This is a genomic window from Shimia sp. (genome assembly GCF_022448905.1).
Lineage (GTDB): Bacteria > Pseudomonadota > Alphaproteobacteria > Rhodobacterales > Rhodobacteraceae > Shimia.
Genome location: NZ_JAKVCW010000004.1, coordinates 169,116 through 226,786 on the forward strand (window position 1 = coordinate 169,116; position 57,671 = coordinate 226,786).

General features: G+C 58.9%; 53 protein-coding genes (1 of these 53 only partly in view). 30 read left to right on the forward strand and 23 right to left on the reverse strand.

The features are described from left to right. Positions 1–78: 78 nt before the first annotated feature. Positions 79–810 (reverse strand): transporter substrate-binding domain-containing protein, encoded by a 732-nt coding sequence (locus MK208_RS05930; protein ID WP_294114878.1) that lies wholly within the window; start codon positions 808–810, stop codon positions 79–81. Positions 811–899: 89 nt separating this feature from the next. Then, entirely contained in the window at positions 900–1,985 is a 1,086-nt protein-coding gene (locus tag MK208_RS05935; RefSeq protein ID WP_294114880.1) for a PA0069 family radical SAM protein, read from the reverse strand. Between the two features lie 220 nt (positions 1,986–2,205). On the opposite strand from MK208_RS05935, the gene MK208_RS05940 reads away from it, so the two are divergent. From MK208_RS05940 to MK208_RS05950, 3 genes are all read left to right on the forward strand, one after another. Next, the gene (locus MK208_RS05940; RefSeq protein ID WP_294114882.1) at positions 2,206–2,907 is read left to right on the forward strand and encodes a B12-binding domain-containing protein; all 702 of its coding nucleotides are present in this window, start codon (positions 2,206–2,208) and stop codon (positions 2,905–2,907) included. A gap of 86 nt (positions 2,908–2,993) precedes the next feature. After that, positions 2,994–3,686, forward strand: coding sequence for a class I SAM-dependent methyltransferase (locus MK208_RS05945; RefSeq protein ID WP_294114885.1), 693 nt, complete (start codon positions 2,994–2,996; stop codon positions 3,684–3,686). Further along, positions 3,683–4,324: a DUF1638 domain-containing protein gene (locus MK208_RS05950; RefSeq protein WP_294114887.1), complete on the forward strand. Its 642-nt coding sequence runs from the start codon at positions 3,683–3,685 to the stop codon at positions 4,322–4,324. The genes MK208_RS05945 and MK208_RS05950 overlap by 4 nt, the downstream gene beginning before the upstream one ends. A gap of 39 nt (positions 4,325–4,363) precedes the next feature. On the opposite strand, the gene MK208_RS05955 is transcribed toward MK208_RS05950, so the two are convergent. Further along, a complete protein-coding gene (locus tag MK208_RS05955; protein ID WP_294114888.1) occupies positions 4,364–5,599 on the reverse strand; it encodes a hypothetical protein in 1,236 nt (411 codons plus the stop codon). 144 nt (positions 5,600–5,743) lie between these two features. Then, positions 5,744–6,367: an XRE family transcriptional regulator gene (locus tag MK208_RS05960; RefSeq protein WP_294114890.1), complete on the reverse strand. Its 624-nt coding sequence runs from the start codon at positions 6,365–6,367 to the stop codon at positions 5,744–5,746. An 84-nt stretch (positions 6,368–6,451) separates the two neighbouring features. On the opposite strand from MK208_RS05960, the gene MK208_RS05965 reads away from it, so the two are divergent. The 4 genes from MK208_RS05965 to MK208_RS05980 all read left to right on the forward strand — a co-directional run bounded on the left by MK208_RS05965 (position 6,452) and on the right by MK208_RS05980 (position 11,290). Next, positions 6,452–7,972, forward strand: a complete 1,521-nt coding sequence (locus MK208_RS05965; protein WP_294114892.1) for a class I adenylate-forming enzyme family protein — start codon at positions 6,452–6,454, stop codon at positions 7,970–7,972. Beyond that, positions 7,969–8,622, forward strand: coding sequence for a DsbA family oxidoreductase (locus tag MK208_RS05970; protein WP_294114893.1), 654 nt, complete (start codon positions 7,969–7,971; stop codon positions 8,620–8,622). The genes MK208_RS05965 and MK208_RS05970 overlap by 4 nt, the downstream gene beginning before the upstream one ends. Before the next feature lie 191 nt (positions 8,623–8,813). Further along, positions 8,814–10,031: a multidrug effflux MFS transporter gene (locus MK208_RS05975; RefSeq protein WP_294114895.1), complete on the forward strand. Its 1,218-nt coding sequence runs from the start codon at positions 8,814–8,816 to the stop codon at positions 10,029–10,031. Positions 10,032–10,072: 41 nt separating this feature from the next. Beyond that, positions 10,073–11,290: an MFS transporter gene (locus tag MK208_RS05980; protein WP_294114897.1), complete on the forward strand. Its 1,218-nt coding sequence runs from the start codon at positions 10,073–10,075 to the stop codon at positions 11,288–11,290. Positions 11,291–11,405: 115 nt separating this feature from the next. Here MK208_RS05980 and mfd read toward each other — a convergent pair whose 3' ends face one another. Together mfd and MK208_RS05990 are read right to left on the reverse strand one after the other, a co-directional pair. Then, complete coding sequence (mfd, locus tag MK208_RS05985; protein ID WP_294114899.1) at positions 11,406–14,873, reverse strand: transcription-repair coupling factor; 3,468 nt, start codon at positions 14,871–14,873, stop codon at positions 11,406–11,408. 41 nt (positions 14,874–14,914) lie between these two features. After that, a complete protein-coding gene (locus MK208_RS05990; RefSeq protein ID WP_294115236.1) occupies positions 14,915–15,439 on the reverse strand; it encodes a component of SufBCD complex in 525 nt (174 codons plus the stop codon). Between the two features lie 117 nt (positions 15,440–15,556). Between MK208_RS05990 and hemB the strand changes: the two genes are divergently transcribed. From hemB to MK208_RS06005, 3 genes are all read left to right on the forward strand, one after another. Further along, on the forward strand, positions 15,557–16,558 hold the full coding sequence (hemB, locus tag MK208_RS05995; protein ID WP_294114901.1) for a porphobilinogen synthase: 1,002 nt from the start codon (positions 15,557–15,559) through the stop codon (positions 16,556–16,558). A 133-nt stretch (positions 16,559–16,691) separates the two neighbouring features. Further along, positions 16,692–17,252, forward strand: coding sequence for a YSC84-related protein (locus MK208_RS06000; RefSeq protein ID WP_294114903.1), 561 nt, complete (start codon positions 16,692–16,694; stop codon positions 17,250–17,252). 19 nt (positions 17,253–17,271) lie between these two features. Continuing rightward, a complete protein-coding gene (locus tag MK208_RS06005; protein ID WP_294114905.1) occupies positions 17,272–18,078 on the forward strand; it encodes a hypothetical protein in 807 nt (268 codons plus the stop codon). Here MK208_RS06005 and MK208_RS06010 read toward each other — a convergent pair. Further along, complete coding sequence (locus tag MK208_RS06010; protein WP_294114907.1) at positions 18,053–18,925, reverse strand: NAD(P)-dependent oxidoreductase; 873 nt, start codon at positions 18,923–18,925, stop codon at positions 18,053–18,055. The two genes, MK208_RS06005 and MK208_RS06010, sit on opposite strands and share 26 nt — an antisense overlap. A gap of 81 nt (positions 18,926–19,006) precedes the next feature. On the opposite strand from MK208_RS06010, the gene MK208_RS06015 reads away from it, so the two are divergent. Then, positions 19,007–21,475, forward strand: coding sequence for a penicillin acylase family protein (locus MK208_RS06015; protein ID WP_294114909.1), 2,469 nt, complete (start codon positions 19,007–19,009; stop codon positions 21,473–21,475). Between the two features lie 5 nt (positions 21,476–21,480). Here MK208_RS06015 and hflX read toward each other — a convergent pair whose 3' ends face one another. The 4 genes from hflX to trkA all read right to left on the reverse strand — a co-directional run bounded on the left by hflX (position 21,481) and on the right by trkA (position 26,017). Next, a complete protein-coding gene (gene hflX / locus MK208_RS06020; protein ID WP_294114910.1) occupies positions 21,481–22,755 on the reverse strand; it encodes a GTPase HflX in 1,275 nt (424 codons plus the stop codon). Next, positions 22,755–22,994 carry an RNA chaperone Hfq gene (gene hfq, locus MK208_RS06025; RefSeq protein ID WP_008204623.1) on the reverse strand — a complete coding sequence of 80 codons (240 nt, stop codon included), beginning with the start codon at positions 22,992–22,994 and terminating at the stop codon, positions 22,755–22,757. The genes hflX and hfq overlap by 1 nt, the downstream gene beginning before the upstream one ends. Positions 22,995–23,116: 122 nt before the next feature. Beyond that, positions 23,117–24,637, reverse strand: a complete 1,521-nt coding sequence (locus MK208_RS06030; RefSeq protein WP_294114911.1) for a potassium transporter TrkG — start codon at positions 24,635–24,637, stop codon at positions 23,117–23,119. Positions 24,638–24,640: 3 nt separating this feature from the next. Beyond that, on the reverse strand, positions 24,641–26,017 hold the full coding sequence (gene trkA / locus MK208_RS06035) for a Trk system potassium transporter TrkA (protein ID WP_294114913.1): 1,377 nt from the start codon (positions 26,015–26,017) through the stop codon (positions 24,641–24,643). 605 nt (positions 26,018–26,622) lie between these two features. Between trkA and MK208_RS06040 the strand changes: the two genes are divergently transcribed. Next, positions 26,623–27,066: a hypothetical protein gene (locus MK208_RS06040; RefSeq protein WP_294114915.1), complete on the forward strand. Its 444-nt coding sequence runs from the start codon at positions 26,623–26,625 to the stop codon at positions 27,064–27,066. Between the two features lie 20 nt (positions 27,067–27,086). Here the strand turns inward: MK208_RS06040 and MK208_RS06045 are convergent, their stop codons facing one another. The 5 genes from MK208_RS06045 to dusB all read right to left on the reverse strand — a co-directional run bounded on the left by MK208_RS06045 (position 27,087) and on the right by dusB (position 34,346). Continuing rightward, positions 27,087–28,508: a sigma-54 dependent transcriptional regulator gene (locus MK208_RS06045; protein WP_294114917.1), complete on the reverse strand. Its 1,422-nt coding sequence runs from the start codon at positions 28,506–28,508 to the stop codon at positions 27,087–27,089. After that, positions 28,505–30,688 carry a PAS domain-containing sensor histidine kinase gene (locus MK208_RS06050; protein ID WP_294114918.1) on the reverse strand — a complete coding sequence of 728 codons (2,184 nt, stop codon included), beginning with the start codon at positions 30,686–30,688 and terminating at the stop codon, positions 28,505–28,507. Before MK208_RS06050 ends, MK208_RS06045 begins: the two co-directional genes overlap by 4 nt. A gap of 201 nt (positions 30,689–30,889) precedes the next feature. Then, positions 30,890–32,254, reverse strand: coding sequence for a response regulator (locus MK208_RS06055; protein ID WP_294114919.1), 1,365 nt, complete (start codon positions 32,252–32,254; stop codon positions 30,890–30,892). Further along, positions 32,254–33,339, reverse strand: a complete 1,086-nt coding sequence (locus tag MK208_RS06060) for an ATP-binding protein (protein ID WP_294114920.1) — start codon at positions 33,337–33,339, stop codon at positions 32,254–32,256. The genes MK208_RS06055 and MK208_RS06060 overlap by 1 nt, the downstream gene beginning before the upstream one ends. After that, on the reverse strand, positions 33,336–34,346 hold the full coding sequence (dusB, locus tag MK208_RS06065; protein WP_294114922.1) for a tRNA dihydrouridine synthase DusB: 1,011 nt from the start codon (positions 34,344–34,346) through the stop codon (positions 33,336–33,338). The genes MK208_RS06060 and dusB overlap by 4 nt, the downstream gene beginning before the upstream one ends. A 368-nt stretch (positions 34,347–34,714) precedes the next feature. Between dusB and MK208_RS06070 the strand changes: the two genes are divergently transcribed. From MK208_RS06070 to MK208_RS06080, 3 genes are all read left to right on the forward strand, one after another. Next, on the forward strand, positions 34,715–35,197 hold the full coding sequence (locus MK208_RS06070) for a phosphatidylglycerophosphatase A (protein ID WP_294114924.1): 483 nt from the start codon (positions 34,715–34,717) through the stop codon (positions 35,195–35,197). Then, positions 35,197–35,670 (forward strand): CinA family protein, encoded by a 474-nt coding sequence (locus MK208_RS06075; RefSeq protein WP_294114925.1) that lies wholly within the window; start codon positions 35,197–35,199, stop codon positions 35,668–35,670. Before MK208_RS06070 ends, MK208_RS06075 begins: the two co-directional genes overlap by 1 nt. A gap of 160 nt (positions 35,671–35,830) precedes the next feature. Next, positions 35,831–37,018: an ammonium transporter gene (locus MK208_RS06080; RefSeq protein ID WP_294114927.1), complete on the forward strand. Its 1,188-nt coding sequence runs from the start codon at positions 35,831–35,833 to the stop codon at positions 37,016–37,018. Positions 37,019–37,082: 64 nt separating this feature from the next. Here the strand turns inward: MK208_RS06080 and MK208_RS06085 are convergent, their stop codons facing one another. Together MK208_RS06085 and MK208_RS06090 are read right to left on the reverse strand one after the other, a co-directional pair. Further along, positions 37,083–37,805, reverse strand: a complete 723-nt coding sequence (locus MK208_RS06085) for a hypothetical protein (protein ID WP_294114929.1) — start codon at positions 37,803–37,805, stop codon at positions 37,083–37,085. A 250-nt stretch (positions 37,806–38,055) separates the two neighbouring features. Then, positions 38,056–38,511 carry a type II toxin-antitoxin system RatA family toxin gene (locus MK208_RS06090; protein WP_294114931.1) on the reverse strand — a complete coding sequence of 152 codons (456 nt, stop codon included), beginning with the start codon at positions 38,509–38,511 and terminating at the stop codon, positions 38,056–38,058. A 98-nt stretch (positions 38,512–38,609) separates the two neighbouring features. Between MK208_RS06090 and hpt the strand changes: the two genes are divergently transcribed. Together hpt and MK208_RS06100 are read left to right on the forward strand one after the other, a co-directional pair. Continuing rightward, positions 38,610–39,155 (forward strand): hypoxanthine phosphoribosyltransferase, encoded by a 546-nt coding sequence (hpt, locus tag MK208_RS06095; RefSeq protein WP_294114933.1) that lies wholly within the window; start codon positions 38,610–38,612, stop codon positions 39,153–39,155. Between the two features lie 182 nt (positions 39,156–39,337). Then, the gene (locus tag MK208_RS06100) at positions 39,338–39,496 is read left to right on the forward strand and encodes a hypothetical protein (protein ID WP_294114935.1); all 159 of its coding nucleotides are present in this window, start codon (positions 39,338–39,340) and stop codon (positions 39,494–39,496) included. A 7-nt stretch (positions 39,497–39,503) separates the two neighbouring features. Here the strand turns inward: MK208_RS06100 and MK208_RS06105 are convergent, their stop codons facing one another. After that, entirely contained in the window at positions 39,504–40,460 is a 957-nt protein-coding gene (locus MK208_RS06105; RefSeq protein ID WP_294114937.1) for a calcium/sodium antiporter, read from the reverse strand. A 161-nt stretch (positions 40,461–40,621) separates the two neighbouring features. Beyond that, on the reverse strand, positions 40,622–42,034 hold the full coding sequence (locus tag MK208_RS06110; RefSeq protein WP_294114938.1) for a divergent polysaccharide deacetylase family protein: 1,413 nt from the start codon (positions 42,032–42,034) through the stop codon (positions 40,622–40,624). Positions 42,035–42,179: 145 nt separating this feature from the next. Between MK208_RS06110 and MK208_RS06115 the strand changes: the two genes are divergently transcribed. The 7 genes from MK208_RS06115 (at position 42,180) to lexA (ending at position 47,769) form a co-directional block, all read left to right on the forward strand. After that, the gene (locus MK208_RS06115) at positions 42,180–42,773 is read left to right on the forward strand and encodes an aminodeoxychorismate/anthranilate synthase component II (protein WP_294114940.1); all 594 of its coding nucleotides are present in this window, start codon (positions 42,180–42,182) and stop codon (positions 42,771–42,773) included. Beyond that, the gene (gene trpD, locus MK208_RS06120; RefSeq protein ID WP_294114942.1) at positions 42,770–43,789 is read left to right on the forward strand and encodes an anthranilate phosphoribosyltransferase; all 1,020 of its coding nucleotides are present in this window, start codon (positions 42,770–42,772) and stop codon (positions 43,787–43,789) included. Before MK208_RS06115 ends, trpD begins: the two co-directional genes overlap by 4 nt. Beyond that, the gene (locus MK208_RS06125; RefSeq protein WP_294114943.1) at positions 43,786–44,454 is read left to right on the forward strand and encodes a uracil-DNA glycosylase; all 669 of its coding nucleotides are present in this window, start codon (positions 43,786–43,788) and stop codon (positions 44,452–44,454) included. Before trpD ends, MK208_RS06125 begins: the two co-directional genes overlap by 4 nt. Continuing rightward, positions 44,451–45,266 carry an indole-3-glycerol phosphate synthase TrpC gene (gene trpC, locus MK208_RS06130; protein WP_294114945.1) on the forward strand — a complete coding sequence of 272 codons (816 nt, stop codon included), beginning with the start codon at positions 44,451–44,453 and terminating at the stop codon, positions 45,264–45,266. Before MK208_RS06125 ends, trpC begins: the two co-directional genes overlap by 4 nt. Further along, positions 45,266–45,757: a cyclic pyranopterin monophosphate synthase MoaC gene (moaC, locus tag MK208_RS06135; protein ID WP_294114946.1), complete on the forward strand. Its 492-nt coding sequence runs from the start codon at positions 45,266–45,268 to the stop codon at positions 45,755–45,757. Before trpC ends, moaC begins: the two co-directional genes overlap by 1 nt. Continuing rightward, positions 45,754–46,929, forward strand: coding sequence for a gephyrin-like molybdotransferase Glp (gene glp / locus MK208_RS06140; RefSeq protein WP_294114948.1), 1,176 nt, complete (start codon positions 45,754–45,756; stop codon positions 46,927–46,929). The genes moaC and glp overlap by 4 nt, the downstream gene beginning before the upstream one ends. Before the next feature lie 126 nt (positions 46,930–47,055). Continuing rightward, the gene (gene lexA / locus MK208_RS06145) at positions 47,056–47,769 is read left to right on the forward strand and encodes a transcriptional repressor LexA (RefSeq protein ID WP_294114950.1); all 714 of its coding nucleotides are present in this window, start codon (positions 47,056–47,058) and stop codon (positions 47,767–47,769) included. On the opposite strand, the gene MK208_RS06150 is transcribed toward lexA, so the two are convergent. Next, the gene (locus MK208_RS06150) at positions 47,763–49,808 is read right to left on the reverse strand and encodes a ComEC/Rec2 family competence protein (RefSeq protein WP_294114952.1); all 2,046 of its coding nucleotides are present in this window, start codon (positions 49,806–49,808) and stop codon (positions 47,763–47,765) included. The genes lexA and MK208_RS06150 overlap by 7 nt on opposite strands. A gap of 80 nt (positions 49,809–49,888) precedes the next feature. Here MK208_RS06150 and gltX point away from each other — a divergent pair, with 80 nt between their 5' ends. The 6 genes from gltX (at position 49,889) to MK208_RS06180 (ending at position 56,612) form a co-directional block, all read left to right on the forward strand. Beyond that, positions 49,889–51,304, forward strand: coding sequence for a glutamate--tRNA ligase (gene gltX, locus MK208_RS06155; protein WP_294114954.1), 1,416 nt, complete (start codon positions 49,889–49,891; stop codon positions 51,302–51,304). Positions 51,305–51,388: 84 nt separating this feature from the next. Continuing rightward, a complete protein-coding gene (gltA, locus tag MK208_RS06160) occupies positions 51,389–52,684 on the forward strand; it encodes a citrate synthase (protein WP_294114956.1) in 1,296 nt (431 codons plus the stop codon). A 303-nt stretch (positions 52,685–52,987) separates the two neighbouring features. Then, on the forward strand, positions 52,988–53,851 hold the full coding sequence (locus tag MK208_RS06165; protein ID WP_294114958.1) for a hypothetical protein: 864 nt from the start codon (positions 52,988–52,990) through the stop codon (positions 53,849–53,851). Between the two features lie 388 nt (positions 53,852–54,239). Continuing rightward, positions 54,240–55,097, forward strand: coding sequence for a calcium-binding protein (locus MK208_RS06170; protein ID WP_294114959.1), 858 nt, complete (start codon positions 54,240–54,242; stop codon positions 55,095–55,097). 53 nt (positions 55,098–55,150) lie between these two features. After that, positions 55,151–55,900: a hypothetical protein gene (locus MK208_RS06175; protein ID WP_294114960.1), complete on the forward strand. Its 750-nt coding sequence runs from the start codon at positions 55,151–55,153 to the stop codon at positions 55,898–55,900. A 202-nt stretch (positions 55,901–56,102) separates the two neighbouring features. Beyond that, positions 56,103–56,612 carry a DUF2087 domain-containing protein gene (locus MK208_RS06180; protein ID WP_294114961.1) on the forward strand — a complete coding sequence of 170 codons (510 nt, stop codon included), beginning with the start codon at positions 56,103–56,105 and terminating at the stop codon, positions 56,610–56,612. 5 nt (positions 56,613–56,617) lie between these two features. Here MK208_RS06180 and MK208_RS06185 read toward each other — a convergent pair whose 3' ends face one another. Further along, positions 56,618–57,394, reverse strand: a complete 777-nt coding sequence (locus MK208_RS06185) for an enoyl-CoA hydratase-related protein (RefSeq protein ID WP_294114962.1) — start codon at positions 57,392–57,394, stop codon at positions 56,618–56,620. A gap of 67 nt (positions 57,395–57,461) precedes the next feature. Further along, positions 57,462–57,671 carry the final stretch of a cytochrome c-type biogenesis protein gene (locus MK208_RS06190; RefSeq protein ID WP_294115239.1) on the reverse strand. The gene runs 213 nt beyond the window's last position, so the window shows 210 of its 423 coding nt (coding positions 214–423); its start codon lies off the right edge, out of view; the stop codon is at positions 57,462–57,464.

Sequence of the window (57,671 nt, forward strand, 5' to 3'; positions counted from 1 at the left end):
AGTAACAGAGACAGGCTCACAATAAGGCGCCATGGGCAGACCACCGCCCATAACGCTGTTTTTCAATTCCAAAACCCCTCAAAAGGCGTATTTTGACCGCAGCGTCGCAACCGTGTCGCCATTCTCTGCCAGCCACGTATTGAAAGCCTCCACAACGTCCGCACGGTTGCTGGAAGACACATGATAATTCGACACGGAGTGCGGCAGACTCTCATCAAACACCAGTGCCGTCTCGTCTTTGCCCAACTCACGCAAAACACGGCGGATCACATCCTGATTGGCATAGGCCCCGTCAATCCGCCCAACCAGCGCTTGACGCACCATGCCAATAAAGCTGGAGTTCTCCTTGAGCTTCACATCGCCGCTATTGATCCGATCGAGCCAGGAATACGGCGTGAACCCCAAAACCGTGCCAAGTTGATCAACCTCGTCTGCTGGACGCCCAACATGCTCAGGCAACACCATCACGCCATCGATCGCTTCAACCACAACGTCGGAATAAACCACGCTCTGACCGTCTTTCAGTTCCGCCGACCAATAGGCGTTGTCCGGGTATTTCAGGTCCACATCCCCCGTGACCACCGCCTGCATCAGCCGGGTGATTGGCAAGGCTTTGAACTCCAGTTCATACCCTTCATCCTCCGCAAAGGCGGTCAAAAGGTCCGCCCCAAATCCGGTGTAACTCTGCCCGTCCCAATTGTAGTGCGGAAGGTATTCAATGTTTTCCACGCCCACGACTAGGCGTTCGGCGGTGGCCACTCCGGCCGTACAGGCCAACGAAAGGCCAACTGCTGCAATCACGTTCTTCATAGTCCGTCTCCTATGGAAATAACTCAGACCCGCAGCATCAGGGCCTGAAACTTTCCAATGTGTTGACTTTCGCAAAAGCTGAAACAGTTTCAGAAAAGCGCCAGTTGTCCATCCCGCGCGAGTGGCACCTCAAACAGATCACAGCGCAGTTTGGGCATCTCTTCATTCAAGCCAAAACGCACACGGGCTTTCTCCACCCGCTTTGCGATCATCTCCGCATAGATCCCCTCGCCCCGCATGCGTTTGTTGAACTCCGCGTGATACAGCTCCCCGCCATGCATCTCCCGCATCCGCGCCAGAACTTTTGCCGCGCGCCCTGGATTGGCCGCCTCTAACCATTCCTCAAACAACGGCGCCACCTCCATTGGCAGACGCAACATGATCCAAGCCATGCCGGTAGCACCGGCGTCCGCAGCTGCCTCTATAAGCGCCTCAACCTCATGATCCGTCAAACCCGGCACCACCGGCGCCAGCATCGCGCGCACCGGGATGCCCGCCTCTGTGAGCTTTCGAATGATCTCCAACCGCCGTTTGGGCAAGGGACAGCGTGGCTCCATCGCGCGCGATAGGCCCACATCCATCGTCGTCAAAGACACCCCGACCTGCGCCAGACCTTTGGCCGCCATGTCACTCAAAATATCAATGTCGCGCTCGACCAATGTGCCTTTGGTGGTGATGGCCACCGGATGATTAAACCGCTGCAAAACCTCCAACACTGAACGCATCACACGATAGCGCCGCTCAATCGGCTGATACGGATCGGTGTTGGTGCCAATCGCCAATAGGCTGGGCTGATAGGCTTTGCGCCGCAACTCTTTCTCCAGCACCTCCGCCGCCTTCGGCCGCGCCACCAGCTTGCTTTCAAAATCCAACCCCGGCGACAGCCCCAGATAGGCATGTGTCGGCCGCGCAAAACAATAAGTGCAGCCATGCTCACACCCACGATAGGGATTAAGGGAGCGATCAAATGGTATGTCCGTCGACGTATTGCGTGTGATCACTGACCGGGGCCGCTCCTCACTCACCTCAGTGACAAAGGCACCCCGCTCTTCCGGGATCTCCCAACCATCCTGCACGTCCTCGCGCTCCAGCTCATAGCGCCCAGGCGCATTGCTTTGCGCCCCCCGCGCCTTGCGCCGTGCCACATCGATTTTGGACTGTTTCAGGTCAGACATACGCCCAAAATAGAACAAAAAGTGAACACATGCAACAAACCCCATGATCTGGATGAGAAACTTTCATCTCTCACATGATTTTTGCCCCTACACGTCGCACCCGGCGCTGGCTATGTCGCTATTCAGACAGTTTGCCCGCTCAAAAGCATTGAAAGCTGGGGTATATTGAATAGCAACCGGTGCCCGCTTCGGGCCCCCGCCAGGGTATGGGAATACGCGCATGTCAGAAGAAGAAGACGACATCATCCTGTCCGAACTCAATGACGAGGAACTTGTCCAACAGATGTTTGACGACCTCTACGATGGCCTCAAGGAGGAAATCGAAGAAGGTGTGAACATCCTGCTGGAACGCGGCTGGGAACCCTACCGCATCCTGACCGAAGCGCTGGTGGGCGGAATGACCATCGTTGGCGCTGACTTCCGCGATGGTATCCTCTTTGTCCCTGAAGTGCTTCTGGCGGCCAACGCCATGAAGGGCGGCATGTCCATCCTGAAGCCTTTGCTGGCCGAAACCGGCGCGCCACGCATGGGTTCTATGGTCATCGGGACCGTCAAAGGCGACATTCACGACATCGGCAAGAACCTGGTTTCCATGATGATGGAAGGCGCTGGTTTTGAAGTGGTGGACCTCGGCATCAACAACGCTGTTGAAAGCTACTTGGAAGCGCTTGAAGAGCACAAGCCGGACATCCTCGGCATGTCTGCCTTGCTCACCACCACCATGCCCTACATGAAGGTTGTCATCGACACGATGGTCGAGCAAGGCCTGCGTGATGACTACATCGTTCTGGTTGGCGGTGCCCCACTGAACGAAGAGTTTGGCAAGGCCATTGGCGCAGACGCCTACTGCCGTGACGCGGCTGTGGCCGTCGAAACCGCCAAAGAATGGGTTGCGCGCAAACACAACCAGATGAGCGCCTGATCAGGCCCTATCCCTTTGCTCACTCCCCGAGCGATTTGATCCGGCCCGCCCTTCACAGGCGGGCCGTTTTTGTTCAAGGTACCGACATGTCAGGACTTTACTCCCCCGATCTCGCCCGCATCCACGCCGAAGGCTACAACGACACCTTTGACGAGGCACACGACTGGCTCGCCGCGCAAATTCTGCACGGCCCCGCCAACGCCCATCTGTTTGACATTGGCTGCGGCGATGGCACCTGGCTTTCCGTGGCCGAAGACCGCGGCGTCATGGGCGAAGGCGTTGACCTCTCTCCGGCCTTTGTGGAAATCGCCCAAGCTCGTGGCCTTCTGGTCAAACAAGGCAACGCAGCCGACATCCGCATCCCCAAAGGCACCACCGCGATCACCTGTCTTGGAGAAGTTCTGAGCTACATAGACGCCACCACCAAACGCGACACGCTTCTGCCCGTGGCCCGCGCGGCGTTTGACGCGCTGCCCTCCGGCGGTCTGCTCTTTGCCGACCTCATCGGCCCCCGATGCCTACCCAAAGCGCCACGCAACACTGGCATAGACTGGCAAATGCGCATTGAAGTCACCGTCGAGCGCGACCTCCTCACCCGCCGCATCGAAACCCAGGTGGGCGATCGGTTTGACACGGTCATCCACCAGCAATCCCGACGCCATCCGGCAAGCACTAAACAGGCGCTTGAAGCCATCGGCTGGCGTTGCGAGATCCTCGATAGCTACGGCCCTGCAGGGCTTCTCCGGGGACGTTTTGCCATCAAGCTGACCAAGCCATGACGCAACTCCCCAACGACAGAACGCTGGCGCAATCTGGCCTTGCCCCCACTGGCTCAACCGGCCGCATACTTCTGCTGGCCTGCGGCGCGCTCGCGCGTGAAATCCTTGACCTGATCAAACTCAACAACTGGTCCCACATGGACCTCACCTGCCTGCCCGCCATCTTCCACATCCATCCAGAAAAAATCGCGCCGGCCGTTCGCGACGCCGTTGCCAAACATCGCGACAGCTACGCCGACATCTTTGTGGTCTACGCTGACTGCGGCACCGGCGGGCAGCTTCAACAAACCTGCGACGAACTAGGCGTCAAAATGATCGCAGGCCCCCATTGCTACAGCTTTTTTGAAGGCAACGACCGCTTTGCCAAAATCGCTGAAGACGAATTCACCGCCTTCTACCTGACCGACTTTCTGGTCCGCCAATTTGACGCTTTTATCATCAAACCCATGGGGTTGGATCGCCACCCCGAATTGATGGAGATGTACTTCGGCAACTACGAGAAACTGGTCTATCAGGCCCAAACCGACGATCCCGCGCTGACCGAAAAAGCCAAAGAATGTGCGGATCACCTCGGCCTGGCCTTCGAGCGTCGCTTCACTGGCTACGGTGACATGGCCACCGCGCTCAAGGCCCTATAAAATAGGAGGCGCCCCAATTTGGAGCGCCTCTCTAACCCTTTAGGACAACCGCCGCGTCGGCGTCTTGTCTGTCGTGTCTTCAGACGTCTCCGCTCGACGGTTCTTCTCCAACAGCGCCTCAAACGCATCAAATATGCGCTTCATGTGCTTGCTTTTGTACGGAAAAACCTCTTCGTCATCCATGTCATGCACGATCAGCGCATTGTCCGCTTCAAACACGACCAGATTGCCATCCGGGTCTTCGGCGCAATCCACACCAAAGTAATCCAGATCAATCGCATCGGTCAGCGCGCCAAACCCACTTTCGTGTCGCGTCACAAACCGGCGCTCAAAACTGTCCATCCAGGCCGCCTCTTCGGCGCGCTTCTCGGCAAACTCTTCCATGCGCGCGTTCAGGTACCAAAGGTCCCACTGGTCCGCGATGGCCATGTGGCATGGGAAAGGCTGCCCATCCACAAAGATCACGCGGTATTTGCGATAAAACCCGTCTTCCCGCGTTGCGTAACGGATATACTCGGAGACGAAGAACGCGACTTCATTGCGCTCAAACAGGTAGTCACTCAACGCATCCCGGCTTTCGATCAGCACCAGCCCTTCGCCCGCATGGCTACCTACCGGCCGCACCACATAGGGGTAATCCCCAAGCGCCGCCAAACTGTCTTCCGCCGCTGCATCTTCCAGTTCCCAGCGGTCAAACCGCTGCGTCTTCGGCAAAGTCAAACCCGGTTGGCCGGCAAACATCGCTTCAAGCGAATCCCGCTCAAGATCTACCTGACCATTTGGTAAGTTTACCACTTTGGTTCCCACTGCTGCGGTCAACGCGCGCACCTTGTTCTGAAACGCTTCGGCCTTCACACTGTCCGCAGGAGCGGCGCAAAACGCCACATCATGGGCGGGCAGATCGATCTGCTCGTCGCTCTCAACATTCAGATAATAAGTCAGAATTTCAACATCTGCACCCTGCAGCAAAAACTCAATTGGGGTGTTGCCTCCAATATGGCTCGGTTCAGCAAACACCAGCAGTTTAGTGCGCGCGCCATCTGTTTTTTTGGTGCTGAAAATACGTTGACGCTTCAGCGCCTCATCCTGCCAGGCCAGCCCTGCTGCGCGGTTGCCCTGCAACTGATCAATCACCGACAGATCCATAAAGATGCCGTCCGCATCTTTCCCGGTGAACACTTTGCTCAGCAGCTCATTGCGCAGAGGCTGCAGATCGACGCCGTCAAACGCCATCTTCGTCAGGCTCGCAAGCCCGATTCTTTCTTGAGGTTCCATTCTGGCTCCTAATTTTCGTGCCCTACTGGAATGCCCCAATCGTTGTTAAAAATAGGTGCAAGCAACCATTACAATTTTCACTAACTGCAAATTTGTTTTGTCGGAGATCAAAGGCTCTTGGAAAAACCACTGCTCCCCAACGGCTTACACCAAAGATGTCACCCACAAAATTGTCGCATCGTCTTCGCTGACCGACACCACATTGTGGCCCATTGAGCCATCGTAATAAGCACTGTCTCCGCGGCGCATTTCCACCGGTTCATAAAACTCGGTGTAAAGCGTGATCACGCCAGTCAGCACATAGAGAAACTCTTCCCCATCGTGCCGCACCCAGCCGTCAAACTCGTCCATCGACCGCGCCCGCACGCGCGCCCGATATGGCAACATCGCCTTCTTGCGTAGCCCCTCGGCCAAAAGCTCATGTTCATAGGTGGTGGTCACCTGCCGGGTGCCTTCACCGGATTTCACCACCGACATCCGCCCGTTGACCTGATCCTTCTGCGGCGCAGTGAACAGCTGCGGCACAGAAATCTCCAAGCCCACCGCCAGTTTCTTCACCGCGTCATACGTCGGCGACATCTGGCCATTCTCGATCTTGGACAGCGTGGACCGCGCCAAACCAGCCTGGCTCGCCGCCTGCTCCAGCGTCCAGTTGCGAGCCTTGCGCAGCTCACGCACACGTTCACCAAGGTCCAGCGGCTCAACATGATCCTGCTCGCCGTTTTCACGCGCGATCTTGATCAAGGATTTTGGGTCTTTAGAGGTCATGCGCGCTTTTATCCCGCACAAGACGCAACTGGCAACCGCCTCCTGCCTCTTGCACGTGTCGCTCAAGCCGCATAGGCCATTTCCATGCTTTCGATCTTTGACCAAGGCCCGCCACCGCCCTGCCCGTCCTCCTTCAACATGGCCGCCCATGTGCTGCGCCATGCGGACCGTTTGGCCGACAAAGAGGCCCTGCGCGTGCTATCCCCCAACACGCCCGAAAGCTGGACCTACGGCGCGCTAAAATCCGCCATTCTCGGCACTGGCACAGGTTTGTTGCGTGCAGGTCTAAATCCCGGCGACCGCGTGTTGATGAGGATCGGCAATACGGTCGAATTCCCAATTGCCTACCTCGCCTGTATCGCGGTTGGTCTGATCCCCGTACCAACGTCCTCACAGCTGACCGAGGCCGAAGTCACCAGGATGGTCGAACCTCTGGAGCCCGCCGCCATCTTGCGAGATCCGGAGGTTTCCACTGCTTCAGGTTTTGATCGTAAAACGCTGACAACACACGACCTTCTATCGTTTCACTCCTATCCACCAGCCGACTTCAACATGGGCGATCCCAATCGACCTGCCTACATCATCTACACCTCCGGCACCTCTGGCATCCCCCGCGCAGTGGTTCACGCCCACCGCGCGATCTGGGCGCGCCAGATGATGTTTGACGGCTGGTACGATCTGCACGAGGACGACCGCCTCCTGCACGCCGGTGCCTTCAACTGGACCTTCACGCTTGGCACCGGCCTGATGGACCCTTGGACCAAAGGCGCCACCGCCTTGATCCCGGCACCCGGCACGGCAACCGACGCCCTGCCAGACCTTCTGCGCGACAATCACGCGACCCTGTTTGCCGCCGCGCCGGGCGTCTACCGCAAGATACTGGCAACCACCGAAAACCCGGCGCTTCCGGACCTGCGCCACGGCCTCTGCGCAGGTGAAAAGCTGTCTGAGCCGCTGCGCACTCAATGGAACGCGGCCACCGGCACCAAACTCTACGAAGCCTTCGGCATGTCCGAATGCTCCACATTCATCTCCGCCAGCCCAGACCACCCGGCCCCCAAAGGCACGCTTGGCCGCCCCCAAACCGGCCGCCACATTGCGGTCCTCGACGACACCGGCCCAGTCCCGCGCGACACCCCCGGCACCATCGCCGTCCACACATCCGACCCCGGTCTGATGCTTGGCTACCTCAACGCACCCGAAGAGACCGCCGCGCGCCTCCAGGGCGACTGGTTCCTCACCGGCGATCTGGGCCAAATGGACGCCGACGGCCACATCACCTACATGGGCCGCGCGGACGATATGATGAACGCCGGTGGCTTCCGCGTGTCCCCGTTGGAAGTTGAAGCCGCCCTGCTGCCCCACCCGGACATCACCACCATCGCCGTCACAGATGTGGAGGTCAAAACCGACACCCGCATCATCGCCGCCTTCTATACCGCCGATCACGATCTCGTGGAGGACGAATTGAAAGCCTTTGCGCAGACCCATCTGGCACGTTACAAGCAGCCTCGGCTCTTCAAACGCCTGCCCGCGTTGCCCACCAACGCCAATGGCAAACTCAACCGCCGCGCTCTGCGCGAGACCTACAAGGCATCCACATGATCAAACTCGACATCATCTCCGACCCGATCTGCCCGTGGTGCTTCATCGGCAAGTCTCGCCTGATGAAAGCTTTGGAGGCCGAGCCCGATCATCCCTTTGTGATCGAGTGGCACCCGTTCCAGCTCAACCCGGACATGCCGGCCGAGGGCATGGACCGCCGCGAATACTTGGAAACAAAGTTTGGCGGCAAGGAAAACGCCGTGCGCGTCTATTCCGAGATCGAGCAACACGCCACCGAGGAAGGTCTGGAGATCGACTTCGCCGCCATCAAACGCACGCCCAACACCATCAACGCCCATCGGCTGATCCACTGGGCAGGCATCGAGCAAAAACAAAACGCTGTGGTCGATGCGCTGTTTGCGGCCTACTTCAAAGAAGGCCGCGACATCGGTGACACGGATGTGTTGGCAGATATTGCCGACAGCGCGGGCATGGACGCCGCCGTGGTGCGCAAGTTGCTGGAGTCCGATGCCGATGTTGAAGACATCCGCAAACGCGATGCGCACAGCCGCGAAATGGGGGTGAACTCGGTGCCTACATTTATCGTGGCCAACCAACACGCCGTGCCTGGTGCGCAACCTGCCGACCTCTGGCGGCGCGTCATTGCCGATCTGAAAGCTCAGACGGCGACGGAAAACGCCGCGGAATAGTCACTGAACCAGCGTTCATTCTTCACTTGTGAACCACAGCGCCCCGCGCTACCCTAGTCCGCTCAGCCCGCCATTTTGCGGCCTGACCACTCAAGCACGATCACCTGACTGGTGTGGGCCAGAGACGACACAGCAACGCCGCCGCGTGCTGTCCGCTCGCCTGCCTGTCGTCCTTTTTGACGGAGCAAGTCATGACCAAAGACAATCTGCCGATGAGCCAGGTGGAATTCATCGCCCTCTGCGCCATGATGTTCGCCACCATTGCGTTTTCCATCGACGCTATGCTCCCGGCGCTGCCACAAATCGCCGCCGAGCTCAGCCCCGGCAGCCACAACACCGAGACCCTGATTGTCATGTCCTTTGTCATGGGCATGGGCATTGGCACGTTTTTCACCGGCCCGCTGTCAGACCGCTTTGGTCGCAAGCCGGTGCTAATCTCCGGCGCGATACTCTACATCCTCTGCGCGTTCATCGGCTGGATGAGCCAAACCCTGGAGTGGCTGCTCTTCGCTCGCCTGTTCCAGGGCATGGGCGCAGCAGGTCCGCGCGTGGTCACCCTTGCCATCGTGCGTGACATCTTCTCTGGCCGCGAAATGGCCCGCATCATGTCCTTTGTCATGATGGTTTTTATTATTGTGCCTGCCGCAGCGCCACTGTTGGGGCAATTCATCATCGACCTGTCGTCCTGGCGCGGCATTTTTGTCGCCTTCATGCTGTTCTCCCTGACATCTGTTCTCTGGATCGGCATTCGCCTGCCAGAGCCGCTGCCGGTTGAGAACCGTCGCCCCTTCAGCATCGGCAAACTCATTGCGGGACTGCGCGAAATGTGGGGCATTCCCTCCGTGCGCACATCCATTCTGGTGCAATCTCTGATCATGGGCTGTCTCTTCGGGCTGATCGGCTCGGTGCAACTTGTGTATGATCAAACCTATGATCGCGCCGCCGAGTTCCCCTATTGGTTCGCTGGCATCGCACTGGCCTCCGGCACAGCGAGCCTTCTCAATGCCAAACTTGTCGTCAACCTCGGGATGCGCTTCCTCGTCACGGTAGCGATAGCAGGTAAGGCCATTTTCGCTGCGGTTATGTTGTTCTTTGTAATGACACCGGACCTGAACGTTCAGTTCTATGCATTTGCCCTGTGGCAATTGACCGTGTTCTTCTCCATCGGCTTGACGATCGGTAATCTCAACGCCATGGCGATGGAACCGCTGGGCCATATGGCCGGCACCGCTGCCTCCGTGATGGGCGCGCTGTCCACCATCTTTGGGGTCATCCTGGCTGCTCCGATTGGTCTGGCGTTTGACGGCACCCCGTTCCCGCTTGTGCTTTCTGTTGGCGTGCTGGCCTTGATCGGCTTCATGCTGATGCTGCACATGCGCCGCATCGAAGCCCGCGCTGTGGCCGCCTAAGAGCGCTTGCACATCCGCTGGTCGTGCGAAACAGTGGCCGCATGACCAGCGCATTGATTTTCCGTAACCGCAATTACCGCCTGCTTTTTGCTTCCGGCGCCCTGACCAACCTCGGCGACGGCCTTGTCATGCTGGCCATCCCTTGGCTGGCAACCCTGCTAACGCGTGATCCTGTGGCCATTGCCGCCGTCGCAGCCGCGGGTCGCCTGCCTTGGTTGTTTTTTGCCTTGCCCGCCGGAGTGATCGCCGATCAGGTCGACCGTCGCAAACTCATCGCCCGTGCTGACCTTCTACGCGCCGCGCTGGTGGGTGCCATTCTCTGGCTCGCCCTTAGCGCACCCGGTCCAAGTGCCATCTGGCTGCTTGCTGCACTGACCTTCCTTTTGGGTGCCGCCGAAGTCCTGCGCGACAACGCCGCTCAAACCATTCTACCCGACATCGTCACCGCTTCTGATCTGGAGGCTGCCAATGGCCAAATGTGGAGCGTGGAACAACTCACCGGCCAGTTCATCGGCCCGCCGCTCGCAGGCTTCCTGATCGCTTCCAGCGTCGCTCTGCCCTTTGGTCTCGACGTCGCCGCGCTGGTCCTCGCCGCCGGCCTCGTCTGGATGATCAGCCTCGCGCCACGCCCCAAAGTGCAACAGAACTTCTTCGGCGCTCTCAAAGAAGGCATCGCCTTCATGCGCTCCGATCAACTACTCCTGCGCCTCGCGGTCGTGCTGGGCTGCGCCAATTTCATCGCCACCGCCACAATGACGGTACAGGTGCTTTTTGCGCAGGACGTGCTCACCCTCACCGCCACCCAATACGGTTTCCTGCTCTCCATCGCCGCGCTTGGCGCCATCACCGGCAGCCTCACCGCCCCCAAATTGGTGCAATGGTTTGGCACCCAGGCCTGTCTCTATGTATCTATCGCTACCTGGAGCCTCGGCAATGCCACGATCGGCCTAAGCAGCACTGCCGTGCCCATGGCCCTAGCGCTGTTCTCGGTGATGGCCGCTTCCATGCTCTGGAACGTGATCACTGTTTCTTGGCGTCAACGTCGCATTCCAACCGAGCTTCTGGGCCGCGTGAACAGCATCTATCGCTTCTTTGGCTGGGGCAGCATGCCACTTGGCGCGATGGCCGGTGGGGCCATGGTTGCACTTCTGGAACCCTCGCTGGGCCGAGACCTCGCCCTGCGCGCGCCTTTCCTGGCCGCCGCCGCGCTCTGCCTCTGCCTATTGCTCTACGCCATCGCTCGCCTGCGGTTGGACTGACGCCGGGTGTCCTTTGGCCCAGAACAGCGCGGACATCTGAGGGCAGCGCCCCCATCCTGTCTGCGCAGAACGCACCTCCGCAAAACAGCCGTGGTACCGACGCAATACCGAACCGCTATTTGGCCGCTTTCGCCTTCTTGCGCTTCTTCTCGTCCACAACCTTCTGCGCCAGATCACGGGCAATCGCAAAGGCGCCTTTGATTTTGTCAGACGACTTCTTCCAGTCCCGCCGCACAACAATCTTGTTGTCTTTGACCTTGGCCAGTCCCTTCTGGTCCTGAATGAATTCCACCAGCCCCTGCGGCGAGGAAAACTTGTCATTGTGGAACTGAATGGTCGCCCCCTTGGGCCCACCATCAAGTTTGGCAATGCCTGCCTTCTTGCACATTTCCTTGATGCGCACGATCAAAAGCAAGGTATTGACCTCTTTGGGCAATTTCCCAAACCGGTCGATCAACTCGGCTGCAAAGCCTTCGAGCTCCACCTTGCCCTGCAAGCCGCTCAAACGGCGATACAGACCAAGGCGCACATCCAGATCCGGCACATAGCTGTCCGGGATCAGAACCGGCACACCGAGATTGATCTGCGGCGCCCATTGGTCATCGCCATCTGACAGACCTTCCAACTCACCCGCCTTGATCTTGGCAATCGCCTCTTCCAGCATCGACTGATACAGCTCATAACCCACGTCCCGCATCTGCCCGGACTGCTCTTCGCCCAACAGGTTACCGGCCCCGCGAATATCAAGGTCTTGAGAAGCCAGCGTAAATCCGGCCCCAAGCGTGTCCAAAGACCCCAAAACCCGCAGCCGTTTTTCCGCCGCATCCGTCAGTTTCACACGTGGCTTTGTGGTCAAATAGGCATAAGCCCGCGTCTTGGAACGCCCCACACGACCGCGAATTTGATAGAGCTGCGCCAACCCAAACATATCCGCACGATGCACGATCATTGTGTTGGCGGTCGGAATATCCAACCCGCTCTCCACAATTGTCGTCGCCAACAGCACGTCATATTTGCCGTCATAAAACGCATTCATACGGTCATCGAGTTCGCCCGCCGCCATCTGCCCATTGGCGGTGATAAAGCTCACTTCCGGCACGTGATCGCGCAAAAACTCTTCGATTTCAGGCAGATCACTGATGCGTGGCACCACGTAGAAACTCTGTCCCCCACGATAGTGCTCCCGCAACAACGCCTCTCGCACCGTGACCGCGTCAAAGGCGCTCACATAAGTACGGATCGCCAGTCGGTCCACCGGCGGCGTGCCAATGATCGACAGATCCCGCACGCCGGACAGGCTCAACTGCAAGGTCCGAGGAATTGGCGTCGCGGTCAGTGTCAACACATGCACGTCACTGCGCATCTGCTTGAGCCGCTCCTTATGCGCCACACCAAAATGCTGTTCTTCATCGATGATCAGCAGACCCAGGTTCTTGAACCGGATACTCTTGGCCAGCAACGCATGTGTGCCCACCACAATATCAACGGTGCCACGCGCCATGCCATCGCGGGTTTTCTCTGCGTTTTTGGCTGCAACAAAGCGCGACAAGGCCCTGACTTCCAAAGGAAACCCACGAAACCGCTCCGCAAATCCTTTGGCGTGCTGTCGTGCCAACAAGGTGGTGGGCGCAATCACTGCCACCTGCTGACCAGACATTGCCGCCACGAAAGCCGCGCGCATCGCCACCTCGGTTTTGCCAAAGCCCACATCACCACAGACCAACCGATCCATCGGCCGCCCGGACGCCAGATCTCCAATCACATCCTCAATCGCGCGCAGCTGATCCTCGGTCTCCTGATAAGGGAACCGCGCCGAAAACTCTTCCCAGGCATGATGTTGCGCTTCCAGAACGGGTGCAGACCGCAGTTCCCGCTCCGCCGCCACACGAATAAGCCGATCCGCCATTTCGCGAATGCGCTCTTTCAACTTGGCTTTCTTCGCCTGCCAAGCACCGCCACCAAGCCGGTCCAACAGGCCTTCGTCATGGCCGTATTTGGACAGCAGCTCGATGTTCTCAACTGGCAGGTAAAGCTTTGCACTTTCAGCATATTCCAGCGCAATGGTCTCATGCGCCGCGCCCGCCGCAGTCACCACCTCAAGCCCCAGATAGCGCCCAATACCGTGATCCACATGCACCACCAAATCGCCAGGACTTAACGACTGCGTCTCGGTCAAGAAGTTCTCGGCCCGCTTTTTCTTGCGCGGCGCACGGATCAAACGATCGCCCAGGACATCCTGCTCTGAAATCACCGTCATACCCGGCGTTTCAAATCCATGCTCCAATGCCCAAACTGCTAGAAACAGCCCAGTCTTGCCAAGGTTACGCGCATCGTTGACGTGGATGGTCTCCGCCAGCCCCTCATCCTCAATCAACCCACTCAAACGTTCCCGCGCACCTTCGGAATAGCTGGCCACCACAACCGGCCCATCCGCCAGTTTTTTGCGAATATGGTCCGCCAAAGCGCCAAACAGGCTCAGGTTTTCCTGCTGACGCTCGGGCGAGAAATTGCGGCCAATGCGCCCGCCTGCATCGATCACACCCGGCCCAGAAGCCTGCGGCAATGCCGAGAAGTGCAACACCCGCCGGCCACCAATTGCGGCGGTCCATGCCGCATCATCCAGATACAACAACTCCGGCGGCACAGGCTTGTACACCGTGTCCAACCGCGCCTTCTGCGACATCGCGTGTTGGCGGGTCTCATACTGATCCGCAACACTGTCCCAGCGCGCAATGCGCGCCGCATCCGATTGATCGTCCACGGAAATCACCGCATCCGGCAAATAGTCAAACAGGGTTTCCAGGTCTTCGTGGAAGAACGGCAGCCAATGCTCCACACCCTGATGCTTGCGTCCCGCGCTGATTGCCTCATAAAGCGGATCATCCGTGCCCGCCGCGCCAAACTCGATACGGTAATTCTGCCGAAATCGCGTAATCGCCGCCTCGTCCAGTATGACTTCGCTCACTGGCGCCAGTTCGATAACATCCAGCTTTTCGGTCGTCCGTTGAGTTGCAGGATCAAACCGCCGCACGCCATCGAGCACATCGCCAAAGAAATCCAGCCGCACCGGCCCGCTGTCACCCGGCGGGAAGATATCGATGATCCCACCCCGGATCGCATAATCCCCCGGCTCCATCACTGTAGGTGCCTGCGTGAACCCCATACGCACCAGAAACTGCCGCAAGGCGCCCTCATCAACACGCTGATCCAACTGTGCGCGGAACGCGGCTTCTTTCAACACCTTGCGTGCAGGCACGCGCTGCGTCGCCGCATTCAACGTGGTCAGCAACACAAACTGGCTGGGCATATCATGCACCAGCCCCGCCAATGTCGCCATGCGCGTGGCCAAAATATCGGCATTCGGCGACACGCGATCATACGGCAAGCAATCCCACCCCGGAAACACAATCACCGGCATGTCCGGCGCAAAGAACTCAAGCGCTGACTTGGTCGCAGCCATGCGCTTGTCGTCACGCGCCACATGCACCACCGGCCCGTTGCTCTTTGCAACCTCTTTCAGGATCAGCTGAGCATCAAAGCCCTCCGGTGCCCCACCAACAGAGATGTGTTGCGCGTCTTTCATCGGTGTAACCGTCCAGTTTTCAAGTTGTTACGCGGGCAAACTTAGCCAAGTGGCGAGATTTGGAAGTTCTGAAACATGCCCCAAAGCGAGGTCACAAAAATCGAGATCATGCCAATAAACTGCACCCAAAAGCGATGCCGCGCCAGCCGCTTTCGCAGCTCTTCTCCTGTGGGGCTGTCCGCGCGAATACGCCGCGCAACACGCACACTCAGCATGCTGACAATACTCATGGGAAACAGCAACAAAAACACCGCCTGTGCAAACTCCACGTTATAGGCAAACCCAACACCAGCAAGTCCGGTGAGAATGAAGAACGTGAAACCAATTAGGAAAAGCCCTGACACATCAATAATATGCAGCAAGCGATTGCTGTTGATCCGCACCAGATCCTGAAGGTCAATCTCCGCCTGTCCGCCTTTCCGCTTGGCCCGCAACACGGAATCCCATGGCACGCCCAGCACCCAATGGCTGGCCGAAGACCAAAAAACCGCAAGTGCAATCCAGAACCAGAGGTTGCTGAAGCTGCGCATATCGATGAGTTCAAAAAGTGTTTGGCTCAGGTCCAAAGTCTTCACTGCCCTTTAGAATTTCACCTCACATACCGCGCCCGTGCGGCAATTCCTAGCCTTGAGGTGCGCGAAAATCCGTGGCACCTCTGCTGTTGCAAATTTACGGAGCCTGCCATGACCCACACGCCAGCGCCTTTTCCCACGACTCGACTGCGCCGCACTCGACAATCGGCTGCTGTGCGCGGCCTTGTGCGCCAGAACACGCTGACCGTGGATGACCTGATCTGGCCAGTTTTTGTGCGCGATGGCGAAGGCGTGGAAGAGCCTATTCCCTCCATGCCGGGCGTGTTCCGCCGGTCCGTTGACAAGATTGTCGAGGCCGCCCGCGAAGCCGCGGATTTGGGCATCCCGGTGATTTGCCTGTTTCCCTACACTGATCCGGCATTAAAAACCGAAGACTGCTCAGAGGCCTGGAACCCGGACAACCTCTCCAACCGCGCCACCCGCGCAATCAAAGAAGCAGTGCCAGAGATCGCCGTGATGACCGATGTCGCGCTGGATCCATACAACATCAACGGTCACGACGGCTTTTTGGTGGACGGCGAGATCGTCAATGATGCCACCGTTGAGGCACTGGTAAAACAGGCGTTGTCCCAAGCCGAAGCTGGTGCGGACATCATTGGACCTTCGGACATGATGGACAACCGCATCGGCGCCATCCGCGCTGCGCTGGAGGCCAACGGTTTTCAGAACGTCATGCTGATGAGCTACGCCGCCAAATACGCCAGTGCGTTTTATGGCCCGTTCCGCGATGCGGTTGGCGCCTCCGGCGCGCTCAAAGGAGACAAAACCACCTATCAAATGGACCCGGCCAACGCGGATGAAGCTCTGCGCCTTGTGGCGCGCGACCTCTCGGAAGGCGCCGACATGGTGATGGTCAAACCCGGCATGCCTTATTTGGACATCTGCCGAAATGTGAAAGACGAGTTTGGCGTGCCCACCTTTGCGTATCAGGTCTCCGGCGAATATGCGATGATCACTGGCGCGGCCCAAAACGGCTGGATCGACGGCGACAAAGCCATGTTGGAAAGCCTGATGGCGTTCAAACGTGCCGGCTGCGACGGTATCCTGACCTATTTTGCACCGGCTGTGGCTCGCAAACTGGCGGAAAAGTAGCCAAGAACCACACAAAATATAGTGATCCGGCGCAGTTTTCGTGACATCGAAGTCTGCGCCATCTATAATGATGCCAAACCGGATCACAGAAACCGGTGGCATGAGCAGAACCAAAACATATGGGCAAAAGACCATGAACACTCTCACACGACGCGGCTTTGCGCTGAGCGGACTTGCAGCGGCAGGCATGACCGCAGCTTGCGGAAACGGCGTAGGCTCCAACGCCTCCAGCGAGATCGACGCGCGCGTTGATACCACGCTGGACTATCTCTTCACCGAATACCCAAACACACTGGATCTGAAGGCGAAATCCACCGGCATTTTGACAATGCCGCTGATCACCGAGGCGGGTTTTGGCTTTGGCGGCGGCTACGGCCGTGGCGCCCTGCGCATCGACGATGTGACCGTTGACTACTACTCTGCCACCAAAGGCAGCGTTGGTCTGCAAATCGGGGCACAACAACACGCCCATGTGCTTTTCTTTATGACCGAAGGTGCGCTCACCGAGTTCCGCAGCTCCACCGGCTGGGCGGCCGGAGCCGGAGTGCAATATGTGGTCGCCAACGAAGGCGCCAATATTTCTGCGGAAACCACCAACTTGCTAGCTCCGGTGATCGCGGTGATCTTTGGTCAGGCGGGTCTCAAAGTCGGCGCCACGCTCGAAGGCATCAAATACACACGCATTATCCCGTAAGTCTCTGACTTCACTGGATATGCAGTGCCTCAAAGACATTCCTTACATCGAGCGCGACGGACAAACCCTCGCGCTCGATTTGTTTCTGCCAGACAGTACACCACCATCTGGCTTAATGATGTTTGCCAATGGCGGTGGTTTTATGAAAGGCGACCGTGTTGGGCCGCCGGCTGAAAAACTGGCTCGTCGGCTGACCAATCTTGGGGTGGCCATGGCGTCAATCAGCTATCGCTTGAATGCCGAGGACACGGACCTGCCGGTTCCGATCAGACGCCAGGTCTACGCCAATCGGCGCCGCGCCAAAGACGACGGCATCACACTACAGCACAATCTGATGGGTCCTCGGTTTGAAGCCGCGCGCCAAGACGTCGGTGCCGCGTTCGAGTTTCTACGAAGAGACCAATGCCCAACAAATTTCAATGCGCTGCCCATAGGTCTCATCGGCATCTCGGCCGGCGGTATGGTTGGCCTATCCTTGGTGTTTCCCAGCGACAACCTGCCAAGTTATGAAAAGCCCGCCTGCGTGATCGCCCTCGGTGCCGCCTTACAACATCCTTGGGCACTGACGGAAAACGCAGCTCCATGCCTCATGCTGCACAGTTGCGAGGACCGCATTGTACCAACCAAGAATTGCGAAGTACTGGCACCGCTCATCGCGCAAGCGAATGCCCCGATCGACATTCAAATCTGCGAGAAGAAAGGCCACAACGCGCCGGTGCATGCGTTGTTTGATGGCGGCGCCCCAAACGGGACGCCCTATTGGCAAATGGCGCTTGATCTTATGCGCCAAGCAGGTGTGCTTAGCCCATCGCGCGCAGGCGCTTGATCAGGCTCGACGTATCCCAACGCCCACCGCCTTGCTTCTGCACATCTTTGTAGAACTGATCCACCAGCGCGGTGACAGGCAGGCTCGCGCCCACCTCATCCGCGGTCGACAGACAAATCCCAAGGTCTTTGCGCATCCAGTCCACGGCAAACCCGTGCTCAAACTCATCGTCGATCATGGTCTCATAGCGGTTCTGCATCTGCCAACTGCCCGCAGCGCCACCGGCGATCACCTCGACAACTGCCCGGCCATCCAACCCGGCTTTCTCGGCAAAATGCAGCCCTTCTGACAGGCCCTGCACCAAGCCAGCGATACAAATCTGGTTCACCATTTTGGTCAACTGCCCGGCGCCGCTCCCGCCCAAACGCTTGATGGAGCGTCCATAGGCCTGCATCACCGGCTCCGCTGCGGCATAACTCGCTTCATCCCCGCCGCACATGATCGACAAAACGCCATTCTCGGCCCCGGCTTGTCCGCCAGACACAGGCGCATCCACAAAAGCGATGCCTTGCGCCTTACCCGCGTCATACAGCTCTGCCGTTACCTTGGCGGACACCGTGGTGTGATCGACAAAGATCGTGTCCGCCACCATGCCTTCAAACGCGCCATTCTCGCCGATGCAGACCTGCCGCAGGTCATCGTCATTGCCAACACAGCACATCACAAAATCCGCGCCCTGCACGGCCTCTTTTGGCGTCGCACCAAACGCCCCGCCGTGCTCCTGCGCCCAGGCTTCTGCCTTGGCAGTTGTGCGATTGAAAACAGTCACTTCGTGACCGGCCTTCACCAAATGGCCAGCCATCGGATAGCCCATTACACCCAGACCCAAAAAGGCAACTTTTGCCATCGTCTTTTCCCCAACTGTCTATTGTCGTAATACTTGTCTCGCCTGCGCAGGCAGAAGGCAAGAACAAACAAGGGCAGCCCCATGACCACATTCTTTCAATGGCTTTTGCGGATCGCGAGCGGCCTGGTGATTCTATGTGTGCTGGGCGTCCTGCTGGTCTATTTCCTCGCCTCGCGCAGCCTGCCGACATACGATAAATCCCTGACCGTCACGGGCATTGCGCAACCCGTCGAGATTGTGCGCAACAACGCCAACGTGCCCCACATCTTTGGCCAGTCCGACGACGATGTGTTCTTTGGCCTTGGCTATGCCCACGCCCAAGACCGTCTATGGCAAATGCTCACCATGCGCCGCACGGTTCAGGGCCGTCTGTCCGAGGTCTTTGGCCCGCGCACATTGGACATCGACAAACTTATGCGCCGCTTTGATCTGGCAGGCGCCGCCCGCCAATCCGCCTTGGTGCAAGACGATGAAACCCTCGCCGCGTTGGAGGCCTACGCCCGTGGCGTCAACGCGCGCATCAACGAGGTGAACACCGAGGCCCTGGGTCGCGGCGCGCCGGAACTCTTCCTGTTCAAACAAAGCTTTGCCCCGTGGCAACCGGCCGACTCCATTGCTTTGCAAAAACTCATGGCGCTGCAGCTCACCGGGCATATGCAGTTCGAAGTCCTGCGCGCCCGCACCTCTCTGGCTTTGCCGGATCAAGCGCGCCTTGTCGACATTCTGCCTGACGCGCCCGGTACAGGCGTGGCTGCTCTGCCCGAATACGCCAGCCTTGTTCCCAACACGCCAAGCTTTGCCAAAAGCACGCCACTGCCCGAGCATCCGCTTTCGCCCTTCGCTTTGCCAAGTCTCTCCGGCGCGTCCAATGCCTGGGCTGCCGCGCCCAACCGCAGCGCCTCTGGCGGCACCCTGCTCGCCAACGACCCGCATCTTGGCCTGTCCGCGCCTGCCATCTGGTATCTCGCGCGCTTGGAGCTGTCCTCCGGCGGCGTGATCGGGGCGACCATTCCGGGCATCCCAGTGGTACTGGCCGGACGCAGCAATGACCTCGGATGGGGCGTCACCGCCGCATATGTCGACGATCAGGACGTGATGATAGAGGAACTGGACCCGTCCAACTCTGAATTCTATCGCACGCCCCACGGCTTCAAACCCTTTGTGACCCGCAAATCGATCATCACCATCAAAGACGCGGATCCGGTCACACTCACCCTGCGCTGGACCGAAAACGGCCCCGTCCTGCCAGGCTCCGACTTCAACCTTGGCACCATCACGCCCCCCGGCCACGTCGCGGCGCTCCAATGGACCGCGCTCAGCCCGCGCGACACCTCCACCAGCGCGCTGATGGCTCTGATGTTTGCCAAATCCGTCGAGGATGGGATGGAAGCCACCGAAGGCCACATTGCCCCGGGCCTCACATTGACGCTGGCAGACCGCGAGAACATCGGCATGAAGCTGATAGGTGCATTGCCCAAACGCGCCATCAACCACCAAAGCCAGGGCCGTTTGCCCGCGCTTGGCTGGCGCGCGGAAAACCGCTGGCAAGGCACCTTTGATGCCTCCGCCAATCCGTCCTTTATCGAGCCCGTTGGCGGCATCGTCGGCAACACCAACAACAAAGTGGTCGAGCGGCCCTTCCCGGCTCACATCTCTCACGTTTGGGGCGACAGCCAACGCATTCAACGCTGGACCCGCCTGATGCAATCCCGCCGCGTGCACACCCGCGACAGCTTCATCGAGGCACAACTCGACACCGTCAGCTTCTCTGCCCGCGCCCTGCTCCCGCTCATTGGGGCAGATCTGTGGTTCACTGGCGAAGCCGCGCCCGAAGGCTCCCGCGAACGCCAACGGCAGCGCGCCCTAACCCTGCTCTCCGAGTGGAACGGCGAGATGAACGAGCATATGCCGGAGCCGCTGATATACGCCGCCTGGACCCGTGCTTTGCAAGAGCGACTGATCCGCGACGATCTTGGCCCCCTGGCCGATGAATTCACCCATGTAGAGCCGCTCTTCATCGAACGTGTGTTCCGCAATGTGGGCGGCGCAGCAGCGTGGTGCGACGTACGCCAAAGCGCGCCCAAAGAAACCTGCGCCGACATGGCACGCCTCGCGCTGGATGACGCGCTTATCGCCATCGAGGAACGCTACGGTCAACAGCTTGAGGCGCTGCGCTGGGGCGACGTGCACCAAGCCACCCATGATCATCAAGTCCTTGGCAAAGTGCCGGTCCTGCGCTTCTTTGTGAACATCCGCCAATCCACATCTGGCGGCGACAACACGCTTCAGCGCGGTAAAACCTCCGGCACCGGCGACAACCCATTCCTGAACGTGCATGCAGCGGGCTATCGCGGAGTCTATGACTTCGCCGACCCCGACAGCTCGGTCTTCATCATCTCCACCGGACAATCCGGCCACTTCCTGTCACGCTTCTACGATGACATGGCGCAACTCTGGCGACGCGGCGAATATATCCCGATGTCCTTGGACGAAGAACTGGCCCGCGCCGCCGCAGTGGGCGTCACAACCCTCACGCCCCGCGCGCAATAAAGGGCCTAAAGCCCCTCAAACTGCGCGCGTTGCTTTGGCGACCACAGGACGGTGATTTCAAAGCCGTCCTCGGTCTGCTCTTCGCTTTCGACAACGCCTTTTTTGAACAGCCACGCCCGGCCTTTGCCTTGTGCAAACGGCAGGGTGAGCACTTCGCGTGTCTTTTCTCCAGACAATGCCTGTGCAATGGCGGCAAACATCTCGTCCAGCCCCTGCCCGCTCACCGCAGACACGGCAAAGATCGCCTCCTCGCGCTCAGCTTTGGCAACCACCGCATCCCGCTCATCCGCGCTCAGCAGGTCAATCTTGTTCCAGACCTCAATCTGTGGCGTGTCCTCGCTCAGCCCCAGCTCTTCCAAAATGGTTGTCACATCTTCGGCCTGATGCTGGCTTTCCGGATGCGCAATGTCGCGCACATGTAGCACCAAATCCGCTGCCAAAACCTCTTCCAAGGTTGCGCGGAAAGCCGCCACCAGCTGCGTCGGTAGATCACTGATGAAGCCCACCGTGTCCGACAGGATCACTTCCGGCCCATTGTTGGGCAACTCCACCGCACGCATGGTCGGATCCAATGTGGCAAAAAGCATGTCCTTCGCCATCACATCCGCGCCGGTTACCCGATTGAAAAGCGTGGACTTTCCGGCGTTGGTATACCCCACCAGAGCCACAATCGGGAACGGCACCTTGGCGCGCGCTTTACGGTGCAATTCGCGGGTTTTCACGACCTTGGACAACTGCCGCCGCAACCGCACCAACTGGTCATCAATCGCCCGCCGGTCAGCCTCAATCTGGGTTTCTCCAGGACCACCCACAAACCCAAGTCCGCCGCGCTGACGTTCCAAGTGGGTCCAGGCCCTTACCAATCGAGTACGTTGATAAGACAGCGCCGCCATCTCGACCTGCAACACGCCTTCGCGCGTGCGGGCCCGATCCGAGAAGATCTCCAAAATCAACCCGGTCCGGTCCAGAAGTTTGACCTTCCATTCCTTCTCAAGGTTGCGCTGCTGTACCGGCGTCACCGGCCCATCAATCAGGACCAGCTCCACTTCATTGGCTTTAAAAAGCGCCTTCAGCTCTTCGATTTTACCAGAGCCAAAAAGCTTGCCTGGCTGCGCCCGTGGCAAGCGCACCACGTTTGAGCCAACAACCTCAAGCTCCGGCAACGCCGCCGCAAGCGAAATGGCCTCTTCCAAAGCGAAAGAGGCCTCGCGCCGCACATCGGCGCCAGTGATATCGGGATGCAGGACCCAAGCGCGGGTCACCTGCGTGTCATGCTCCATCAAGAGGCGTCTTCACCCTCGTAAAGAGAAATCGGCTGCGCCGGCATGATTGTCGAGATCGCGTGTTTGTACACCAGTTGGCTCTGACCATCGCGGCGCAACAACACACAAAAATTGTCAAACCAGGTGATCACACCCTGCAATTTTACGCCATTGATCAGGAAAATGGTTACCGGAACTTTGGTTTTCCGGACGTGATTTAAAAATGCGTCTTGGAGATTCTGTCGATCCGAAGCCATGTCGCGCTTGCCTTTGTTCTTGTTTGTGCATCGGGTAGTCGTGCGCGGCGAGTATGGAACGTGGATTTATGACTTACCAGCCTAAATTGTTAAGTTTTTGGTCAGGCCCAACGTCAACCGCATCATTTCTGCCACAAATCCGGTGAAATCAATGCGATGATAGCCAAGGCCTCCAACCTGCCGAAGGTCATAGCTGCACATAAAATAAGCTTTTCTGCGACGCCAAGCGACGAAATCGCAATTGGAAACTCTCCGGCGATTTGCGTCAGTGGCCCAGCCGTGGTCAGCGCCGCAATTGCCAGAATAGTCGCCTCCTGAAAGTCATTTCCAAGCAGCGCCAGCGCAATGGTCACTGTCGCAATCGACAGCGCAAACAGCATAAAAAACACCCAGGCAATCACCGCGCCCTTGCGGCGGATCTGCCGCGCCCCGGTTCTGCGCCGCCCCAACACCACATTGGGATGCACCAGGCGCTCCATTTCTCCAAGCCCCTGCACATAGAGCGCATAGACCCGCAACAGCTTCACACCACCCGCCGTGGTGGCCACACCGCCGCCAACCATCGCCAAAGCCATCAGGATCAGACCAGGGGCGGACAGCCCGCTCCATTCGCGCGCCACCTCCCACTCACCACTCTGAAATCCAGTGGTTGTCAGGAAACTCATCACCGTGAAAATCCCGCCCCAGGCCGCCTTCAAAGCCGCCGCCGGATCTTGCAACGCATCATCTTCAAACGCGCCCACCCAATGGCGCATAAATAGCGCTGTCGGGACCACAGCCACGATCAGAAAACCCATGCGCAACTCCGGGTCTTCCCAAAGGTTGCTGCGCCGCACAGAACCCGTATCCGAGCTAAATGTCCCGCGCGACAAGGCAAACAGCAAAAACAGAAAGATCACCATCTCGCCCGAAACGCCACTGACGCTGGACCCTACACCGCCCACCGCCGAAATACCGCTGGTCGACATGGTGGCCATAGCGTGCATTGTAGCCACAAACGGTCTGTCCCCCAGAATGATCAGCATTACGGCCAAGGCAAATGTCAGCCCAGCGTAGATCGGCACCAACCCCTGCGCCGCTTTGCTCCAGCGTTTCATCGGATGCGCGCGCTGCATATGGCCAAGACTGCTGCTCACCTGCCCCGGCTCCCCCACAGCGGTCACTTCAAACCCCCCGAGGCTCAACGGCGCCAAAACCGCCGCCGCCGCAATCCACATCAACAGACCACCCAGCCAGCCCACCATGCCACGCCAAAGATGCAGCGGATCGACCAGCATACTCGCCGGCTCGTAAATCGTCATACCCGTGGTTGTCAGGCTGCTGACCATCTCGAAATAAACATCCAGAAACGGCACCACATCCAGCGCTTCATACATCGGCCAAGCCAGCACAGCCGGAAGCAGCGTGATTGCAAAAAACAGAGCTTTCAGATTGTCAGACGTCCGCGCCTGTCGCTTGGTACCATGCGTGGCAATCGCAATCAAAACGCAGGCAAAAAGCACCAGAATGCCGCCGTAAAAGAACATGCGGGCGATAAAGTGCTGATCCTGATACACGGCCAAAACCGCAGGCACCAACATCATGGCCCCTGAGAACAGAACCATCTGCACAAACAGTGGAATTTGAGACAGGCCCAATCTCATGGCTTAGAAAAAGTCGATGGAGACCTGCAACAGCCGCTCCACCTCTGGCACGTCTGAGGTCAGGGAAAACAGCACAATCACGTTGCCTTCATCAATGCGCGTCCCGCCCTTCGGTTTCACGACTTCGGAGCCTTTCAAGATGGCGCCAATCAATACGCCTTCCGGAAATTCAATGTCCCGCACCATCTGGCCCGCAATAGGTGACGTCGAAAGCACCTCTGCTTCAATAATCTCTGCCTCGGTATCCCCCACCGAATAAACGTCTTTCACCCGTCCGTGCCGAATGTGACGCAAGATAGAACTCACCGTCGTGGCCCGAGGATTGATAAAGGCGTCAATCTCCAAAGGTGTCATCAACGGCGCGAGCGTCGGATCGTTGATCAGGGCAATCGCCAGCGGACAGCCGGCAGATTTGGACCGTACCGAAGCCAGCATATTGGTCTTATCGTCATCTGTCACAGCGAGAACCGCATCCGCGCGATCCACCCCTGCTTCCGCCAGCAACGCCACATCCATACCGTCCCCATTGAGAACAATGGTCCGCTCCAGCGCTTCGGCGGCCCGTTCTGCCACCTTTCTGTCGCGCTCAATGATCTTGGTCCGCACCCGCGAGGCGCTGGCCTCTAGCCGCTGCGCCACCATCAGACCGACGTTGCCGCCGCCAACGATCACCGCGCGCTCCTGCTTTTTCTGCTGTTTTCCAAATACTTCCATGGTTCGATTGACGTCTTCGGCCAAAGTGAACACGTATATATCGTCGCCAACAAAAAGCTGATCTCCGGGGTCCGGCGCAATCAGGGTCCCGCCACGACGCACGCCCACGACCACCGCGCTCAATGTTGAAAACAGATCCGTCAACTGTCGCAAGGGCGTGTTCACCACCGGACAATCTTCGTCCAGTGTCAGGCCCAACATCTGCACCTTACCGCCCAAGAAGGTTTCCGCGTCAAAGGCGCGCGGTGTGGCCAAACGTTTCAACGCCGCATCCGCCACCTCGCGCTCTGGTGAAATCACCACATCAATCGGCATGTGATCGCGTCGATACAGATCGGAATACAGCACATCCAGATAGGACTGGCTCCGCAGGCGCGCAATTTTTCGTGGCACAGAGAACACCGAGTGCGCGACCTGACATGTCACCATATTGACCTCGTCAGAATACGTCGCGGCAATCACCATATCCGCATCCCGCGCCCCGGCTCGGTCAAGCACATCAGGATAACTCGCGAACCCGGAAATGCCCTGCACATCCAATGTATCCGTTGCACGGCGCACCAGCTCCGGGTTGTTATCGACAACGGTAACGTCATTGTTTTCTCCGGACAAATGGCGTGCAATCTGCCACCCAACCTGACCGGCTCCGCAAATAATGACCTTCATGTGCTTCCCTCTAGGGTTTCGGCCCTCAGGCATGCCAGAACCCGCCTATCAGGTCAATTGCAACCGTTGACCCTTCTGAGCATTCGCGCTTTATTGGAATGGAATCAGAGGGTTCCAAGATGTTCAGATCTACAATGAGTCTGTGCCTGGTCGCCGCGCTGATCGCCGGTTGTAGCAGCACAAGCTATCAAAGCTTCGCCAAGTCCGGGGTCTCACGCAACAGGATGCAACAAGATGCAACTGCGTGTCAGGTCGAGGCAAACCGTCTCTTTCCGGCAGCAAACTTTACCACAACCATCAACAATGGTTGGGGATACGGAGGCTGGGCTGGGTATCACGGCCGTGGTGGTTACTGGGGCGGTGCGACAGTTGAGTCGCGCGATGTGAATGCATCCATGCGTTCTGAGCACCGAACCGATTGCATGCGCGTTATGGGGTATGTTCCGGTCATCCACCCAGTTTGTACAGACGATCAGCTCGCAGGCCGGAATTTCGCCGCCGTTTCAGGAGCTCCAGCGCCTGCGCCGAATCTCTGTGCCGTGCGTAGCAACAACACACGGGTTCTGGTGGACCTGAGCAAGCCGCTTTAGGAAAGGGTTGCCGACATGCATCGCTTGATCACATTTGGAACGAGCCTGTCACTTGTCTTGAGCCTGGCCGCCTGTACCGAGTTCAGCACCATGTATCAGGTTGGCAAAACCAAAACCGAACACAATGTTGACCAGGCACAGTGTAATCGGCAAGCAGCGGATCGGTTCCCGCCGCGCATCGTCACCGACTGGTGGCCAATTTATAACGCGGAAGGCCGCGTCGTTGGCCAGCGCCCCGAAAGCTACGACATCAACGAGGGGCCGCGCTATACTGAGGTGCGCAATTGTATGAACGCGCGCGGGTATCAGCGTGTGACTATCCCTTACTGTACGGACGAACAGTTGGCTGGTCGCTCCTTTGCGCCGCTCACTGTGGCGCCCACGCTAACCCCAAACATCTGCGGCCTGCGTAAGCAAGGTGGCGGCCGCGTGATCATCGATCTCAACAAGCCGCTGTAAGCAAAATGCAGAGGCTGGGCTTACCCAGCCTCTCGCGCTTCCTCTTCTTCACCAGTCACATGCGCCACACGTGTGCCTGCCTTGTTGGAGGTCACCACACCCAAAGACTTCAGCTTGCGGTGCAGTGCGCTGCGCTCCATGCCAACAAAGCTGGCAGTGCGGCTGATATTGCCGCCAAACCGGTTTATCTGCGTCAGCAGGTACTCCCGCTCAAAGGCTTCCCGCGCCTCGCGCAATGGCAAGGTCGCCAACGCACCGGACAGCACGACTCGCCCTTCTTCCGCTGGCGCATCGCTTTCCCCCGGCAACTCTCGGCACTCAATCGGCCCTTGCCCGTCACCTAGGATCAGCACCCGCTCAATCAAGTTCTTCAACTGACGCACATTGCCCGGCCACACCATGGTCTGCATCAACGCCGCCGCATCCGCGCTCAGCTCACGCAGCGGCAAACCCTGCGCATCATTCAGCTGCGCAAGGAAATAGGCCGCCAGGGCTGGAATATCCTCCCGCCGCTCTTCCAAAGACGGCACCGAGATCGGCACCACATTCAACCGGTGATACAACTCTTCCCGGAAAGTCCCCGCGTCAATCGCTTGTTTTAGGTTGCGGTTTGTCGAGGAAATCACCCGCAAATCAACCCGCACTTTCTTTGCGCCGCCCACACGGGTAAACTGCTGATCCACCAGCACCCGCAGGATTTTGCTCTGCGCTGCCAGCGGCATATCCGCCACTTCGTCAAAGTAGATCACGCCGCCGTTGGCCTGCTCCAACAGACCGGTCTCAACACCGCGCTCCGCGCTCTCGCGACCAAACAGGATCTCCTCCACCCGATCCGGGTCCATGCCGGCGCAAGACACCGTGACAAACGCCGCTCCCGCTCGGTTGGAATTCGCGTGAATGTAGCGCGCCGCCACATCCTTCCCGACTCCCGCCGGACCGGTCAGCATCACCCGTCCGTTGGAACGCGTGACCTTGTCCAACTGCGAAATCATGCCCCGGAAAGCGGCACTCTCGCCGATCAGCTCCGCTGGCTTGCTGTCCTGCCGCTTCAGCTCTGTGTTCTCACGGCGCAGGCGGCTGGTCTCCATCGCGCGTTTGATCACCACCAAAAGCTGGTCAATGTTGAACGGCTTCTCGATGAAATCATAAGCGCCCTGTTTGATCGCCGCGACCGCAATCTCAATGTTGCCATGCCCCGAGATGATCACCACCGGCACTTCCGGATAGTCGTTTTTCACTGCCTTTAGGATGTCTATGCCATCCATATTGCTGTCTTTGAGCCAGATATCGAGGATCATCAACGCCGGTTGCGCGCTGGTCACCTCCGCCATGGCGTCATCCGAGTTGCCCGCAAGCCGGGTGGTGTAGCCTTCGTCCTTCAAAATATCCGAAATCAACTCCCGGATATCGCGTTCGTCATCTACGATCAGGATGTCACTCATAATACTCGCTCGCTCTCTTTGGATTCCCTCACAGCCACAGCCTGCTGAGTCAGCGGCAGCCGAACTTCGGCCATCGCACCTGCGTGGGAATTGTTGTCAAACACCGGCGCATCCAGCAGCGCGAGCTGCCCTCCGTGTTCTTCGATGATCTTTTTCACAATCGGGAGACCAAGCCCCGTGCCCTTGTCCCGCGTGGTGACATAAGGCTCAAACAACCGCGCGCGGTCCTCCGGCAGACCAATGCCGTTGTCCGCAATCCGCACCACCGCTTGATCCACGTCCCGGACCAAACTCACATGTATTTCCGGCACAAACCCGTCAGGTACACCTTTTTCTTGCAAGGTTTCAATGGCTTCTCCAGCGTTCTTGATCAAATTGGTCAAGGCCTGAGAAATCATCGTCGCATCCAGATCCGCCGCCATCGGCCCTTTGCAAATGTCCCGTTCAAACCGCACCTCTGGCTGCCCTGCCTCTTGCAAAAGCACGGCACCAGACACCAGTTCCACCACCTCAACCGACTTATGCTCCGGCTCAGGCATCCGCGCAAATTTGGAAAACTCATCCACAATCCGACGCAGGTCGTTGGTTTGGCGTACAATGACCTCGGTCATCTGCTCAAGCTGATCGCTCTCTTCGCCCACCTTGCTGGCAAATTTGCGCCGAATGCGCTCCGCACTCAGCTGGATGGGCGTCAGCGGGTTTTTGATCTCGTGCGCAATCCGACGCGCCACATCGCCCCAGGCCGCCATGCGCTGCGCCGTCACAAGGTCGGTCACATCGTCAAACGCCACCACATAGCCCTCAAGCGAGCCATCATCGCGCCGCCGGGTCGACATGCGCACCAAAAGGTTTTCCAACCGGCCAGACCGGCTGACCTTCACCTCTTCCTGCGCCACTTCTTTACCGCTGGATTGCAACTCTTCCAGCAAAGGTCCAAACTCCGGCACCGCCAGCGTCAGCGGCATCTCTTGCCGATCTTCGTCCCAATCCAACAGGCGCTGGGCGGAACGGTTCACAAAGGCCACCTTGCCTTCGCTGTCTAGCCCCACAACGCCAGAGGTCACGGAGCTCAACACCGAGTCAAACATCCGCCGCCGCCGATCAATCTGCCGGGTGTTGTCCAACAACGTCTCGCGCTGCGCTTTCAACTGCCGCGTCATCTGGTTGAAGTACCGGCTCAGCATGGCGATTTCGTCGTCGCCATCCTCTTCGATAACCCGCACGTCTAGATCACCAGCACCCACGCGCTGCGCCGCGCCGGTCAACCGACCCACTGGCCGCGACAACCGTTCCGCAAACCACATGCCCATCCAGATCGCCGCCAAAACAAGGATCAGCGCAAAACCCAAATAGATCATGCCAAACTCAAACAGCCGCTGTCCGCGCTCGCTTTCCAGCTGCGAATACAGCCGGGCACTGGCCTGCGTGTCGTCTAGAAGCTGGAAGATCTCAGCATCCACCTCGCGGCTAATATACAGGAACCGGTCCAGGAACGCGTCCAGCCGCACCAGCGCCCGCATCTCGTTGTTATCCAAATCGCGAATGATCACCGAGCCTTCGTCAATCGCCACCTGCATGTCCGCCTCAGAGGGCTTCTCATAATCAAACAGGTAGGACCGTTCGCCGCGCGCCTGAATCTCACCGGCACTGTCGATCACAAAGGCTTCTTTCAGACCGCGCTGAATTTGCACCTGACCAGAGGCCAGCAACACGCGCACTTCTCCGGCATCCAAACCAAAGCTGCGCCGCTTGTTCTCGTTGAGGAAGTCCGCCAGCAACCCGGCGTCTTCTTCCAGCCCTTCGATGTGTTCCTGCTCATAGGCCTGCGCCGCCGACAGGGAATTGCCAACAACCTGCCTCACCCGCTCACTGAACCAGCCTTCAAGACCGATGTTCAGCGTCAATCCAGCAAACACCGCCACGGTCACCGCCGGCACCAACGCCAGGAGTGCAAAGGCCCCTGTCAGCCGCAAATGCAACCGTGAACCAACCGATTTTGCCCGTCGCGAAGCAATGGCCCGCATGACGTTTTGCAACACCAAAGTTGCCACCACGAGCACATAGACAAGATCAGCTAAAAGAATCGCCCGCAGGCCGTTGGAAGACGCGCCAAGGTCAAACGGACCCAACACAAGGAAGGTCGCAAGCGCCAGTACCGGCCCCAGCACCACCAACCCCAAAGTTGCGGCATTCTGGACACGCCTCTGCCTGCGAAGACGCTGAAAACGCGCCCAATGACTGGTCACTGTCCGGCTAGACACCCGACTTCCTCAATTGATTTGGTGCCGCTCTCGCGGCCCACCGCCATATTCTGTGTCGCGTTCTAAGCCCCGACTCTTTTTCTCGGAGTGCGGCCCGCGCGCCACGCTTATGTGGCCTTTTTACATCAATTTGCGGCGGCGTGTCACGTGAATATCCAAATCCGTGATTTTTTTACGAAGCGTATTCCGGTTGATCCCCAACAAATCGGCACATTTCGCCTGATTGCCCCCTGTCGCATCCAAAGCGATCTCAATGAGAGGCAATTCAATCTCCCGCAGGATTCGCGCGTAGAGCCCCGCCGGTGGCAGCATATTGCCATGCAGATCAAAATACCGCCGCAGATGCCGCGCCACAGAGGCCGACAGTTTTTCGCTGTCATCACCACCCAAAAGCGGCCCCGCCTGCGGCTGCGCCCCCAGCATCATTTCCGCCTCGCCGCGCGTGACCTCCTCGGCCTGCGCGGTCAGCACCAACCGCCGCACCGCGTTTTCCAACTGCCGCACATTGCCCGGCCAGCTATAGGCGCGGAACAACTCCATCGCCTCATCCGAGAACACCCGCATCGGCGCGCCTTCCCGCTCTGCCCGATTGAGGAAGTGCTCCACCAGCAACGGAATGTCGTCCACACGCTCGCGCAGTGCTGGCACATGGATCGCCGCGCCGTTCAAACGGTAATAGAGATCCTGTCGCACGGACCCACTGTCCATCGCTGCGTTCAAATTCACCTGGCTGGTCGCCATAAATCGCGGATTGTGCTCGCCGGGCGTGTCCATCATGCGCACAATGCGGGCCTGAACCTCGTCATCAATGTCGCCAATCTCGTCAAACAGAATGGTACCACCCTTGGCCTTGGCAAGAACCTTCGCAGGCCCCTCCAGATCACTCAAATCCGCCGCATTGACCACCACAAACGGAAGGTTCCGGCGATCCGAGAAGTCGTGTATCTCTTTCGCAATCAAGGACTTGCCCGTTCCACTTTCGCCAGAAATCAACACCGGTAAATCGGTGTTCATCACCCGCGCCACCAAGCGATAGAGCGCCTGCATCGCCGGTGTGCGCCCCACCAGAGGCAGCTCATCCGGCCGCTCATCTTCCGCCACCGGCGCAGACGGCGCCCGCCGCTTCTGCTCCAGCGCCTTACCCGTGCGCTTCATCAGATCTGGCAGGTCAAACGGCTTGGGCAGATAGTCATACGCCTCGGCCTCTGCGGCTTGAATGGCCGTCATGATGGTGTTCTGCGCCGAGATCACGATCACTGGCAGGCCAGGGCGATCCTCGGAAATCTTCGGCAGCATCTCCAGGCCATTGCCATCTGGCATCATCACATCGGTGATGACCACATCGCCTTTGCCTTCGCCAACCCAGCGCATCAGTGTGGTCAGAGACGACGTGGCATGCACCTTGCATCCCGCCCGCGTGAGTGCCTGCGTCAAAACCGTGCGGATTGTGCGATCATCATCTGCAACCAGAACCGTGCCATCCATCAGAGGCTCTCCTCATATGCTTTGAGTGTGTCTTTGCTTGCCCGCGGAAGCGAGAGTTTGAACACCGTGCGCCCGGGCACGGAATCCACTGTGATCATGCCGCCATGATCGGAAATGATTTTGCTGACCAAGGCGAGGCCCAGCCCGGTGCCGTTTTCCCGACCGGAGACAAAGGGATCAAACACGTCCCCCTTGAGGTCATCCGGCAGGCCAGGCCCATCATCAATGATCTCAATTTGCAATGGCAACGGCTGCCCGGTGCCATCCGCCCGCCGCAGACGGAAGCTGTGCTCGTAGTAAGTCCGAATGCGAATTATGCCAGACTTTCCAGCCGCTTCGCTAGCGTTCTTCAGGAGATTCAAAACCACTTGCAGCAGTTGGTCTGCATCTCCCTCAGCAGGCGGCAAGGACGGATCATAGTCCTCGATAATCTGCATATGCGCACCATAGCTCACCAGCGCAGAGCGCCGCGCACGGTCCAGCACATCGTGGATGTTCACCGGCTTGCGCTGCGGCAGCGACAAATTGCCGAACTGCTCCACCTGCTCCAGCAGCTTCACAATCCGGCGGCTTTCCTCAACGATGAGGTCGGTCAGCTCCAGATCATCCGGGCTCAAGTTCATCGACAAAAGCTGCGCCGCGCCGGTGATCCCCGCCAAGGGGTTCTTGATCTCATGCGCCAGCATCTCCGCCATGCCAATTGCCGATTTGGCCGAGGATTTCACCGAATGGCTGCGGGTCATCCGTCCGGCCAATTCCCGACTGGAGATCAGGAACAACATCTCCCCCGGCGCATCTGCCAGCGGCGCGATCTGCAGGTTACACTGCACCGGAGGTCCGTCGCCTGTGCCAATGTCCGCATCATTCACAAACAGCGGCGTGCCGTGTTCCCGCGCCCGGTGAAACGCTTCCTCAAGCGGCGCATCAATCATCACCTTGTCCCAGATCGGCTGCCCCACCATGGACTTGGAGGAGGCATTCAAAAACATCTCCGCCGCTGGATTGATCCGCAGGATCACATCGGTTTCGTCCACCACCAGCGCGGGCACCGGCAAGCTGCTCCAAATCGGGTTCTGCGCGCTCATGCCGCCTCTCCATCGCTTGGGATGTCGTTTGTGGGCACCAGGGCATCGACCAAAAGCGCCATCACTTCGTCTGTGTCGCGGCTGGTCTGCACCCTACGGCGCAACACGGCCTCTGTGCCCACATGATCCATGTACCACCCCAGATGTTTGCGGGCGACGCGCAGCCCCAAATCCACGCCGTAAAACGACAGCATCGCGTCATAGTGCCCCTGCACCATCTCCACCAAAGCCTGCCCTATGGGCTCTTCTGGCGCGTCACCGCCAAACAGCTCCGCCGCCATCTGCGCCAGCAACCATGGCTTTCCTTGTGCCCCGCGCCCCACCATGACGCCATCTGCGCCGGACGCCGCCAGCGCCGCTTTGGCTGTGGCCACATCCATAATGTCGCCATTGGCAATCACCGGGATCGACACAACGTCCTTCACGCCTTTGATCGCCGCCCAATCCGCGGACCCTTTGTAAAACTGACACCGCGTGCGCCCGTGAATGGTCAACATCTGAACCCCGGCGTTTTCCGCCCGCTGCGCCAGCTCCGGCGCATTTAGCATATTGTCGTCCCACCCCAGCCGCGTCTTGAGCGTCACCGGAATCTCCACCGCGCCCACAACCGCCTCGATCAGCGTCAGCGCGTGGTCCAAATCTTTCATCAAGGCTGATCCGCTGGCTCCGGCCCCACTGGCGCTGGTCACCTTCTTCGCCGGACAGCCCATGTTGATGTCAATCAACGTGGCGCCATTGGCCTCCACCTGCCGGGCCGCTTCTGCCATCCAATGCGCCTCGCGCCCGGCAAGCTGCACCGATGTGGTGGCGTCCCCGAATCCCAGTTCCGCCCGCTCACGCACACCTGGCTTGGCCTGCACCATCTCCTGACTTGCGACCATCTCGCTCACCACCAATCCAGCGCCAAAACTGCCCACCAGATCGCGGAACGGGCGATCGGTGATTCCCGCCAGCGGCGCCAGAAAAACAGGGGGTGTCAGAGTGAGATGTGCGACTTGAACGGTCACGTGCCTAATCCTTGTGCAGTGCCCTCGGCGTATCTGACCTCTTGGTCAAACTCAAACAAATCACCGGGGATTTTGGTCATTATTGTAGCAGTTTTTGGCGTATGCTCAAAAAATAAGCAGTCAACAAGGGTCAATTGCCACTCCGACGTGCAGGTTCTACATACACCCGCGCGCCAGCACACACCAAAAGCCCCCGGCCATTCTCCGGCGGAGACACGCCGACCTACGGCTGGAAAGTCTGCAAAAGCACCGCCGCACGGCCTTGGCCAATGCCCAAGCAGTCTGCTAAAGCCAAAACGAGCAAAAATTGGCATTTCTGGCCGCACATAAGGACTTGCCGCAATCACAACGGCAGCATTGGAGACAGCATGATCCGCATGATCACAACATTCTTTGGCGTCGGCCGCCTGCCCGCCGCTCCTGGCACCTGGGGCTCTTTGGCCGCCCTGATCATCGGCTGGGCTGCGGCGCATTTTGTCGGTGTCTGGCTGCTGGCCATCCTCACCGCGCTCGCTATTGTGGTCGGCATGTGGGCCTGTATCCTGGATCTGGCGGATCGCCCCACCGAAGATCCTTCCGAAATTGTGATCGACGAAGTCGCTGGCATGTGGATTGCCCTGCTGTTCCCTGCCGTGGCCTTTGCCATGCGCGATATGTCCATGGTTTGGCCCGGCCCAGTTGCCGCCTTCCTATTTTTCCGACTCTTTGACATTAAGAAACCCTGGCTGGTGGGCAAAGCCGACCAACGCCACGACCCCATCGGCGTTATGCTGGATGACATCTGGGCCGGTCTGTTTGCGGGCCTCGCCACCCTGGCCGCCGCGGCGCTCTATCATATCGTGTTGATCTGATGGTGGACGTCGCACACCTCCTGCAAGCCTGCCGTGACGCCAACCTGCGCGTAGCGACAGCCGAAAGCTGCACTGCAGGTATGGTCGCTGCCGCCCTGACCGACATCGCAGGCAGCTCGGACGTCTTTGAACGCGGATTTGTGACCTACACCAACCTTGCCAAAACCGAGATGCTTGGCGTGCGCGAGGCCACTCTGGCGGCTGTTGGGGCCGTAAGTGAAGAGGTCGCACGGGAAATGGCGCTCGGCGCTCTGGTGAATTCTGACGCACAATTGTCCGTCTCCATCACCGGCATTGCTGGCCCGGGCGGCTCGGAGTTCAAACCCGAGGGTCGTGTCTGTTTTGGCATCGCCACGCGAACCGACTGCACCACAGAAACCGTCGAATTTGGCGCGCTGGGCCGCAAAAACGTGCGAGAAGCGGCGCGGAATCACGCTTTGGCGCTGCTTTTTAAGGCTGCCTGCGCAAAGTGACGCCATTTTAGGCGGCACCCCACGTTTTCCGCCTATTTTTTATACAGCTTGCAAAATGCCCTGATTTAAGGCGCTTTGAAGACCCTTCAGCCTTTGTTCTGTGCAGTTTTTCCGCTTTTTGGCGGAAAACCACCACTCACGGGACAAAGAGGAAAGAAATATGAACGGAGCGGACACCGCATGGATCATCGTGGCAACAGCCCTGGTCCTGTTCATGACATTGCCGGGTCTGGCGTTGTTTTACGGGGGCCTTGTGCGCGCCCGCAACGTGCTCAGCGTCTTTATGCAAACTTATGCCATTGCCTGCTTGATGAGCGTTCTCTGGCTCGTCTTTGGCTACTCCATCGCCTTTGGTAATGACGGCGGTGCCACCTCGGTCTGGGGCGGCCTCGGTAAGATGTTCCTCTCCGGCGTCACCACCGACAGCTTGTCCGGCACCCTGCCTGAGGTGCTGTTCTTTGCCTTCCAGATGACCTTCGCGATCATCACCCCGGCACTGATCGTCGGCGCTTATGTCGAGCGCATTGGCTTTGGATTTGTGATGATCTTCTCCGGCCTGTGGATGCTGCTCTGCTATGCACCCGTCGTACATTGGATCTGGGGCGGCGGCATGATGGCCGACGGCGGCATCTTTGGCGAAATCGGCGTGCGAGACTTCGCCGGCGGCATTGTGGTGCACGAAACCGCTGGTCTCGCAGCGCTGGTGATTGCCGTGATGCTCGGTGCCCGCAAGCACCGCACCACACCGCCACACGCTCCTTGGATGGTGATGATTGGCGCAGCTATGCTCTGGGTCGGCTGGTTCGGCTTTAACGGCGGCTCTCAGCTTGCCGCAGACGGCGGTGCCGCCATGGCCCTGACCGTGACCCATATTTCCGCCGCCACGGCCTCACTCACCTGGGCCCTGTGGGAACGCATCAAATACGGCAAAGCCTCTTTGGTGGGTCTGGTCACCGGCACCATCGCTGGCCTTGCCTCCATCACGCCTGCGTCAGGCTTTGTCGGCCCGGTTGAAGCGCTGGTCATCGGCGCCATCGCGGGCATCCTGTGTCAGGAAGCTGTGAACCTCGTGCGCAACAAAGCCAAGATTGACGACACCCTGGACGTCTTTGCCGTGCACGGCGTGGGCGGCATCTTCGGCACCATCATGATCGCTGTCTTTGGCCAAGGCTCTTGGGTAGCCCAGCTTGGCGCGCTGGTAATCGTCGGCATCTTCACAGTGGTGGTGACCTACGTGCTGGTCAAACTGGTCAGCCTAATCACCCCGCTGCGCGTCGATGAGGAAACCGAAGTCAACGGCCTTGACCTCACGGTCCACGGCGAACGCGCTTACGACATCGCCTCATAGGACATCAAAAGCATCACTCCGGAACTGGGCGGCCGATTGTGGCCGCCCTTTTTTCAAACAAACCTTATGCCAGGGCGGCCTCCACTGTGCCTTGCCCGATGACGTCCTCCAAGGACAGCCCTGAAACGGTTTCAATCACTTCATAAATCCGGGCATCCGCCACCATCAATTGTTCCTCTGCCGCCTCCGGCTTAGAGGCACGCGCAACCTCCGCCTCGCGCTCCACTTGCACGACCTCATCCACTTCCTCGACCTGGTCCTGCGTGTCCTCGCCCGCCAGCGGTCCAGCTTCCACAGCCTCCCAACTGCCTGCCTGCGCAACCGCCTCTGCCGCGACATCTTCGCCTTCGCCCTGCGCCCCTTCAGTCACAGGCATCTGGTCCTCTTCCAGCGCCGCATCCTCCGCCCAAGCAGCGGCCCCGATCCACAGATCAGCCTCCGCTGCCGCCTCTTCGGCAAAGACCTCCGCCAGAATATCTTCCAGACTTTGCTCCGGAACTGCGCTGACGGACACCTCCAACGGAACTTCCACCGGCACCGGCCCCTCTTCTGCCGATGCCACCGCGCGTGCCTCCCCGCCGTCGGTGCCGTTCTGCGCCTCCTCTAGGTCTGCGCCGTCTGCCTCTACCGCAGCGGCCAAAAGGTCCCCCGTACCTGCCTCATCCGAGACCCGCGGCAACCACTTTTCCGCCTCCGCCCGCGCTTCGTCTTCGATGTCGGCAACCATGTCGTCCACAACGCCCACAGCGGCAATCGCGCCGGCAACACCGAGAAAAACCAAAAACATAACCATGTTCTGAACCCAAAAAAATTCACTACAACCTGAGATAGTTTAGGGCACGAAGGTTATCGGAACATTAAGTGAACAAACGTACAGCGGACACTGCAACTCTGCTCCCGAGAAATCCGGGCGGGCCCGTCCTTGGTGACAAGTTGCCCTTCGCTTTACATGAGCCGAGTGGCACAGCGCCACGGTATTAGGGGGCTAAAAACGCGCCCACAACAGAAGGAGCACTCCCAAAAGTCTCTGAACGGCGTTAACGATACAACGCTTCGGCCCGCGCCTCAAACGCCGCCACAATCCGGTGCATCGCCTCATTGAACACCAGGCCAATCGCCTTTTGCAAAATGATGTTCTTGAACTCGAAATCCACAAAGAACTTCACTTCCACGCCGCCATCCACATCGGCAAAATCCCAGGTGGACTTCATGTATTTGAACGGCCCGTCCAAGTATTCGGTGTCAATGTGTTTTGTCTCGGGGTGCAATACCACCCGGCTGCCAAAGCGCTCACGAAACACTTTGAACGAGATCACCAGATCCGCCAGCATCTCCTCCGCCGCGCCACGCTCTGTTTGCACCGGCGTCACCGAGCGGATGCGCGCCGCCGCACACCAGGGCAAAAACTTCGGATAAGACGCCACTTCCGCCACCAGATCATACATCTGTTGGGCGGTATACGGCAGCGTGCGGGTCTCAGAATGCGTCGGCATGTCGTCTCATTTTGGCGTGACAGCGCATGGCGACCTCGCTATGCACAGTTCTGGTGGCGCACATAGCGGCGCAGGATGGGGAAAATCAAGAGGGTCTCATGTCAGAGCGTCCATATGTCATCGATCAAATGATCTCGGCCAAGTCCATTGCAGCGCGGATCGAGGACCTCTCACGCGAAATTCAGGCGGAATATGACGGCACCGATAAGCTGATCGTGGTTGGCCTTCTGCGCGGCTCTTTTGTGTTCATTGCCGATCTGGTGCGCGAGCTCGACCTGCCTGTCGAAGTCGATTTTCTCGAAGCCTCCTCGTACGGAAACGCCATGGAAAGCAGTCGAGAAGTACGCATTTTCAAAGACTTGCGCGGCGAAATTGAAGGGCGTGACGTGTTGGTTGTGGAAGACATTGTCGACACCGGCCATACGCTGACCCACGTGCTGCACCTGCTCAAGGCCCGCAATCCAGCCAAGATCAAAACCATCGCCCTGCTGGACAAACCGTCGCGCCGTGAGGCCGACATCGCTGCGGACTGGATTGGCTTTTCCATCCCCGATGAATTTGTCGTGGGCTATGGCATCGACTACGCCCAACGCAACCGCAATCTGCCCTTCATCGGCAAGGTGCGCTTTGTCGAAGACAGTTAAACACTCCGGGCAGCCGATGCGCGTGTCCTAGACGCGTTCTTTATGCCCAATACCTCTGCGAAGACCCACCGGATCGGGGGCACCGCCCCCAACGCACCTTGCCATCATCGACCGGCTTTCTTAGCTTAGACCAAAGTCAGCCAACACAGGCCTTTGTGATGAACTTCCGCCACCTCATGCGCATGAGCAAATGGGCCCGCAACCCGCCATCAGAGGCGCGGGTCAAGCTGGTGCTCGGCGTGGTGACCGCCTGCATCCTTCTGGTGTTGGTCGAGAAATTCATCGGCTGGCCAGAGTTTCTCACCCTGGAGCCGCAGCGCCGCAATCCGGTGAAATTCTGATACCCGCCTATTGCATCAACAAAAAGCCAAAATAGCCGAGATACGCCACCAAAAAGGCACCACCTTCCAGTCGGTTGATCGTCCATCCGGTCCGCGCAAACCCTATCAGCAAGACAGACGCCCCCAGAAGCACCCAGATATCAAAAGTCGCGATTTCAACGGGCACCGTGACGGGGTGAATCAACGCCGTCACGCCGACAATCCCCATAACGTTGAACAGATTGCTGCCAATGACATTGCCAATAGCGACGTCTCCCTGACCTTTGCGCACGGCAATCACTGCGGTGACCAACTCAGGCATGGACGTACCTATTGCCACCACAGTCAAACCGATCACGGTTTCTGAAATTCCGGCAAATTCGGCCACGCTGATCGCACCGTCCACCAGCAGACGCGCCCCAATGATGGTCGCAATCAACCCTACGACAGCGACACCGATCGCTGCGCTGAGGCCCAAGTCCGGGCCTGGTATAGCCGCCGCTTCCTTTTCATAGACCACAGCGTCAGACGTCTCTTTCGTCTTGGACACGGAGCGGAAGACCACAAACAGATAAGCCGCCAACGCTGTCACAAAGCCCACACCAATCCACCGCGTGATCTCTCCAAACAGAACAACGCCCAGAAGCGCAAGCGTGGCTGCGATCATGACGCTTCCATCTCGCCGCAAAGCGTCCCGTGCCACGGCCAAGGGTAAGAGCATCGCAGACACACCAAGTATAAGGAGAATGTTGCCAATGTTGCTGCCAACAACATTGCCAATTGCAATTCCAGCAGACCCAGACAAAGCAGCTTGGACGCTTGTGACCAGTTCTGGAGTGGATGTCCCAAACCCGACCAGTGTCAATCCTATCACCATTGGTGGCAAACCATAGGCTTTGGCAATGGTCACCGCCCCGCGAACCAGCATTTCCCCCCCAACAAAAAGGCCGGTCAGGCCAATCGCAATCATGATCCCCGCTGTCACCTCAATCCCTCGCTACCGCTACAATTCACCCGTACCGCATACACATGTTAACCTATTGCACCGCAAAATGTGCACCTCTGCGAAACAGCCGCGATACCGACAAAAAACCGACGTCGTAAAACGTCGGTCTTTCTGTGTCTTAACGCTGCGTGCGATGGAACTTAGTTGATCGTGTCCAGCGCTGCGGAAACCGGCGCCATGGCCACCGTGCCCGCCCGATCCTGAAGCGCCCACAGCAGCAGCGCCGAGATCGCCTCATCACGCAACTGGCCCACCATCACGACGCCTTGTTCCTGCCCGGCCTTGAAGGCCGCCCCGTCGAGGAACCGGCGCATCACCACGGCCGTTTGCTCTCCGGTGTCGAACTCACGGAAGACGGTGTTGGACGGCACGCCTTCTTTGGCCGCCAGCTTTTGTGCAGTGTTCAAGCCATTGGTTTGCATCAACAAACCGTGGCCGCTTTCCAGCAACGCCTGCGTCACCTGATCACTGATCTCCTTGCTGCCCTGCAAGCCGTCATCCAGTCCTTCCATCACGCCAACAAAGGCGTCAGAGACCGACAAATGTGCCTGCAGCGCCTGCTCCACGTCGCTGGCTGTGGCGTCACTTGGCATGTCGACCATCGCCAGAACCTCAAAGCCACGCGCCCGGAAATCCGCTGTTTTTGCGGCCACATTTGGATCCAGCGTGCTCACAGCAATGCTCAGCGGATAGGGAAAACTCTCAAGCGCTTCCATATCAAAAGCCGCCTCGCCGGTGTCCACCAGAACAATCGCCATCACCGGCTTTTCCTCTGCGTTTTCAAACTGTTCCGCGTTCACCTCAACCGGACGCGCGGCCAGCGTGTCCACGCTCTCTTCCTCATTTGCGCCCACAGTTGGCAACCGTGTGGATGTGCGCTGCTCGAACTTCTCGTTCAGGTTCGTGGCTGGCTTCAACAGACTTTCCTGCGTCTGTGCATCCTCAACCATGTCCTCTTCCGCAGACTCAGCATTCGGCGTGATGTCTTCCGCTTCCTCGATCGGCGCCGCCTCGGTCACAAGGCTCTCTTCAGCGGCGGCCTCTTCAGGCGCGTCACTCTCAGAAGGCGTTGGGAATACTTCATTTTCCGCCACGTCTGGCGCGGCAGGCTGTGGTGGGTTGGTTGAAATCGACAGCTCGGAGTCCGGCACAGGCGCTGCGGGTGTCTCGGCCTGCGGGTTGGGCAGAACCGGCGTCTCTTCGTTCATCGCCACCGCCCCGTCACCCTCAGGTGCCGCAGGCACCGCCAAAGCCGCCGTCTCGGTCCCTGTCTCCGGTTTCGGCGCAGAGTCGGTGTTGCTCAAAGGCGGCGCATCGCTGCCATCCGCTTCAGGCGTAGCTGTGGCCGTCGCTTCGGTCACCGCCGCATCCGCCTGGGATTCTGTTTCTACCGCACCGCTCTCTTGCGACGCATCTTCCGTCGCTTTCGGCGCATCCGCGTTGGTCTGAGGTTTCACCGTCGCAGGCAACGGCGACAACAGCGACGTCACTGCCAAAACGCCCCCCACCAGGATCGCGCCCCAAAACACACCTGACAATAATCCGCGCAACATAGCTGCCTGCCTCTCTTTTACGTCCATTTTATGGGGCGACCTGCTCCTGCCCCTCTTGACCCTCTGCGCCAAGCCTGAACATGTATACCGCGAGCAGGCCCTCTGCCTCCACCCCTTTTGCATCTTTAGGGAAAGAACCGACAAAATGCTGCTTCTGATCGATAACTACGACAGTTTCACCTACAACCTTGTGCACTATCTGGGCGAAATGGGCGCCGATGTGCAGGTCTGGCGAAACGACGCGTTGACCGTTCAGGACGCCATGGCCATGAACCCGTCGGGCATCCTTCTGTCCCCCGGTCCCTGTGACCCGTCTCAGGCAGGCATCTGTCTGGCTTTGACAGCGGCGGCAGCCGAAACCCGCACGCCTTTGATGGGCGTATGCTTGGGGCACCAGACCATCGGACAACACTTTGGCGGCGACGTTGTGCGCTGTCATGAGATTGTGCACGGCAAAATGGGCACCATGAAACACACGGGCAAAGGCCTCTTTGCCGGGCTGCCAAGCCCGTTTGAAGCCACACGCTATCACTCTCTTGTGGTGGACCGCGCGACACTGCCGGACTGTTTGGAAATCACCGCCGAATTGGACGATGGCACCATCATGGGGCTGCAACACAAAGAGCTGCCCATCCACGGCGTGCAATTCCACCCGGAATCCATTGCCTCTGAGCACGGCCACGCCCTGCTCAAGAACTTTCTGGACATGATGCCCGCCAAAGAGGACGCCGCTGCATGACTGCCGATATTAAATTCCTGATCGGCGCCGCGGCTGATCGCCCTTTGACGCGCGCCGAGGCCGAAGACGCCTTTACACTCCTTTTTGAAGGCGAAGCCACTCCCAGCCAAATGGGCGGCCTGTTGATGGCCCTGCGCACCCGCGGCGAAACCGTGGATGAATACGCCGCCGCAGCCGCCGTCATGCGCTCCAAATGCCATGCGGTAAAAGCGCCGAGCGGCGCCATTGACATCGTCGGCACCGGCGGCGACGGCAAGCACACGCTCAACATCTCTACCGCCACAGCCTTTGTCACCGCGGGCGCGGGCGTTGCCGTTGCCAAACACGGCAACCGAAACCTCAGCTCCAAATCCGGCACGGCAGATGTGCAAACCCAGATGGGCATCAACGTCATGGTTGGCCCGGAAGCGGTTGAAAAGGCACTGGAAACCTGCGGCATCGCCTTCATGATGGCACCCATGCACCATCCGGCCATTGCGCATGTGATGCCCACACGCGCCGAACTTGGCACGCGCACCATCTTCAACATCCTCGGCCCACTCACCAACCCGGCAGGTGTGAAGCGCCAACTGACCGGCGCCTTCACCCGTGACCTGATCCGCCCTATGGCCGAAACCCTTGGTCAATTGGGCAGCGAGCGCGCTTGGTTGGTGCATGGCTCCGATGGCACCGATGAGCTGACCATCACCGGCATAAGCTGGGTCTCAGCGCTGGAGGCAGACGGCACTGTCAAAGACGTGGAGCTCCATCCCGAAGATGCTGGCCTGCCCGTGCACCCGTTTGAGGACATCGTCGGTGGAACGCCAGAAGACAACGCCAATGCTTTCCGCGCCCTGCTGGATGGTGCACAAAGCGCCTACCGCGATGCTGTCCTGCTCAACTCCGCAGCAGCACTAGTGGTGGCTGATGCAGCAAGCGACCTGCGCGAAGGTGTTGAAAAGGCCCGTGAAAGCATCGACTCCGGGGCGGCCAAAGGCAAAGTGGCCGCATTGGCCAAAGTCACCTCGGCGGCATGAGCACAGCCACCCCGCCCAGCCACTGGGCGCATTTGCCGTTCTTCACGGACCGCTGGCCCGACATCAACGCACAAATCCAAAGCGACCCGCGGGAGATCCTTCCTCCCGCGGCCCAACGCTTTGCCGCGCTTGAAGCTGTTGCACCACAGCACGTGCGTGTTGTCATCCTAGGACAAGACCCCTATCCAACGCCTGGTCACGCGCATGGCCTGTCGTTCTCTGTGGAGCCAGACGTGACCCCATTGCCCCGCTCTTTGAATAACATTTACAAAGAGTTGCAAGACGATCTTGGTGCAACTCCATCAAGCGGCGATCTGCACTTCTGGGCCACCCAAGGCGTCCTCTTACTCAACACCGTGCTCTCGGTGCCAGCCGGCGACGCCAACGGCCACAAAGCGCTGGGCTGGCAAACTCTGGCCCATCAGGTGCTGGCCGACATCTCCGCCCGCCGCCCCACGGCTTTTGTCCTGTGGGGAAAACAGGCCCAAGCCCTTGCACCTCACATCACATCGCCTAAAGATGGCGGCCAACATCTGATGATTGAAACGGCGCACCCCTCGCCGCTCTCCGCCAGACGCGGATTTTTCGGCTCCCGCCCGTTTTCAACCATCAACAATTGGCTCGCCGACCAAGGCGACACACCGTTAAACTGGACTGACGCATGACCGAGACCGTTCTGGACAAAATCAAAGCTTACAAGCTGGAAGAAGTGGCCGCCGACAAAGCGGCCAAACCTCTGGAGGCGGTTGAAGCCGAAGCGCGCGAAGCCAGCCCAACCCGCGGCTTTTCCGACGCGCTGCACAAGGCCGCCCGCGAAGGCTACGGCCTGATCGCCGAGGTCAAAAAAGCCTCCCCGTCCAAAGGCCTCATCCGCGAAGATTTCAACCCGCCGGAACTGGCCAAAGCCTATGAAGACGGCGGCGCAACCTGCCTGTCCGTCCTAACGGACACGCCCAGCTTTCAGGGCCAAAAATCTTTCCTAACCGAAGCCCGCAACGCCACCAGCCTGCCCGCGCTGCGCAAAGACTTCATGTATGACACCTATCAAGTGGCCGAAGCCCGCGCGCTTGGGGCCGACTGCATCCTGATCATCCTCGCCTCCGTCAGCGACGCACAAGCGCAAGAACTCGAAGAAGCCGCATTCAGCTGGAACATGGACGTGCTGCTTGAGGTGCATGACCGCGAGGAACTGGAGCGAGCCAGCCAGCTCAAATCCCCTCTCATGGGCATCAACAACCGCAATCTCAAAACCTTTGAGACCACGCTCGACACCACCCGCACCCTGTCCAAATTGGTGCCGGAGGACCGGCTGATCGTCTGCGAAAGCGGCCTCAACACGCCGGCGGAACTGGCCGACATGGCCCGCTACGGCGCCCGCACCTTCCTGATTGGCGAGAGCCTGATGCGTCAGGACGATGTAGCCACCGCCACCCGCACCCTGCTCGCCAATCCATTGAATGCCATGGGAGGCATGTGATGAGCGACACGCACGTCTCTGGACTGACCCATTTTGACACCAAGGGCGACGCCCACATGGTGGATGTCTCTGAAAAAGCAGTCACTTCTCGCGTCGCCACCGCCGAAGGTTGGGTCAAAATGGCACCTGCCACCTTTGACATCATCAACGAAGGCCGCGCAAAAAAAGGCGACGTGCTGGGCGTGGCGCGCCTCGCCGGCATCATGGGCGCCAAGAAATGTGCCGACTTAATTCCCCTGTGCCACCCGCTACCGATCACCAAAGTGGCCGTGGAGCTGACGCCGGATGCTGACCTGCCCGGTGTGCGCATCGAGGCGACTGTCAAAACCACCGGCCAAACCGGCGTGGAAATGGAAGCGCTGACCGCGGTCAATGTGGCGGCCCTGACGGTCTATGACATGTCCAAAGCGGTCGACAAAGCCATGGAAATCGGCGGCATCCGCGTGATCCTCAAAGACGGCGGAAAATCAGGACGTTACGAAGCAAAATGATCTCGGTTGCTGACGCGCTCACGCATCTCTTCGCCCTCACCAAACAGCTGCCGGTGGAAAACGTGCCACTGGCGCAAGCCAATGGGCGCACGTTGGCAGAGCCGGTCAGCGCAAACCGCGATCAGCCCCCGTTTTCGGCCTCCGCCATGGACGGCTACGCCATCGTGTCCAACGGCGCTGCACCAGGAAAATCTTATGACGTCATCGGCGAAGCCGCCGCCGGACATGCCTTTGACGGCACCGTGTCCGCAGGTCAGGCCGTGCGCATCTTCACCGGCGCCCCGGTGCCAGAAGGCGCAGACCGTGTGGTCATTCAGGAAGATGTTAGCCGCGACGGCGACACCATCACACTCTCTGCAAATCTCGACAAAGGTTTTCATATCAGGCCTTTGGGCGGCGACTTCAAAGTTGGTCAAACCATCGCGGCCCCACGGGTTCTGCGCCCATCGGACGTGGCATTGATGACGTCGATGAACATCGCCGAAGTGCCTGTAACCTGCCGCCCCAAAGTGGCGATCCTGTCCACCGGTGACGAACTGGTCATGCCCGGTGAAACACCCGGCCCGGATCAGATTATCGCCTCCAACAGCTTTGGCCTGCAGGCCATGTTGCGTGACGCAGGCTGCGAAGCCCGCCTGTTGCCGATTGCCCGCGACACCCGCGCCTCTCTCGAAGCGGCCTTTGATCTGGTGGATGATGCCGACCTGCTGATCACCATCGGCGGCGCATCTGTAGGCGACCATGATCTGGTCGGCGACGTAGCGCAGAATCTCGGCATGCAGCGCAGCTTCTACAAAATCGCCATGCGCCCCGGCAAACCGCTCATGGCGGGCACATTGGCCAATGGCGCCATGATGATTGGCCTGCCCGGCAACCCGGTGTCCGCCATGGTCTGCGGCCACGTCTTTGTCCTACCTGTGATCCGCGCCATGTTGGGGCTTGGCGACGCGCCGACGCCGCGCCTGCCAGCCACTTTGGCAACCCCCATGCCGAAAAACGGCCCGCGCGAACACTACATGCGCGCCCGTGTAGAGCACGGAAAACTCTCACTTTTTGACAATCAAGACAGCTCTCTGCTCTCTATCCTGTCAGACGCAAACGCGCTCTTAGTTGTGCCGCCCAATGCGGCGGAATGGCCCGCAGGCACCGCCGTAGAGTACATCCCAATCTAGGCCAAACGCCTGTCCCTTTACCACATTTTGGCATCTGTTTCCGCTATGTTCTATAAAAGTTTTGACACAAAACAAGAACATGCGTAGAACGAGGATAAGACACACTCTATATGGGGGTCCTCGAGCATGTTGACCAAGAAGCAACTAGACCTGCTGGAATTCATTCACACCCGTCTGCAAAAAGACGGGGTGCCGCCCAGCTTTGACGAAATGAAAGACGCGCTGGATTTGCGCTCAAAATCAGGCATCCACCGTCTAATCACAGCGCTGGAAGAGCGGGGATTCATCCGCCGCCTCGCCCACCGCGCCCGCGCCATCGAAATTGTGAAACTGCCTGAAAGCATGGGCGGCGCGCCTTCAGCGCCAACAGCGGGTTTCAATCCCAAAGTGATCGACGGGCCGCATCCATCGCCGTCCCAACCGGCCAATGTGACGCCGGACGAGGTGACATTGCACGCGCGCGAACTGCCCGTGATGGGCAAAATCGCCGCCGGTGTGCCGATTGAAGCCATCAGCCATGTGGACCATCACGTGGCCGTGCCGGGCCAAATGCTGTCGGTCGGCCAGAACCACTATGCGCTTGAAGTCAAAGGCGATTCCATGATCGACGCAGGCATCAACAACGGTGACGTGGTGATCATCTCGGAAACCACCACCGCCGACAACGGCGACATCGTCGTGGCGCTGGTGGAGGATCAGGAAGCCACGCTGAAGAAGTTCCACCACAATGGCAGCTCCATCGCGCTTGAGGCCGCCAACCCGGCCTATGAAACACGCGTCTACCCTGAGGATAAAGTAAAAGTGCAGGGCAAACTGGTCGGGTTGATCCGCACCTACTGACCCCGCACCTCTGCATCATTCCACAACCGACGGCCCGCCACCTCGCGGGCCGTTTTGCGTAACGGCGTCCCCCCCTCAAATCGCAGAGCCACAGATCCCAGCGCCTCCAAGTCCTTTACGTCTAGTGTGTCACACGGCAATTGCTCGTCAAAAGCCGTTGAAAACACAACGATATCCTCGGGCGCGCAGCCCTCAAAAAGCGCCTTGCCGGTTTTCCCCTGCACATGGATCAACCGCCCGCCGCTGGCCAGCTCAACAAATGGCACGCGGCTTGTCTCGCCCGGCCACAGGCTCGCGGCGCCCTCTTGATCCCGTGTGCTGCCGTCATTTTCCAACCAGTTCTCTGCGACAAACCCCTGCCCTTTGGCTTTGGACAGGGCTCGGCCCTCTGGCGTCATCACGCCCACAATGCCGCCCGTATCGGAAATCAATACATCCGGGCGCTCCGCCTGTGTCGACCCCCAGAACCCCGCGCAAACAACCGCAACCCCGGCCACCCGCGCGCGTCCCTGCCACAGCAGCAACCACAGCCCACCCCAAGCGATCACCGGCAAAACCCAGCGCCCGCCGCTTGGCACAGTCCCACGCGCGCCATCTAGCCCGCTGACAAATTGTGCCACGGTCAAAATCCACCACAGGCCCTGCTCCATGCCCCAAAGCGGCACGGCCTCTAGCCCCACAGGCGCCAAAACCGCGGCCACAACGGCGGCGGGCACCACAAGAATGCCCATCACCGGCACCGACAGCACATTTGCCAACAGGCCGTAATGCGCCACGTGATTGAAATGCATCGCCGCAAAGGGCGCGGTTGCCAGCCCCGCCACCAGCGACGACACCACGACCGCCGACACCGGCCGCAACCACTTTGGCCCCAAATGCCACTGCATGTCCCGCAACCAGCCAAACACCCCCACCAGGGCCGCCGTGGCTGCAAAGGACATCTGAAACCCCGGCCCCATCAAGGCTTCTGGCTGCAACACCAACACGACCGTCGCCGCCACGGCCACCGCGCGCAACGTCAGTGCGCGCCGATCCAAGAGCACTGCCATTAACACCACAACGGTCATCACATAGGCCCGTTCTGTGGACACCGCGCCGCCTGACAGGAGCAAATAGCCAGTGGCCGCCGCAAAGGACACGCAGGCGGCGATCTTTTTGCCATTCACCCGCAGCGCCACTGTCGGGACCAACGCAATACAAAACCGCACCGCACCAAATACAAATCCGGCCAACAGTCCCATATGCAACCCTGAAATTGCCAACAAATGCGCGAGGTTGGCCCCGCGCAAAGCCTCTGTGACTTCCTCCGGGATCGCGCTGCGGTCACCCGTTGTCACGGCGGCGGCAAACCCCGCAACATCCGCGGCCATACGTTCTTGTATCGCTCCCGATAAGCGCATCCGGAATCCGAAGATCCCGCCGTTGTTATCTGGCGTTGCCATCGCCAAAACCGGCACCCGCGTGTACCCGACTGCGCCAATCTGCTTGAACCAGGCATGGCGCTGAAAATCAAAGCCCCCCGGCTCCACTGGCCCGGAAGGCGGTGACAGATGCCCCGTGGTGCCCACCAGTTTTCCCGCTGTTGGTGCGGTGCCCACCCCACTGCCATGCAAAGAAATCCGCACCCGCGTAGGTGTTTCCTCAGGCGTAATCTCGGCCAGAACCACATCCTCAAGCGTCAACCGCACCGCGTCTGAGGCCGAGCGGTCTATCGCAATAATCCGCCCCTCAATCGGCCCGTAGTAGCGAAAGTCCAAAACCGGGCCCGCCAAGCTATGCGCCCGTGCGCCCGCAAGACACACACCGGCCAAAACCAAAGCCACCATCCACAACAGCGCGCCAACATCAGCTTCCTGACCGATCGTCAACCACGCAAATGCCAAGGAAATCGGCCCAATCCCAACCAACACCGCGACGGTGGGCTCCACCGGCAGCGCAAAGTACATCCCGATCCCAAGCCCCAAACAGACCGGCACCCAGCAAAACAGATGCCCACGTTGATGCAAAAGGGAAAGGCGCAGAGACGTGACGACGCGCAAGCCTTGTCCTCTCTTATCGGTGTCGCTAGACAGTGCCTCAACGCTAGAACCCCAATGGTTACTGAAAGGTTAAGCCCGCTATGACAGGCCAGGTCGTCACCCGTTTTGCCCCATCGCCCACCGGTTATCTGCACATCGGCGGCGCACGTACGGCGCTGTTCAACTGGCTCTATGCCCGTGGGCGCGGCGGCAAGTTTCTGCTGCGGATTGAAGACACCGATCGCGAACGCTCCACACCAGAAGCGACCGACGCCATCCTGCAAGGCCTGAGCTGGCTGGGTCTGGATCATGACGGCGAGGTCGTGAGCCAATTTGAGGGCGCCAAACGCCACGCCGAAGTGGCGCTGCAACTGCTGGAGGAAGGCAAAGCCTACAAATGTTTCGCCACCCAAGACGAAATTGCCGCCTTCCGCGATGAGGCTCGCGCCGCCGGCAAATCGACCCACTATCGGAGCCCTTGGCGCGACGCTGATGCCGCCACTCATCCCGATGCGCCTTACGTGATCCGCATCAAAGCCCCGCGTGAAGGCCAAACCGTGATCTGCGATCAGGTGCAAGGCGATGTGACCATCCGCAACGATCAGCTCGATGACATGATCCTGTTACGCTCCGATGGCACACCGGTCTATATGTTGGCAGTTGTTGTAGATGACCACGACATGGGCGTGACCCATGTGATCCGCGGGGACGACCACCTCAACAACGCCGCACGCCAAATGATGATCTATGAAGCCATGGGTTGGGATCTGCCGATCTACGCGCACATCCCGTTGATCCATGGCGCAGACGGCAAAAAACTCTCCAAACGCCACGGCGCGCTTGGTGCACAGGAATATCAGGCCATGGGCTATCCGGCCGCCGGCATGCGCAACTACCTCGCGCGCTTGGGCTGGAGTCACGGTGACGATGAGTTTTTCACCGACGCGCAAGCCCAGGACTGGTTTGATCTGGACGGCATTGGCAAAAGCCCGGCGCGGTTTGACACCAAAAAGCTTGAGAACATCTGCGGCCAACATATTGCCGTGAGCGAAGATGCTGCACTGCTGCAAGAGATTGTGAATTATCTGGGGGCCGCAGACCAGCCTGCGCTGACCGACACCCAGACCGTATTACTACGGGATGCGCTGTATTGCCTGAAGGATCGCGCGAAGACTTTCCCCGATCTCCTTGAAAAAGCACACTTTGCTCTGACTTCGCGCCCTATCGAGGTGGAGGCCAAAGCCGCCAAAAATCTCGATTCAGTATCCCGTGGTATACTGAATGATTTGACGCCGCAGTTGCAAAATGTTAGCTGGTCGCGGGAGGAGCTTGAGGCTGTAACGAGCAGCTACTGTGAAGCCAATGAAATCAAGTTCGGCAAGATGGCGGGGCCCATGCGGGCGGCGCTGGCTGGCCGGGCTGCGACCCCCAGCGTCTTTGACATGATGCTGGTTCTGGGACGCGAGGAATCTCTCGCGCGTCTGACTGACGCCGCCAAAGATGACGCGACGGAATAGCGCCTGTTTACCGGGCCTTAAGACGTCGCAGACACAACGCGCCGGGGCGATCCGCGTCCCCGGCTTTTTAGGAAGGAAAATGCCATGTCCGAGGCCCCAAAAACCGCAACGCTAACGATTGACGGCGAAAACTACGAACTGCCGATCCACTCGCCAACGTCCGGCCCGGATGTGCTCGACATCCGCAAGCTCTATGGTCAAGCCGGTGTTTTCACCTATGACCCTGGCTTCACCTCCACCGCCTCCTGTGAGTCCACCATCACCTATATCGACGGTGAGAAAGGTATTCTGACGCACCGCGGGTATCCGATTGGCGAACTGGCTGGCCAATCCCACTACCTCGAAGTCTGCTACTTGCTGCTTTATGGTGAACTGCCAACGGCTGCACAATTGGAAGACTTTGAGTCCACCATCACCCGTCACACCATGCTGCACGAGCAAATGGGCAATTTCTTCCGCGGCTTCCGTCGCGATGCCCACCCAATGGCGGTAATGGTAGGTGTGGTTGGTGCCATGTCCGCCTTCTACCACGACTCCACCGACATTTCTGACCCACGTCAGCGCGAAATCGCATCCCACCGCCTGATCGCGAAGATGCCGACCATCGCCGCTTGGGCCTATAAATACACCATTGGACAGCCATTTGTGTATCCACGCAACGATCTGGACTACGCCTCCAACTTCCTGCGCATGTGCTTCGCCGTGCCAGCGGAAGAGTATGAGGTGAACCCGATCCTGTCCCGCGCGATGGACCGTATCTTCACGCTGCACGCCGACCACGAGCAGAACGCCTCCACCTCCACGGTGCGTCTGGCGTCCTCTTCCGGCGCCAACCCGTTTGCCTGTATCGCAGCTGGCATCGCCTGCCTCTGGGGCCCGGCCCACGGCGGCGCAAACCAGGCGTGTCTGGAGATGCTGAAAGAAATCGGCTCCGTAGACCGCATTCCGGAATTCATCGAGCGCGCCAAAGACAAGAACGATCCGTTCCGTCTGATGGGCTTTGGCCACCGTGTTTACAAAAACATGGACCCACGCGCGACCGTTATGAAACAGTCCGCTGACGAAGTGCTGGAGCTGTTGGGTGTTGAAGACAACCCACTTCTGCAGGTTGCTACCGAACTGGAGCGCATCGCACTGAGCGACCCATACTTCAAAGAGAAGAAGCTGTTCCCGAACGTGGACTTCTACTCTGGCATCATCCTTGAGGCGATGGGCTTCCCAACCTCGATGTTCACCCCTATCTTTGCGCTGTCTCGCACCGTTGGCTGGATTTCCCAGTGGAAAGAGCAACTGTCCGATCCAGCGCACAAAATTGGCCGTCCACGTCAGCTGTACCTCGGCGAAGATGTGCGCTCCTACACCGACATCGAGAACCGCTAACCCAATCGGGTCAGATACAATCAAACGCGCCAGAGCCTTCTCAGGCGCGTTTTTTTTGCCTAAGGCACATATTCTCAATTTTGCCCAAATTCACAGAAACTCAGCCCAAATTCCGACACGCTTAGCGTGCATCACTCTTTCGGAATTTTAGAAAATTGGACCGGCGAGTCCTCCGTCCCTGCCTGATGCTATTTCCTCCAAGGAACCACCACGCTCAGGGCGGGCTGGGAGCCAAACTTGCCTCTTGCCAATTAGGACCTGTGTATTTGGCGGCTTATGTGAGCCACAATTTGGAGATGAGTGATGTGGATTTTAGGACTTCTGTTTATGGGCCTCGCGGCCAGTAGTTTTTCCGGCGGTGGCGATGACTCCGACGACGAAACCACCCCCACCGGTCTTGCCAATGACACCCAGCCGGTGGACGACACAACCACCACCGACATTATATCCGAGGACGGCGGTATCGGTATTCTGCTTGAGGGCGGCGACTCCAACAACGATCTGACAGGCACTCCCGGCCCCGACCTGCTAGATGGCAAGGATGGGAATGACACCCTGCGCGGTCAGGATGGAGATGACGGTCTCTACGGCAGCGAAGGCGACGACCTGCTCTTAGGCGGCGCTGGCGAAGACTACATGACTGGCGGCGAAGGGGACGACGCCGTCTACGGCGACAGTGGCAGCGACACGCTCTACGGCTACACAGGCGAAGACACCCTCGAAGGCGGCAGTGGCGACGACTGGATTTACGGTGCCGACGTGACAAACCGGGACCCGGAAGTTGCTGACAGCTATCTTGATCGGGAGCCCGAAACGGAATTTGTAATTCAGGACCCAACGGAGCCGGAAGAGGCTGACACGCTCATTGGTGGCACCGGCAACGACAATCTTTTCCTCGGCGAATATGACACTGGCACCGGCGGCGAAGACAACGACAGCTTCCACATCGGCCATTGGGTGGAAGAGAACGCGCCATTTATCACCGACTTTGACCCCGAAGAGGACGTGATTTCCCTTATCTTGCCAGGTGACGAGCCTCTTCCGACGATCACGGTCGAGCGGGTTGGCGATGAAACCCATGTTTTGGCAAACGATGTTATCATGGCACGTGTCGCCGGAGCTGCTGACGGATTGGAAGCCTCAGATGTCACATTTGTACTTGGGTGATCGCGTCAGCTCTCACCACCCTTATTCCGGTCGTACGAACCAAATCCGGACAACGACTCACCCATCCCATGCGGCCGCGCCCAACAGATCCCGGGCGCGGTTTTGCCCGCCATCTAAGCCCCTTGGGAAACAATAAGCTGCGCCAACGGTGATTGAGCGTCATCCAGCTCAAATACGCTTCAATTTGTTGACACGCATAACGTGTTGTCGCACCTTGCGACCAACTCGGCCTTGGGAGCCGTAGGCGCCGCGTAGAAGACGCGAAATCGGACACCTTCCGAACAGAGAACCGAGATGCGCCTGCCACGGAAATCTCTACATTTCACGCTCCCAATGCCACCGTATCATTACGCGCGCCTGAGTATTGCGTGCCACGAGGAGAGACAGAATGCTGTTTTTGGGTTTGTTACTGGCTGGCTTGGGCATCGCTGCTATCGCTGACTTTGGTGGTTCCGACGATAGTGACAGCGATGACGGTGGCAACACCCCAGATGAGGTCACAACCTCTGACATCATCACTGATGGAGAGCCTGGCGTTATGTACGAAGGTACGGCCGGAGACGACGAAATCTATGCCACCACTGGGTCGGATCTTGCCGCTGGCGAAGACGGAAACGACGTCATTCGCGGCCGCGCAGGCCCTGATGTCCTAATGGGAGGCGAAGGCGACGACTCGCTCTTTGGCCAAACAGGGCAAGACCGTGTCATGGGTGACTCCGGCGACGACGAAGTACACGGTGGTGCCGGTGAAGACACCATGATGGGCGGCAGCGGGAATGACACGCTTTATGGTGGCCCCGGCGACGACGAACTTGTGGGCGCGGACATCACCAATCGGGATTGGGAGCTGGGCGATTGGCACGCTGAAATTACCCCATCCTCCGACCATGAGTTTCAGGCGCCAGAAGCAGATGAGGCCAATGTTCTCTACGGCGGAGATGGAAATGACTCTTTGTTACTTGGCGAAGGTGACACTGCATTTGGTGGCAGTGGAAACGACGAGTTCGAAGTTGGAAGCTGGGTGGAAGACGAAGAGAACGTTCCTGTCGTTCAAGATTTCAACGCGGCAGAAGACATTCTATGCGTTCAGTATCTAGAGGGCACCGAGGAACCATCCATCACACTGGGAAGCGATGGCGAAGAAACCCTAGTATATGCTGACGGACAATTGGTGCTCCGCGTTCTCGGCGAAACTGGCACGCTTGAAGCAAGCGATGTCTGCGTCGCATCCATTTCTTTCTCATAACGGATTGGCCAATTGTCGCCCGCGTCAACAATCAAACTGGAGTTCACAGTACAATGATCTTTGGCCTTTTTCTCGCCGGACTGGGTGTCGTCGCGCTTGCTGGCCTGTTTGAAAGCGACGGCGGCGAGACCGAAACCAATTCGGATTCCATTCCTGAGACAGAGTCGGACCCGCAAACCGACACAGGAACTCAGACAGACACTGAGACTGAGACTGAGACTGAGACTGAGACTGAGACTGAGACTGAGACTGAGACTGAGGGCGCGGGTGATGACGACATGCGTGGCGGCTTGGGAAATGACTATCTGAACGGTGATAGCGGCGACGACTCTATCAAGGGTGGCTCAGGCAATGACACGCTTGTCGGGTACGATATCTTTGGCGACACGCCCTATGTGCGTGAAAACTTCCTGCTCTTCACAGACGAAGAAGCCGTCGCTTGGCCAGAATATCAAGAACCAGATGCGCCCGAGGCCAACACACTTGTGGGCGAAGAGGGCAATGACGCCCTGTTTCTGGGCGCAGGTGACGTGGCTTCAGGCGGTGCAGACCAAGATGCCTTTTTCATCTACGAATGGGCCAATGCCGAGGGCAATGCACCTGAAATCACTGACTTCAACGATGAAGAAGATGTTCTGATCCTGCGCCACTATGGCGAGCCCCCGACTTTGACGCTACAGACGGTCGGTGACGAACATCACCTCTTTGCAAATGACGAACTGGTCGCGCGATTGACGCGTAACAGCGGGCCTGTGACGCTCGAAAACATCGAATTGTTTTCAGTTCCAACGCCTGAAGTTTAACTTCCTGCGCGACACACTTGCCTCCACAGCGACGGTCTCGTATCAAAGGCGCCATGGGTCCGCAGTTCACCCAGGCGCCGCCGGTCACACTGACTTTGCTAAACCTGCGAGACACTTTCGACAGCATGCTTTTGCACGTGCCGTCGACAAGGGCGGCCATCGACCCCGGTTCCGGGATGCACGACATCAAAAGGATGCCCTCATGTCTAAAGACGTGATCCCTCTCTATGTGGCCGACGTTTCGGCCTTCACCAAAACCCTGCGCAAATCCCTGTCTGACCAAGACAAACTGCCCGGCCACGCCGCGATGATGACGCTGGTCGCCAAGGCTGCCGGGTTTCAGAACCACCAACACCTCAAGGCCGCCAAACCGGCGGAAGACACCGCGCTGGACGAACTGGCCCTCAAACGCGCTCTACGCGTGTTTGACGAGGCGGGCCGCATGTTCCGCTGGCCGAAGTGGACCAAGGTGCAAGGCCTGTGTCTCTGGCCGTTTTGGGCGCGCATGCCCGCGCATAAGGACATGTCGGAGAAAGAGGTGAACGAGATCCTGAAGTCCGGTCTCAGCTTTGCCGACCACGTGCTGCTGCGCCGCTCGCTGATTGACCACAAGCTTTGCGAGCGCACCATCGACGGCCGTGTCTACCGCCGCATAGAACAAAGGCCAACGCCCGAAGCGCTGGCCCTCATGAAACGGCTCAAAGACCGGTAAGGGCCTTAGCGCCCCTCGTATTTCGCGGGGCGCTTTTCCAGAAACGCCACAACGCCTTCCTGGAAATCTCGGGTCTTGCCCAACTTGCCCTGACGCTTAGCTTCTTGTTCCATCTGAGCAGTCCAGTCGTTGCCATAGCTCTCCTGGATGGCCTTTTTGATCTGTTTGTACGCCAGCGTCGGTCCACTCGCGAGATGCGCCGCGCGCTTTTTCACTGTGGCCTCATAGGCGTCATCCGCCACCGCTTCCCAGATCATGCCCCAGTCATCCGCCTGACGCGCGCTGATCTTATCAGCAAACAGCGCTGCGCCCATCGCCTTGGCCGCGCCCATGGCTTTTGGCAACTCATAAGTGCCACCCGCATCCGGCATCAAGCCGATGCGCGAAAACGCCTGCATGAAATACGCGCTCTCTTTGGCAATCACCACATCAGCGGCCAAGGCAAGGTTGGCCCCTGCCCCCGCCGCGGCGCCGTTCACCGCGCTGATGGTTGGGATCGGACACTCGCGAATGGCGCGGATCATTGGCATGTATTCGTCACGCAGCGTGCGTTCCAGATCCATGCTCGCCGCGCTGGAGCTGTCGCCCAGATCCTGCCCGGAACAAAACGCCTTGCCCGCACCGGTCAACACCAGCACCCGCGCCTCAGACCCGGCGGCAATCACCGCATCGGTGATCTCTGCCCGCATCTGCTGCGTCATCGCGTTAAGCGTGTCCGGCAGGTTCAATGTCACCGTGGCCACACCATCGGTCACATCATAGGTAATAGTCTGATAATCCATAGGGTCTCTCTCCGCGTCCTACCCTGTCATCGCATCCCGCAGCTTGTGCTCCAAGCGGGACCCGACGTCATTCCTTGAGGATTTCCTGAAGCCGCGCTTCTTCCTCTTCGCTCAACTTGCGTTCCGTTGGCGTGCGGGCTGTGGAACGGCGCCGTGTGTAACCAAAGCCAACGATCAACGCGATCAGCAACATCGCTGGGCCGGCCCCATACAGCACCATATTGGTGCCACTGGTACGCGGCCGCAGCAAGACGTATTCGCCATAGCGGTCGACCAC

What these genes read in the sequence shown, in the direction of transcription:
- MK208_RS05930 (WP_294114878.1), bottom strand. Translation starts at nt 810, where the DNA reads ATGAAGAACGTGATTGCAGCAGTTGGCCTTTCGTTGGCCTGTACGGCC.
- MK208_RS05935 (WP_294114880.1), bottom strand. Translation starts at nt 1,985, where the DNA reads ATGTCTGACCTGAAACAGTCCAAAATCGATGTGGCACGGCGCAAGGCG.
- MK208_RS05940 (WP_294114882.1), top strand. Translation starts at nt 2,206, where the DNA reads ATGTCAGAAGAAGAAGACGACATCATCCTGTCCGAACTCAATGACGAG.
- MK208_RS05945 (WP_294114885.1), top strand. Translation starts at nt 2,994, where the DNA reads ATGTCAGGACTTTACTCCCCCGATCTCGCCCGCATCCACGCCGAAGGC.
- MK208_RS05950 (WP_294114887.1), top strand. Translation starts at nt 3,683, where the DNA reads ATGACGCAACTCCCCAACGACAGAACGCTGGCGCAATCTGGCCTTGCC.
- MK208_RS05955 (WP_294114888.1), bottom strand. Translation starts at nt 5,599, where the DNA reads ATGGAACCTCAAGAAAGAATCGGGCTTGCGAGCCTGACGAAGATGGCG.
- MK208_RS05960 (WP_294114890.1), bottom strand. Translation starts at nt 6,367, where the DNA reads ATGACCTCTAAAGACCCAAAATCCTTGATCAAGATCGCGCGTGAAAAC.
- MK208_RS05965 (WP_294114892.1), top strand. Translation starts at nt 6,452, where the DNA reads ATGCTTTCGATCTTTGACCAAGGCCCGCCACCGCCCTGCCCGTCCTCC.
- MK208_RS05970 (WP_294114893.1), top strand. Translation starts at nt 7,969, where the DNA reads ATGATCAAACTCGACATCATCTCCGACCCGATCTGCCCGTGGTGCTTC.
- MK208_RS05975 (WP_294114895.1), top strand. Translation starts at nt 8,814, where the DNA reads ATGACCAAAGACAATCTGCCGATGAGCCAGGTGGAATTCATCGCCCTC.
- MK208_RS05980 (WP_294114897.1), top strand. Translation starts at nt 10,073, where the DNA reads ATGACCAGCGCATTGATTTTCCGTAACCGCAATTACCGCCTGCTTTTT.
- mfd (WP_294114899.1), bottom strand. Translation starts at nt 14,873, where the DNA reads ATGAAAGACGCGCAACACATCTCTGTTGGTGGGGCACCGGAGGGCTTT.
- hemB (WP_294114901.1), top strand. Translation starts at nt 15,557, where the DNA reads ATGACCCACACGCCAGCGCCTTTTCCCACGACTCGACTGCGCCGCACT.
- MK208_RS06000 (WP_294114903.1), top strand. Translation starts at nt 16,692, where the DNA reads ATGAACACTCTCACACGACGCGGCTTTGCGCTGAGCGGACTTGCAGCG.
- MK208_RS06005 (WP_294114905.1), top strand. Translation starts at nt 17,272, where the DNA reads ATGCAGTGCCTCAAAGACATTCCTTACATCGAGCGCGACGGACAAACC.
- MK208_RS06010 (WP_294114907.1), bottom strand. Translation starts at nt 18,925, where the DNA reads ATGGCAAAAGTTGCCTTTTTGGGTCTGGGTGTAATGGGCTATCCGATG.
- MK208_RS06015 (WP_294114909.1), top strand. Translation starts at nt 19,007, where the DNA reads ATGACCACATTCTTTCAATGGCTTTTGCGGATCGCGAGCGGCCTGGTG.
- hflX (WP_294114910.1), bottom strand. Translation starts at nt 22,755, where the DNA reads ATGGAGCATGACACGCAGGTGACCCGCGCTTGGGTCCTGCATCCCGAT.
- hfq (WP_008204623.1), bottom strand. Translation starts at nt 22,994, where the DNA reads ATGGCTTCGGATCGACAGAATCTCCAAGACGCATTTTTAAATCACGTC.
- MK208_RS06030 (WP_294114911.1), bottom strand. Translation starts at nt 24,637, where the DNA reads ATGAGATTGGGCCTGTCTCAAATTCCACTGTTTGTGCAGATGGTTCTG.
- trkA (WP_294114913.1), bottom strand. Translation starts at nt 26,017, where the DNA reads ATGAAGGTCATTATTTGCGGAGCCGGTCAGGTTGGGTGGCAGATTGCA.
- MK208_RS06040 (WP_294114915.1), top strand. Translation starts at nt 26,623, where the DNA reads ATGCATCGCTTGATCACATTTGGAACGAGCCTGTCACTTGTCTTGAGC.
- MK208_RS06045 (WP_294114917.1), bottom strand. Translation starts at nt 28,508, where the DNA reads ATGAGTGACATCCTGATCGTAGATGACGAACGCGATATCCGGGAGTTG.
- MK208_RS06055 (WP_294114919.1), bottom strand. Translation starts at nt 32,254, where the DNA reads ATGGATGGCACGGTTCTGGTTGCAGATGATGATCGCACAATCCGCACG.
- MK208_RS06060 (WP_294114920.1), bottom strand. Translation starts at nt 33,339, where the DNA reads ATGAGCGCGCAGAACCCGATTTGGAGCAGCTTGCCGGTGCCCGCGCTG.
- MK208_RS06070 (WP_294114924.1), top strand. Translation starts at nt 34,715, where the DNA reads ATGATCCGCATGATCACAACATTCTTTGGCGTCGGCCGCCTGCCCGCC.
- MK208_RS06075 (WP_294114925.1), top strand. Translation starts at nt 35,197, where the DNA reads ATGGTGGACGTCGCACACCTCCTGCAAGCCTGCCGTGACGCCAACCTG.
- MK208_RS06080 (WP_294114927.1), top strand. Translation starts at nt 35,831, where the DNA reads ATGAACGGAGCGGACACCGCATGGATCATCGTGGCAACAGCCCTGGTC.
- MK208_RS06085 (WP_294114929.1), bottom strand. Translation starts at nt 37,805, where the DNA reads ATGTTTTTGGTTTTTCTCGGTGTTGCCGGCGCGATTGCCGCTGTGGGC.
- MK208_RS06090 (WP_294114931.1), bottom strand. Translation starts at nt 38,511, where the DNA reads ATGCCGACGCATTCTGAGACCCGCACGCTGCCGTATACCGCCCAACAG.
- hpt (WP_294114933.1), top strand. Translation starts at nt 38,610, where the DNA reads ATGTCAGAGCGTCCATATGTCATCGATCAAATGATCTCGGCCAAGTCC.
- MK208_RS06100 (WP_294114935.1), top strand. Translation starts at nt 39,338, where the DNA reads ATGAGCAAATGGGCCCGCAACCCGCCATCAGAGGCGCGGGTCAAGCTG.
- MK208_RS06110 (WP_294114938.1), bottom strand. Translation starts at nt 42,034, where the DNA reads ATGTTGCGCGGATTATTGTCAGGTGTGTTTTGGGGCGCGATCCTGGTG.
- MK208_RS06115 (WP_294114940.1), top strand. Translation starts at nt 42,180, where the DNA reads ATGCTGCTTCTGATCGATAACTACGACAGTTTCACCTACAACCTTGTG.
- trpD (WP_294114942.1), top strand. Translation starts at nt 42,770, where the DNA reads ATGACTGCCGATATTAAATTCCTGATCGGCGCCGCGGCTGATCGCCCT.
- MK208_RS06125 (WP_294114943.1), top strand. Translation starts at nt 43,786, where the DNA reads ATGAGCACAGCCACCCCGCCCAGCCACTGGGCGCATTTGCCGTTCTTC.
- trpC (WP_294114945.1), top strand. Translation starts at nt 44,451, where the DNA reads ATGACCGAGACCGTTCTGGACAAAATCAAAGCTTACAAGCTGGAAGAA.
- moaC (WP_294114946.1), top strand. Translation starts at nt 45,266, where the DNA reads ATGAGCGACACGCACGTCTCTGGACTGACCCATTTTGACACCAAGGGC.
- glp (WP_294114948.1), top strand. Translation starts at nt 45,754, where the DNA reads ATGATCTCGGTTGCTGACGCGCTCACGCATCTCTTCGCCCTCACCAAA.
- lexA (WP_294114950.1), top strand. Translation starts at nt 47,056, where the DNA reads ATGTTGACCAAGAAGCAACTAGACCTGCTGGAATTCATTCACACCCGT.
- gltX (WP_294114954.1), top strand. Translation starts at nt 49,889, where the DNA reads ATGACAGGCCAGGTCGTCACCCGTTTTGCCCCATCGCCCACCGGTTAT.
- gltA (WP_294114956.1), top strand. Translation starts at nt 51,389, where the DNA reads ATGTCCGAGGCCCCAAAAACCGCAACGCTAACGATTGACGGCGAAAAC.
- MK208_RS06165 (WP_294114958.1), top strand. Translation starts at nt 52,988, where the DNA reads ATGTGGATTTTAGGACTTCTGTTTATGGGCCTCGCGGCCAGTAGTTTT.
- MK208_RS06170 (WP_294114959.1), top strand. Translation starts at nt 54,240, where the DNA reads ATGCTGTTTTTGGGTTTGTTACTGGCTGGCTTGGGCATCGCTGCTATC.
- MK208_RS06175 (WP_294114960.1), top strand. Translation starts at nt 55,151, where the DNA reads ATGATCTTTGGCCTTTTTCTCGCCGGACTGGGTGTCGTCGCGCTTGCT.
- MK208_RS06180 (WP_294114961.1), top strand. Translation starts at nt 56,103, where the DNA reads ATGTCTAAAGACGTGATCCCTCTCTATGTGGCCGACGTTTCGGCCTTC.
- MK208_RS06185 (WP_294114962.1), bottom strand. Translation starts at nt 57,394, where the DNA reads ATGGATTATCAGACTATTACCTATGATGTGACCGATGGTGTGGCCACG.